Below are 57,671 nucleotides of genomic sequence, written 5' to 3'. Positions count from 1 at the left end.
GCAACTTTGATAGGTATGCTGAAGGCGACATCGACCTACAACCCTATTAATAATCCTGAACGTTCTTTAGAGCGCCGTAATACGGTACTGAGCCAGATGGAAAAATACAATTATTTGAGTAAGGCCGATTATGACAAATACAGTAAATTACCCATCGGTTTAAATTTGAGTTATGTAGAAGACGATTCGCATGGCGACTCCTACATCCGCGAAGCAGTTGAGCGTTGGCTAAAAAAATGGTGTAAGGACAATGATTATGATTTGTACGAAGATGGCTTGAAAATATATACCACTATCGACTCTCGTTTGCAGGAATATGCTGAAGAAGCGGTTGCCGAAAAGATGAAGATGTTGCAAAAACGTTTCAACAACATCTGGGGAAACAAAAACCCATGGAGAGACTCGAAAGGAAATGAGATCAAAGATTTTGTGTCGAAGAACGAGCAGAAATTACCCATTTATAAAATGCTTGTAGCCAAATATCACGGCGATACCACTCAGATAAATAGCTATTTTGAAAAGCCTAAACGCATGAAGGTTTTTACCTGGAAAGGCGAGCAGGATACTACATTCTCCAGCATTGACTCGATAAAATATTATGCGCGTATCCTGAATACCGGCATGATGACCATTGAGCCATCAACCGGGAAAATCAAAGTTTGGGTGGGCGGTATCAACCACAAATATTTCAATTACGACCACGTAAATCAAGCCAAACGTCAGGCTGGGTCTACCTTTAAGCCTTTTGCGTATTTAACTGCTTTGGATAACGGCTATACCCCTTGCGACAAGTTTACCGATCAGCCTGTTTCCATAAAATATACTGACGAAGGCAGAGAGCAGGTTTGGGAACCCAATAACGCTGATTTCCATTTCAGCTATCAGGAAATGTCATTGCGCTGGGCCATGGGTAAATCGGTTAACTCAATCACCGCGCAATTGACGGAGAAAGTTGGTTGGGATAAAATTGTTCAATACGCACATAGAGTTGGTATTGAAAGCCCGCTGAAGGCTGTGCCTTCGGTTTCGTTAGGATCAAATGATGTTTCGGTTTATGAAATGGTGCGCGCGTATAGCACCTTCCTGAATAAAGGTCAAAAGATCGATCCGTTGCTGGTTACTAAAATTACTGATCATGACGGTAATGTTATCCAGGAATTTACGGTCAAAATGGAGCAGGTGATCAGCGAAGAAGTTGCCTGGCTAATGCTTTATATGTTCCGCGGCGGTATGGAAGAACCTGGCGGTACGTCACAGGCCTTGTGGGAGTATAATGGACTCTGGAAAAAGAACAACCAGATTGGCGGTAAAACCGGTACCTCATCAGACTATGTCGATGGTTGGTATATGGGTATCACTAAAGACCTGGTTACGGGCGTTTGGGTTGGAGCAGATGATCGCAGTGTGCACTTTACTACTTCAGAGAGCGGTGAAGGCTCACATACTGCATTACCAATATTTGGCGCTTTTATGGAGAAGGTCTATGCCGATAAACAATCCGGCTATACTTATGGACCGTTTCCTAAACCGTGGGTTAAGATCACCAAAAGCTATGACTGTCCGTCGCCAAGAATATCAACAGATACTACCTCTACAGATAGTTTAGACATGCCTGTAGATACGCTGAACCCACCCGCCATAATTCCGGATGTCAATCCAACAGGTACGGGTACTAATCAGCAGTAAATATTAAAGTCTATTTATTAATTTAGCGGCGAGGTACAATACATGAATCAAAATTTATCCGCTTTAAATAAATCGATAAAATATTTATTGGTATTGCTGTGTTTTATTGGCTGCCTGCTTGTTAGCCCCGGGGTTGAGGCCCAATACTTTGGGCAAAATAAGGTACGTTATAAAAACTTAAAGTTTAAGGTTTATAAAACGCCGCACTTTGAGCTGTATTATTATCTGAAAAATGATAGTATGATAAGGCGGTTTGCACAGGAAAGCGAACTGTGGTATACCTTACATCAGCAGGTTTTCAGAGATACCTTTCGGAGAGCCAACCCTATCATCCTTTATGCTAACCACCCTGATTTCCAACAAACTACAGCCATTGATGGCGAGATAGATGTTGGCACAGGCGGTATTACCGAAGGTTTGAAAAATCGGGTAGTTATGCCGGTGATGGAGAACAACCAGATGACCCGCCATGTAATTGGCCACGAATTGGTGCATGCCTTTCAGTACCACATCCTGTTGGGGCATGAAGATAATAATTATGAAAACATAAATAACCTGCCATTGTGGATGATTGAGGGCATGGCCGAATACCTGTCACTGGGAAAAAAGGATTCATACACCGCCATGTGGATGCGTGATGCTTACCTTAACCATGACATCCCAACGGTTAAAGATTTGACCGAAAGCAACAAATATTTTCCATACCGTTATGGCGAGGCATTCTGGAGCTTCATTGGTTCAACCTATGGCGATACTATTATTACGCCTTTTTTTAAAAACACCGCTCGTTTTGGTTTAGCTTATGGCATAAGGCGCACATTTGGTTATGACGATAAAACCTTGTCCAAACTTTGGAAGAATTCCATTGAAGCCACCTATAAGCCTCTCCTGAAAGATACCATACAGAAACCTGTGGGACAATTAATAGTAAGCGATAAAAACGCAGGCAAGATGAACATCGCCCCGGCTATTAGTCCTGATGGCAAATATCTGGCCTTCCTGTCCGAGAAAAACCTGTTTACGATCGACCTTTTCCTGGCGGATGCAAAAACAGGGACGGTTATCAAGAAGTTAACCAGCAAGGTATCTAACACCCATATTGACGAATTTAACTTTATTGAGTCGGCCGGCACCTGGTCGCCAGACGGAAAGAAGTTCGCATTCAGCGTATTTGCTAAAGGCCGCAACCGCATGCTGGTAGTTGAAGTACCAAGCGGACGCATACTGGAAGATATTTCGATGGGCAAAGCCGGGCAGTTCAGCAACCTTTCATGGTCGCCGGATGGTAGCCAGATTGTATTTCAGGGATTAGCTGAAGGTCAGGGTGATTTATACCTGTATAACTTTAGTACAAAACAAATCAGGCAATTAACCAACGATAAGTATTCAGACTATCAGCCAAGCTTTTCAAGAGATGGCAAGAGGATTGTCTTTTCAAGCGACCGTGCCACTTATGATAAAACCACATCGCAGGATATTACATTTGATCTGGCCGAATATGATTTAGCTACTGGGAAGATCACTAACTTACCGGTATTTAATGGCGCTAACAATCTGAATGCACAATATTCTTCAGATGGGACGCAAATCTATTTCCTGTCAAACCGGGATGGGTTCCGCAACATGTACCGCTATACTATTGCGACTGGCAAAGTTGAGCAAATGACCGACCTGTTTACAGGTATTTGCGGTATCACTGAATTTTCGCCGGCATTAAGCATATCTGCTAATAATGATATTGTTTATTCTTACTACAGGGCGCAAAAGTATTCGTTGTATAATGCAAAGGCATCAGACTTTACACCTAAGCCCGTAGAAGCTGGATATGTCAACTTTGAAGCGGCTATGTTACCGCCGGCACGTGCAGTTGGTGTAGATCTGATCAACTCAAATCTTAATAATTACCTGGCGTATCCAAAAATACCCAGCGACTCAATCGCCTCAATACCTTATAAACCCAAGTTTAAGTTAGATTATCTGGCAAGTAGCGGTATTGGTGCTTCGGTGAGTTCGTACGGTACAGGTTTGGCAAGTGGCGTACAAGGTGTATTTAGCGATATTCTTGGCCGTAACCAAATCTACGCAGGTGTGGCTATCAATGGCGAGGTCTATGACTTTGGCGGGCAGGTAGTTTATATAAACCAGACCGGCCGTTGGAACTTTGGCGGCGGCATATCACATATCCCTTATCAGTTTGCTAATTATAATGTAGTTGCTACCACGCATAATTTTGGCGGTACCACCGTCCCGGTAACTGAGGAGCGTTACGATATCATTCGCATTTTTGAAGATCAGGCTTCGCTTTTCACCTCCTACCCGCTTTCAAAATCAACTCGCATTGAATTTGGCGGGGGCGCTTCGCAATACTACTACCGGGTTGACCGCTACAGTACTTTGTATGACACCTTAGGTAAGGTACTTGATTATTCAAAAAATCACATATCTAATTCAGATTATAACTCCGACCCGCTAAATGGCGGAACGCAGCTAAAACCTTTTACAGTTTTCCAGGCTAATACAGCCTTAGTAGGTGATAACTCTTTCTTCGGTGTTGCGTCACCGCTTAATGGCTATCGTTACCGCTTAGAGGCCGAATACGATTTTGGTACCTATCAATTTTTTGCGCCAACTATTGACATCCGCAAGTATATCAGGGTTCAACCAGTTACTTTTGCGGCACGCTTATACGGTTATGGAAGATTTGGCAATTCAAACGGTTTATATCCGCTTTATATTGGCTACCCGTTCCTGATCAGAGGTTATGAAGCGCAGACATTTTACAATGGAAACGGTAAGCCAAGTAATGGGTTTACTATTGATCAGTTGTCAGGAACCCGCACAGCTATTGCTAATTTTGAAGTTCGCTTGCCATTTACCGGTCCCGAAAAATTATCAGCCGTTAAATCTAAATTCTTTTTTTCAGAGCTTAACTTCTTTTTTGACGCAGGTTTAGCCTGGAGCTCAGGTAATCAGGTAAAATTCCAAATGGCACCAGACAGAGTTGGTACCGATGCAAACGGTAATGGTATTTATAATACCAATCAGCATGTACCGGCTTTAAGTACAGGTTTATCTTTGCGCGTAAACATCTTTGGTTACTTTGTGTTAGAGCCTTACCTGGCGATTCCGTTTAATCGTAATGATGTTAATAAGCCCGTATTTGGTTTAGGATTTACTCCGGGATGGTAATTTAAACATAACACGATCTTGACGGTTATATAATGTAATGAAGAAACTGGTTCTCTCTATAGGATTATTATTGGGCTCGTGGAGTTTATTTGCCCAGGCCAATGTTGTCGACTCATCTCAGCAAATAGCTAAAAACACGCAGTTGGCATTGAAAAATAACGAAGGCTCAAAAATGTTGCATACTGATGACGCCACGACAAACATCTACAATTCGCCTGAATTTTGGAGTTTTTATAGAGCTATAAAATTTGCTAATTTGAGTGAGACTATCCGCAGCCGGGGGCCGCTAACGGTATTTGCACCCGATAATGATGCATTTGCTAAGATGCCCCGGGGCAAAATGGATTCTCTTTTGAACACAAAACGGTTACCTGATTTAATTGCAATGGTTACCTATCATGTTATTCCGGGTATATTAAAAGCTAAGGATATCATACACGAAATAAATACACATAACGGTACAGCTACATTTACTACACTAACCGGCAATAAATTAAGGGCAAAGCTAGATGCTAACCGGAACATTGTATTGATTGATGAGAACGGCGGGCAAAGCGTCATAAGCAAATTTGATATCACACAAAATAACGGCGTACTTCATATAATAAATGCCGTGTTAATTCCTAAGTTTAAAGACATATAAAAGGGATACATTTATAAAACAATACTACAACCGCTGCCTCCCATTTGATGGTTAGTTCTGCACTTTAATTATAGCAGACCTTATTTTAAGCTATAACAGCATTACGACGATTATTAATAGCTGGGCGTAATTGTGTTTTATTACGCAAGCCGCTTTCATAATTTAAGCCGATGGTCAGATCAATCCAGTTAGGGTTTACCGGTCTGATCATTTTTTCTTTCTGCGGCCTGGTAAAAGTGCTTACCGTTTTAAAACGTTCCATCGCCAACTCTTCAGAATTTATCTCTTCAAAATAAACCAAACGGTTTAGTTGCTTGGCGCTGTCAAAAAATAAAGTGGGCATTTCTTCATAAAACTTCACAGTTTTTAATAAATCTGAGCAAAGGCCCACGTGTAAATTATTGCGGTTTCTGTCGGTGATGATATAAATAAAACGTTTCATTTGATAATAAATTTGCTGTTTAAAAAATAATTACTAATTTTATGAGCATAAAAATACTAACAATTTTAGTAAATGCAAATTTTATGACAAAAATTTCATCAAATATTAAATTCTTACGAAAAAACAAGGGTTTAACACAGCAACAGTTTGCTGATCAGGTAGGTATAAAAAGATCATTGGTGGGTGCATATGAGGAAGAACGAGCCGAACCTAAATACGATTTGCTAAAAACAATAGCAAACTTCTTTGAAATTACCGTTGATGATTTCATAAATGAGACGATTGACGAAAAATTTTTAGCAAAACCCAAAGCTAATGCCGGCGGCTTGCGCGTATTGAGTATATCTGTTGATAAGGAGGATAATGAAAATATTGAAATGGTGCCGCTAAAAGCCAGCGCTGGCTATATGAATGGTTATGCCGACCCTGAATATGTGGCGCAATTGCCTAAGCTTTATTTACCAATGTTTAAGCAAGGCACCTACCGTGGCTTTGAAATTAAAGGCGATTCGATGTTACCGCTTGTTTCGGGTACTACTATTATAGGTGAATATGTCGAGAATTGGGGCGATATTAAAGCCAATGAAACTTATGTCGTCATCTCAAAAAATGATGGCGTGGTTTATAAACGTATTGGAAATAAGTTTAAGGACAACAAAAAGCTGAAACTAGTGTCTGATAACCCTGCGTATGACCCCTACGAAATTAACGGCGAAGATGTTTTGGAGGTGTGGAAAGCTAAGGCATATATATCCACTCATCTGCCTCTTCCTACCCCTGAACCCACCATGGAAAGCCTGACTACAATGATGGCGCAGATGCAAAGATCAATAGCTAAGTTAGAAGGCAACAATTAAGTTACATACTATTGGTTAAACTTTATTCATTTATCTTTATCATAACACCAAAAATTAAATCTGAAGAAAAAATGAAAAAGTTATTATTAGTATGCGCTTTCGTCTTAGGACTTAGTGCAATTAGCTTCGCCCAGGATAACAATGGCGGCCAAAATGGTGGCAGACGTAGAGGTGGCAACCCTACACAAATGACCGCCAGACTTAAAGAACAGTTATCGCTCACTGACGATCAGGTTGCTAAAGTTACGGCAATATACACTGCTCAGGCTAAAGTGCAGGATAGTTTAAGAACTGCAAGCAATGGCGACAGACAAGCAATACGCCCCGCTATAACTGCATTAAGAAAATCAACCAATGATAAGATCACGGCTGTTTTAACTGCAGATCAGGCAGAAAAATTCAAAAAACAATTAGCCGACCAGGCAGCAAGACAAGCTGCCAGACAAAACGGTAACTAATTTTTATAACGTAAACAATAAGAGCGGCTTAGGGCCGCTCTTATTGTTTATAGCTACCTCTAAAACTTTATAGCAACATTTAAGTTACACAGTAAGATGTTCGATTAACCCTGCTATCTTTATATATCACCAAATCAAAACAAACCAAAAAACATGAAAAAAGTATTATTAGTATGCGCTTTCGTTCTAGGAATTAGCGCAGTTAGCTTTGCCCAGGGCGGTGGCCGTATGCGTATGACCCCTCAGGCTCAAACAGACACACTGAAAGCACACGTTAGCGGTGTTACAGCCGACCAAAGCACTAAACTACTGGCAGTTTACACTGCAGTGGCTAAATCTCGTGACAGCTTAAGACAAGCTGCCGGCGATGACAGACAAGCAATGATGGCTGGTTTTATGAAAATGCAAACCACAACCGACGCTAAAGTTAAAGCGGTTTTAACTGCTGATCAAGCTAAAGAATACCAAACGTGGGCCGACAAGCGTATGGCACAAATGAGAGCACGGATGAACGGTAACTAGTCAATATTAACCGACAAAATCAACAACCATGAAAAAATTAGTATTGGTATTTGCCTTTATCATAGGCGTAAGCGCAGTTAGCTTCGCACAAGGCGGCGGCAGAAGAACACCGAAAGAACAAACCGATCGTTTAAAAGAGCAAATTGCGGGTATCACCGACGATCAGGCCACTAAAATCACTACGGTATACACCGAAGCAGGAAAAAAACGTGACAGCCTAATGAAGGCATCAAACGGCGACAGACAAGCAATGATGGGCGCTTATATGAAAATGATGCCGGCAACTGACGCAAAGATTAAAGCAATCTTAACTGCTGATCAGGCTAAAGAATATCAAAAAATAGTTGACGCGCGCGCAGAGCGCATGAAGCAAATGCAAAACGGCAATTAATAAAAAACTCACATTTATAAAAGTAAAGCTCCGGTTAACCGGGGCTTTCTTTATTTTAGCTGAAATTTTCAGCAATTGAATCCGGCAGAAAAATATATTCAAGGCAGGCTTGATCAGCGCAAGCAAAATGGCGGGTATCGTACGTTGAAGCCTCAAAGCAACCTGACAGATTTTTGTTCGAACGACTATCTGGGTTTTGCCCGGTCGACCGTATTAAAAGCGGCTATTGATGCAGAGGTTGGCTGCCACCTTAGTTTAAATGGGGCTACCGGCTCGAGATTAATATCAGGCAACCTCATTTATACGGAAGACCTGGAACGTGAAATAGCGGCTTTATTTAGTGCCGAGGCTGGTTTACTGTTCAATTCGGGTTATGATGCTAACCTGGGACTACTCTCCTCCCTGCCGCAGCGTGGCGATACCATTATAGCAGATGAGCTGATCCATGCCTCGTTGATTGACGGAGCACGCCTGAGTCATGCTAACCGTTATAGTTTCAGGCACAACGATTTAGCCGCTCTAGAGGCCAAACTACAAAATGCCAAAGGTGTAATTTATGTGGTTACTGAAAGCATTTTTTCGATGGATGGTGATTCGCCGGAATTAGAGGCTATGGTTACTTTATGTGAACGATATCAGGCAAATTTAATAGTAGACGAAGCGCATGCTCTAGGTTTATACAAAAATGGAATTGTTTCTGCTTTAGGATTGCAAGACCGCATATTTGCCCGTATAGTGACATTTGGAAAAGGCCTGGGATGCCATGGAGCCATTGTGTTGGGTAGCAATTTACTGCGTCAATACCTGATTAATTATGCGCGTTCATTTATTTACACAACTGCAGCGCCATTTCATCAATTAGCTGCTGCCAGAGCGGCTTTTAAGTTATTACAAGTTTCAGATTTGCAAATAAATGAATTACATCATCGTATTAAATTATTTAAGAAAGCTGTTGCTTTAAATGAAAATACCGAATATTCTTTAATTAATAGTGATAGCGCTATACAATGTATCCGGCTTAAAAGCAATGACAAAGCAAAAGCGTCCGCAGCCCAATTGCAAAACCAGGGATTTGATGTGAGAGCAATTTTAAGTCCCACGGTGGCTCAGGGCAGCGAACGGATACGGATATGCCTCCACGCCTATAACACGCCCGACGAAGTGACATCGTTGGCTTATGAAATTAATAACCTACTCAATGAATAAACCATTATTTATAACAGGCATTGGTACCGGTATTGGCAAAACCATTGTCTCAGCAATTTTAGTTGAAAGCCTTAAAGCCGATTACTGGAAACCTATACAATCCGGCGATTTGGATAATAGCGATACTTTGAGTGTACAAAACCTGGTATCAAATACAAAATCGGTGTTTCATGCCGAAGCTTATCGATTAACGCAGCCCTTCTCCCCTCATAAATCGGCTGCCCTGGATGGTATCGAGATAGATCCGTCAACCATAAAAATCCCCAAAACTGATAACACCTTGATTATTGAGGGTGCCGGTGGATTGATGGTTCCATTAAACGATAGTTTTTTAATGATCGACCTGATTGGACAGTTAGCTGCAGAAGTCATCCTGGTGGTTAAACATTATTTAGGCAGTATTAATCATACATTATTGTCGTTAGAAGCATTGCACAGACGTAACATTCCGATAAAGGCACTTATTTTTAATGGTGAAGCCAACGAATCATCAGAAGAAGTGATTAAACGATTTGCCAATTGCCGCACTTTGTCAATTCCGGATATTCAATATATCACTAAAGAAAATATCGCCGGTATTAAAATAGAATTGTAATCCACATGAAGAAAATAGCGGTAATAGGTTCAGGAACCATGGGCAACGGCATAGCACATACACTGGCGCAATATGGTTTTGATGTATCATTAATTGACTTAGACAATGAGGCGTTACAGCGGGGTTTACAAACTATTAGCCTTAATCTGGATAAACAGATCAAAAAAGAAACGATTACTCAAACTCATAAAACAGCTACTTTAAGCCGCATATCCACCTATACTGATTTAAAAGCGGGTGTTACCGGCGCGACTTTGGTAATTGAAGCAGTAACCGAAAGCCGTGAGGTAAAGCTTAGGCTATTTCGACAGCTTAGCGATGTATGTGCTAACGATACTATTCTTGCAACTAATACATCGTCAATAGCTATCACACAAATTGCGTCGGTTACCAAATGGCCTGAAAATGTAATTGGCATGCATTTCATGAATCCTGTGCCATTGATGAAGCTGGTTGAGGTTATCAAAGGCGAGAAAACCTCAGTCAAGACAATCGAAACAATTATGCAGTTAGCGCGGCAGTTAGATAAAATCCCTGTTGAGGTAAATGATTCGCCGGGTTTTGTGGCTAATCGTATCCTGATGCCAATGATCAATGAAGCAATTTTTACTTTGTATGAAGGCGTGTCGGGCGTTGAAGAAATTGATACCGTCATGAAATTGGGCATGGCCCACCCTATGGGACCGTTACAGTTGGCTGATTTTATTGGATTAGATATTTGCCTGGCTATTATGCAAGTATTGCACGACGGGTTTAAAACTGATAAATACTTGCCTTGCCCTTTGTTAATAGAGATGGTAAACACCAACGAGCTCGGCGTAAAAACAGGCAGCGGTTTCTATAAATATCCCCCCGGCAGCAATGATTTGGTTATAGCCCGCCGGTTTGCCCGGTAACCCCATTAAACTTTTCAGATCAATATTTGTCAATAATTAAAAAAATTGACTGATGAAAACGATAGCAAAAGTTGGATTATTATTAACCTTAACCGCCAGCCTGTTAACATCCTGTGCCGGTGATTATTATGTTGCCAATCGCCCTGAAGCCCCTTATTATGTAAGACCTGCCTCGCCTTATGCCAGAGCTGTTTGGATAGACGGTGAATGGGTATGGAATGGCGGCCGTTATACTTATGTTGGCGGACATTGGGCCCGTCCACGTGCAGGACGTGTTTGGATACGAGGCACCTGGGTACATGGCCCAAGGGGCTATGCATGGCACAGAGGATACTGGAGATAACAAACCACTATTTTGAAAACATAAGCCGGTTGTAACTAATAATCGGCTTTTCTCGTATCATAGTGCATAAATAGACGCTTTGTTGATAAGTTTATTATTGTATAATTTCTGAAATTATCTTTAATTTTATCGGCAAGGCCAATATTTAACAAGGCATTCGTATTTGAGAAATTTCTATATTTTTTTAAACTATTTGCACACAAGTTTTCGTTACAGAAAATGGCAACTAGCTTGCTACCTTGTGTTACTTTTATTATCTCCCCAAATTATATGGGCCGAGGGCAGTAAAGAAATAAACTCTAACGGCGGTGGCCGCGCATTTTTATTTTCGAGCACTATACCAACATCATCGTTTCCCTTTCCTACGCTGGGAACTATGAAAGTCTATGTAAAAGCCGGCGAAACCTTGAATTTAGGTTCAAGTGCGCAGGGTGTTGGTTCAGGCACAATAAACTTAAGAGCGCCCGACGGTACAACCTACACCAGTGGCAGTTCAAAAACGGTTGGGGTAATCTCAAATGATGTTCAGGAATCAGCAGGTCCGTTACCGGCTACCAACGGATATACACCATATGTAGTTACTGCGACTGCTGCCCAGGAAGGTATATGGGAAGTTGACTTTATTGCTCCGGGTACTGATAACGGTACGGAATCAAACCCTGTAGTTGTACCGGCAGGTAGTAATTGGCAACAGCCTTTAGGGCCTTATGTAGCAGCATTTGACATTACTGTCGTAAACGCTGCCAATGCAGTTGTTAAAGGCAGAGTTTTCACTAATATCTTTTGCGGGGTAACAAGTTCATTCAGCATTGGCTTTAATGGCGTATTTCATATATTAACAAAAGATGGCTATCAATATACCTTAGACAACAACGGCCAGGCAGGCAATGGTTTTTCTTTCTTTGCTAATAACAAAGGATTTAAAACTGCCGGTGGGGCAGCAAGCTATCAAAGTATCAATAATACCGCAGCGCCTCTGGTTCAGAATCCAACCGCTCCTGATACTCAAAGTGATATAACCCATAAGATATTTTTCAATACACCTGCAGCAGATCTCCCACAATCTGCAAAAACGCCTGATGGAAGTACTACCTGGTTAATTAATCCTCCGTTTCAGCCTAAAATTGAGGGGGTAGCATTTGTTGGCGCCGAAGGTACCGATGGCAAAGCTGGTACGGCACCCTTAGGTGGCGCATTTACCTTTTATGTTACAGCCAACGGAAGTTATACTTTGACTATAGATGCCAATAATAACGGCTCTTATGCAGACGCGGTAGACCGCAAACTTAAAGGAACGGCAACCACTGGTTTCAACAGCGTTGCATGGGACGGCCTCGACGGTCTTGGAAATAAAATATCGGCGGGTCCGACAATTTATAATGCCGACCTGGCGATATCTTTATTTAATGCCGAGGTGCATTTTCCATTCTTTGATGTCGAAAGAAATATTAATGGAATAAAGCTAACCAGAACCACCGGTGCCGGGGCCCCGGATTATACCGTTTATTGGGATGATAGCCCAATAACATTGTCCGGGACACCTTCTTCGCCACTTACCAATCTAACCGGCATCAGCAGCCTGATAAATGGTCATAAATGGGGCTCGGCAACATTTACCAACTCTGAACTTGACTTTGGCAATAATAAAAGCATAGATACCTGGGCGTATGTTACCCAGCCAACAGTAGATTCTATAGTGACTTTCACCGTCAGCGAGGCTGATCTGGAAGTAGTGAGTCTTACATCAGACGTTATAACCGGTTGTGTTGGCCAGACAATAAACTATACCGCGGTAGTTAAAAACAATGGCCCCAATGATGTAACCGGTTCTACCTTTGCCATTAGCTTTCCTACTGAACTTACCGATGTTAAAGTTACAAGTACCGCAATTACAGGTACAACTGCAATAACAACAGATTCAACCGGCAAAACCAATTACATGGCCAAAATGGATATGGCTAATGCTTCTGTGAGGACTTTTAATATCACCGGTAAAGTATCAAAAGCACCGAGTGGAAAATTGGTTGTATCGGCAAGTATTCTGCGCCCTAAAGATATCACCGACCCTGACGCAACAAATCCTGATCCGGTGGCCCCACTAGATCCTGTAAGTGAATGTAATTCAAGTCCGTCAGGTATAGGTTGTAATAATATAAAAACAGACAGCGTAACTTTTGTGCCTTCGCCTGACGCAGGCCCAGACCAAACAGTGGAAAGGGATAAAGTTGCAACTGTAACCGCTAATCAAACCGGTACCTGGACGCAAATAGGCGTAACCCCTACAGTGGCTCATATTAGCTCTCCGTCAAGCGACAGAACTGAAATTACCAGCTTAGCTGCACTCGGGCCCTACAAATTTGTGTTTACTAACATAAATGGCTGTACAGATACCGTTACAGTTAATGTTACGTCATCAAAACTAGACGCGCCAAACGTGGTGACACCTAACGGTGACGGCAATAACGATCAATTGGTCATCCCTGATATAAATCTTTTTCCCGGAAGCAGGCTGGCTATTTATAACCGTTGGGGTAACGAAGTTTATCACTCTGATAATTACGCAAATGATTGGGCAGGGAAAGGATTAGCCGACGGCACTTACTATTATGTACTAAATCGTAAAGAAGCTAACGGCGGTATTAAAGTATTTAAAGGCTGGATATATTTAAAACATTGACGATGAAAGTGATGAAGAGACATATCCTGCTGCTTTTATTGTCGGCATTAAGTACAAATAACAGCTTTGCCCAGCAAACCATCCAACTTAGCCAATATTTATTTAACGGCTTAGCTGTTAATCCGGCATATGCCGGCTATAAGGATAATTGGACTATTAATGCAAGCAGCCGCCTGCAATGGGCCGGCGTAGATGGTGCGCCAATAACCAATACGCTATCAGTTGATGGTATTACTGATCCGGAGTATAAAAATGTAGCCTTAGGCTTGTTGATAACCAATGACCGATTAGGACCCGAGAATAACTCGGCAGTATACGCAAACTATTGCTACCGCATACGTTTAAATAATGAAGATTCGCAAAGACTTTGTTTTGGTGTTGGTATAGGTGCCATTGTATATAATATTGACGGTACTAAATTTAATACCGGTAATACAACAGATCCTGCCATATCATCAGCAATTCAAAACAAACTTGCGCCTGATTTCAGGGCTGGTGTTTACTATTATTCCCCGTCATTTTATGTCGGTGGATCGGTGTTAAACTTAATACCTAATGCTTACCCTGACCCTAACTCCATATTTATACATGAGGTTACAACTTATTACTTAACTGCCGGTGTCATGGTAAATGTTTCTCCGGTTATTGACTGGAAACCATCCTTTTTAATAAAAGAAGACTTTAAAGGGCCTACCAATGTAAGTGCAGCTACCAATTTTCTGTTCAGCAACTTAATATGGGCGGGCGCGTCATACAGTACAAGTGTTGAGTTATGGAAAAAACCTAACCTGCAGAGTGACTTGGTACGAATGGATGCCATTACCGGTATGGTTGGTATTAATATTACTCCGCTGTTTCGCTTCGGATATTCGTATGATTTTGGCTCAAGCAAGATCCCCGGATACCCCAGCGCCTCACATGAGATTTCGTTAACCTATAGTTTTGCCCGCGCAAAAGGCAGGATCTTAAGTCCGCGCTATTTTTAACCTTATTTTTATGAAAAAGATAGCAGCCTCACTCCTTTTAACAATAAGTTTAATAACCGGTATTAAAGCTCAGGAACAGCCCGACACCAGACAATTGGCTGATAACTTGTTTGAACGGTATGAGTATTTTAATGCTTTGAAAATATACCAGCGGTTAGCAGAGAAATCGAATGTCGACGGCCTGATTATTGAGCGTGTTGCCGACTGTTACCGCCTGATGGGCGATTATAATAAAGCCGAAGAATGGTATGCGAAAGCGATAACTTACGGGGAGGCTCAGCCGATTGATCATTTTTATTATGCAGAGATATTATTGCGTAATAAAAAATTTAAAGAGGCACGCGAGCAATATAAACAGTACTATCAGTTAGAGAATGCAGATCAGCTCCCATTTAAGTTAGCCAGCGTAGATTCTGCCGAAAAGTGGATCAAAAATCCATCGAATGCCTTTACCATTCATAATCAACAGAAATTAAACAGCAAATATTCTGACTGGGGACTGAACTTTTTTGGCAACGATGGCTTTGTATTTACCTCAGACCGGAAAGTAAGCAACAGCAAAAAAGACACTTATAATCGTAATGGTGACGGCTACTTCAATGTTTATGAGGCCGAAAATAATGTGGTTACACTGTTTAATTTGAAAACTAAAGACAACGCGTTATTTGATATTAAATATCACATTGGCCCGATGGTTTTTACCAACTCTGGCGATACCGCTTATGTTACCATAACTACCACTGTACCTCACAAACAATTGCCTACAGACCTTAAAACGCCGGACAATACACAGAAGTTATACACCCGCCGGCTGGAGTTACTGATAGCAACAAAAGTTAAGGGACAATGGTCTTCATTTAAAAGCTTTCCTTACAATAATCTTGTAGAGTATTCAGTCGGTAATGCTGCGTTGTCAAAAAATGGCAACATCATTTACTTTACCTCTGATATGCCGGGCGGCGAAGGTAAAACAGATATCTGGTACTGCGTAAAAAATAGTACAGGCGATTGGGATCAGCCTGTAAATTGCGGCAAAAATATCAATACCAAGGACGACGAATCGTTCCCGAGTATAAGTGATAATATTTTGTACTTTTCGTCAAATGGCCTACCCGGCATGGGTGGGCTGGACATATTCAGAGCTAAAGGCGAAAAAGCTACATGGAGTAAAGCGTATAACTTAAAATACCCGATCAATAGCACCAGCGACGATTTTTATTTCATAAGCAAAGACAAAACCGGCGGCTATTTCTCATCCAACCGCGAAGGCGGCCAGGGTAGCGATGACATTTACAGGTTTGACTATGATGGGCCGGCCGATAACACCTTAGGCTTTGATAACCCCGACTTGGCGAGTGGTACAAATGGAAGCGGCCGCGGTAAGAGCCCAAATGGCAGCAAGAATGCTAAAGTTCCGTCGCCCCAGCCGGTTACAGCTGTATTAACACTTCATAAAGATGAAAGTATCATACTAAATAATATTTACTATGATTTAGATAAATCCGATATTCGTCCGGATGCTGCTGCAGAACTGAGAAGGCTTGCCGCCGTTCTGAAACAACGACCTAACATTCGTCTTGAGCTTAGCTCGTTTACCGACTCGCGGGCTCCATCGTCTTATAATATGGCTTTATCGCAAAGGCGCGCACAGGCAGCCGTCGATTACCTGGTTAGGTTAGGCATTGATCGCAGACGGTTGGTTCCTAAAGGCTATGGCGATACACGTTTACTCAACAGCTGTACGAAAGGCGAATATTGCACCGAAGAACAGCATCAGATTAACAGACGCACTGAACTTAGGATTATAAGCGAATAATTTAACAAACCAAACCTAATTGGTATCAAGATTACTCCTAACCCATCTGCTACAGGTTTTGAGATGAAGTTACCTATGATGTCATAACATGTGTCAATACCTACTATATAAACATTTCCGTACCTAATTAAGATAGTCGTCCGGCTATTCAGTTAATTTTATTAACAGACTGTGCGTTTATTGAGCATTTATTTTATTTTAGGGCTTAATAACATACTTTTCAATGTCTGAGCATTTGAGATTAGGCTTACACGCTGGTTTGGTAGTGGACTCATCCCCTATCATTAGTCTTGGCGAATTACAAATTTTCAGACAAGTCGTTAAAAATCCGTCTTTATTTTTACTTATTTCAATGAGTGAATTGGTTATCACAAACGCGAGTTAATATAACGGGGAAATTATAATGAGTAAAATTTCGCTGCCCAGGTATGAAGAACTAAAAAAGCTACTGCTTATAAATGCTGGAATAGCTAACATTCTGCCATCGGAATGCCGGACATTGTCAGACAGAGTGTACAAAAAGAACGGTAATCGTATCAGCGAAACAACGTTTAAGCGTATATACGGATTTGCGTACAGCAAATATAGCCCGTCGCTGTTTACGCTGAACGTATTAGCCCGCTTTTGTAATTATAAGGGCTGGGAGGATTTCTGCGAAAAGCAAGATCAAAAGGCTATCGCAGTGCCAACCAAAGAACTAAACTGGCGGCTTATACAGCAAAGTGCCAATAAAATAACCGGATTTACCTTACAAGCTTTAAAAAACAAATCGGGTATCCCCTACAATCAAACTATTGACCGCGAGTTTATCGATTATCATTTCGACGAATTTATTGCTTCAGGTTGCACAGGAACCGTATTGGCGGCACCGGCAGGTTATGGTAAAACTATTGCACTTTGCCAATGGATAGAAAAGAAACAGGCAGTAGACGCACTTAATGATGTTAATGATACTATCCTGCTGTTTAGCAGTAATGCTATCATGAGCGTTTTGGTAAGCGGGCGCGATATCCATGATTGGATGTTAGCCTTGCTTGGTCATCATACCGATAATGATATCAATGTGTTACTGGATATCAAACAACGCAGAAACAATAAATTTTACCTGATTATCGATGGCTTTGACGAACACATGTTCAAAGGCGATCATTTTCGGATCATCCTTAACCAACTAGTCGATATTTTTTCTTTTTATCAAAACCACGATTGGTTTAAACTGGTGTTAACTACCCGGACGGCTACATGGATAAATAATCGACACGAATTTGAACTTGCTGAAAATAGTTGGTATACCGGTTTTAAAAAGAATGGCAATTGTATCAACGTGCCGTTATTCAGCTTGCAGGAAATCAAACTGTTGTGCCATCAGATAAAACCGGGAGTTGAAAACTTTATATCGCTTAATGTAGTTGAAAATTTCAATCATCCACTCTACTTTCAATTTTATTATCAGCAGCATAAAGACAACTTTTTACAACATGATATTGACCATTTGAGCTTTTATGAAACAATCTCTACCTTCATTTTAAAGAAAGTTTACCTTGGGCAATATTCGGCCGAAAAGATGTTACTGATCAAAGGTCTTGTTGAAGAACTTGGTATTGAAAACGATAATTATCAAATCAATACCGTTAAAGTAAGCAACCTGATAAAGAAGTACCCACATGCTTACCAGGAGTTATTGGCCGTAGGTTTTGTACGCGAGATTAATGAAAGCAGTGACTTTCAGCTCAATACTTATATTGTATTCGGTAATGATGAGTTTATGGAACACAGTATTGCCAAAACTTTGCTCTATGACAACGGCAACCTGCTTGACAACGATTTAATTAAAAACATCAATAAACTTTTAGTTGCCAGCCCGCGCAAGGTTAATGTGTTAAAGTGGTCTATTATTCATGGTATAAAAACCGGCCAGCTAAAGAATATAGAAAGCATCACCGGGGCGCATTTAAGCATGAATGAAAAGTCTGATATCATCACCTTCCTTGGCGAGGTTCTTGAAGGCGAGCATTCATCGGCCAACCAAAATGAAGCTCTAATTCAATATTTTAAGCATTCGTTTAGCGAGAAGTTATTTGATTATTTCTTCGGATTAGAGTTAATAAACTCTAACTACAAAAAATTCTTGCAGGTATTATTAAAATTTGAGCTGTCAAATAAGAAAAAAACACTTATTCATACAACGTTAGCTATTATAGCAACTATACAGCTTGATCTGAATGAGTTAGAGATAAGCCTTGAAAAACTTAAAGCTCTTCCTAAAGCAGAGTATGAAATATTTCCGGTAAACCCTCTGAATTGTCTCGACGCCATTTATTACCATCTAAAATATGGTATTATTAAAACCGAAGCCCTGACAGATCTTACCAGGTTATATTTTAATACTGGCGGAGGCCTGATCAATTTAAAGAAATCAGCCACTAATGATATGCTTTTCCTATTGGGGCTGCATACCTTGCTGTTGAGTAACAATCCACGCAAGCTTCTGCGGTTTATCAAGTTCCTTGACAGAAATTACCGTAATGAGCTATTGGATAATTACGCATCGCAATATGGTTTCTTTGTACAGACGATAGAGGCCAATGCTTATTTTGAGTTGGGTGAATTAGATAAAGTTTCAGAAATATATTACTCAATTTCTTCGGCCTTGAAGAAAAGCAATAATTTGCTTACGTCTTATATGAAAATTGTATTCCACAGCTTAAAAATTAAGATTATTATAAATACACCTAAACAAAATCAGGTTGCTGCGGAAATGAAACACATCAATAATATCGCTGCTGAATTTGGTTACAAATTTGACAAGCTGTATATAATTGCCATCCTGTTAAAAAGCCCTACGCTACAAAGTTCAATGCCAGAGCTTTTCAAACAAGCTAATAACGACTTTGATAAAATTACCAGAGAGAATGGCTTAAACTCAAAACTCTTTCTACAAACAATTACAATAAAAAAATAGCGGTTTATATTATCATTATACCGCCTGTAAAGCTACCTTATTAGATCAATTGGATGTTATCTTATATAAGCAAGCCCCTTCTTGTGTAAATGTTGTATTTGCGTTTTCAACAAGGCTAATGTCCCGCCCGCCTAAAACCTCGGTCAATTTATATTTCTTTCCGGCTCTTAATCCCAGGCGACTAACATTAATGACTACATTGGCAGGCTGCTTTTTATAATTGAATACCGCCAGATAGGTTCCGCCAGTGGCTTTACGAATAAACTGGGAGGCGGCACTACCATCTAAACCTGGTTCAACCGGCATAAAAGCTTTACCGCTTTTAATAAGTGCTTTCAATTCAGGCCGCTGCAACCATTCTTTAATCTGTGGCTGCCAATCGGCCGGTTTGCTATAATCATCACCTAAAACTACCGAGCCTGTAATCAGGGTCGAAATTAGCCTTGCCCGGTTAGCGCCGGTGTTTTCTTTTTCAAATACCGCATGGTCAGCATCCGTATAATCATATATATAGGTTTGCCACCAGCCGTAAGTAAGGCTATTCAATGTGTACTCAACGTCTTTGATTGAATGAAATGCATCACAGGCAATTCGTCGCATATGCACGTATCTGGCTGTGGCCAGCGATGGGGAAATGGCGGCGTAAATTAACATTGAATTATCTAAAATTTTATCAATAGTCTCCATCCCTACGCGGAAAGCCTGCATACCTGTAGTTATATTCGGATCATAGAAGCGGGTTGACTCTACGGCGCCGTGTCCCAGGAAATCTATTTTGATCATTTTGAAGCCACAGTCTTTTAATTTACCTAACACATAAGCTATGCGGGCTTGCGTACCTGGGTGCGTCGGGTCGAGCGCGCGGCCGCCGTCAAGGTCATGGTAACCTTTATCAGTCTTAGTCCACATTTCGGCAAATTTATAGTTACTGCCTTCAGCTGTGCGATTTCCATTCTTGCCCCAATCGGTAAAAGGCGCCCAGTAAACGCCGGGTTGCAAATTTCGTTCTTTGCAGTAGTTTACAAAATCTTTCAGTTTCGAAAAGTCGCCGCTAAAACCACCGCGTACCATATTGTCCCAAAACGAATCTAAATCAATATAAGCAGTGCCATCTTCATTACGGAAGCTTGGTATTTGCTTATCAAAAAAATCAACAACACCGGTAGCATTATTATAGTTTAGTTTGGTACCTATAACACCCCAACTGTTCCAACCCACCGGTGTAGCTTTGTGCCAAGACTTGCAAAACCGGCCATCTACCGCGCTATTAGTGCGGGCAAATGTTTCGAGGCCTTTGCGCCAGTCGGCAAAGTAGCCAATAAACATTTTTGGCGACCTGATTTGATCTCCTTTCAATGATCCATGCGCCATCGAATCACGGGTTATGGCAACTTCATTCAATCCGCCAAAAACCTCCAACCGATTGATTACTCCATTAGATCCGGCGCTTTTTACCCCACTTTTCCAACTATCATGTTGTAACGACCCGACAACTAATCCCTTCCTTAAGACTCCATTATAGATAACACCAACTTCTGAACTGGTATTGACTTCGTTGCTTAACGCTGTTGACTGATATCTGATAAAGGTATCATTGTCAAAAGGCACAAATAAGGTTTGCAAATTCCTACCGGCGTACAAATTAGCATGATTAGTGATAATCGGGGCCATGTAATTTGAACTCAGACTATGTCCGTCAATTTCAAGTTCAGTCACTATAAAATCTTTATTTGTGTAGCAGTAAAATAATTGCTTCATTACCGGCACACCGGGTCTTGATGATGTAACGGTTAGTAATTTGCCGCTGCCTAATTTGTCATTTATAGGTTGTATGCTTACCGTGCGTTTAATATAGTCGCCGGTTTGATATTTATCGTTGCCATTGGTATAGGCCGCGGTTGCATTAACCAAAATAAGCTTGCCATTATATTTAATACTGAAAGTACCTGTATGGCTATTAATAATTAATTGGTTGTTTTTTCCGAAAGGGACGATTTGTTGATTACTGGCCCACACACAAAATACGGTAGCCAACATACAAGCAGCAAAGAATTTTATTCGCAACATGGTTGATAGTTTGGACAAAGGTATAACAACCGGGATGCGAAACGAAATGCAACTGATTAGGCTAAGGTTACCTGGTTGTAAGTGTTAGTTTCCTCACAGAGAAACTGTCGTTGCCAGAGAATAAATAATAAAGCGTTTTGCCATTTTTGCTTATCCAATTAGTTGGCAAACTGCCTGATTCGCCAGGCCCCATATCCCAATCCCGAGTATAGTAAACGGTTTTCCAGGGGCCCCATGGATTTGGTGCTTCAAATATGCCCAGTCCGCCTTTAAAGCGCGGCCCCTGCTCGTCTTTATCTCCAGACAGCGGAATAGCCTGGCACCACAGATATCGTTTCAGCGGCGCATCATAAGTCATTCCGGAACGATAAGTTTTGCCAGGATTTTTATAGATGGCTTTACGTCTGCGAATATCGTCAGACCATATAGATTTGCCACCTGTATCATATCCGGCAAAAAACTGATAACTGCGCCAATCTAAAATATGGTTTTTGGCTACCCGCATCATAACCATCTGGTCCCCATATCTGTAAGCACTGGCATCGTCTATAGAATAGGTATAAACATAATTATCTTTTGCACCCGCATTGTTCTGACCATAATTAACAAAATTAGGGCAGCCAAAGCTTACGTCCAGTTTCCAATCAGCCCAAGACCATGTTTTCCCGTGATCTGCCGAGACGGCCAATTGGGCGTTGTTGAGGTTACGTACCCACATGTATAATTTCCCTTTAACCATAATCATCCCGCTGGCTTTTGGGCCTGCAAAGCCTTGCCCCACCCTTTCTCCCGATGATGTGCGGATATTTACGCCTGATAGATCGGGCGGTGTACCTGACACTACCGCCAAACCATTGCTTAATTTAATATCGGTATAGGGCTTAAAACCATTACCATCACCATAAGCAGTATACATCAAGCCATCATCTCCCCATGTTGACGGCCAACAGTCGCCACCCTCGGCCATGCGGATAACCTCATTTGCGGGAGCAAATTTAGCCGAAGTAATTAAATTACTTTTAGGATATGGTGCTTCTTCAACGGCATCCATCACCGGGTTAAACAGCTCGTTCTCGACAAACTTCCAATAGCTTTTGCCACTAAAATTAGGATTTAACGGTGTCCCCATACGAACAATAATCAGCTTCAGACTTGGAATGACAACCAACAATTGTTCACCGGCTCCCGCTCCAAAAAAGGCATCCCTGGGCATTGATTTAAAGGAGCCGTCATAATTGGTGAACCAACCCAGCGCTGCTACTGGTTCAATATCATCTGCAGACTTTGAAAGGGTTGATGTGTTCGTCAATACTGAGCGGTCGGTAACACCATCGGTACTCAATGCGCGTTTAATTACTCCTGAATCAATAATCTGCTCATCTTGCCAGCTCCCTTTGCGCATAATCAATCTACCTATGCGGGCAACCGCGTCGGCGGTAAATGTTGCACCTCCCCAGCCCGCCACCAGGTTCATATGATCAACTTTATAAACAGCGTTGTAGCCTAATGAATAAGTGCCCTTTTTAATGCCGATGCGACTAAATACCCGTTTATCCAGATAAGTGGCGATATCTTTATCAGGTGACTGCTGCAGACTTTTGGTCACTGCATAATTCAGCATTGCAATACCCGGATTGCTATATTGTGAGCCCGTGCCCGGCTTAAACAAAACCTTGGCGCTGTCGCGCGACAAGGTGAAAGGGTCCGGCTTTTTGCGCCAAAACATTCCCTTCCAGCCCGGCAGGTCCATATGGCGGTCTTTATGTTGTTTGATGAGTTGCGCTTCTTCTTCATCCGTACCCTCAGAATCATCCAATCCCGAAGTATGCGTATCTAATTGCCGTATCGTAATTTTTGATTTAACATCAGACTTTAGCCATTCAGGGATATACAGGCAAGCCGGGGCGTCGGCATTAATATAACCATCAGCTATGGCTGCGTTTAAAGACATTCCGCTTACCAGAGCTTTAGCTAATGACGCTGTACCACTGGTAATTTCTGTATCGCTCCAACCTTTGGCAAAAGCTTCGCAAACGATCTTATCGTTTTTAATGATGAGCAACTTGTGAGTGCCCTTTGACATCATGCTGTTTTTATAAGCTTCCAGTTTAGCGCTTGACATTCCCACACTTTCAGGTGTAGCATGCCCCCATGCAAATTCTTTTTTAACCTGAGCTTTTAAGACGAAAGGCAGGCAAGTGAGTACGAGGTATAACTTAACAGATTGCATGGTTTGGCTAAATGGGTCGTTCTAAGTTAATCAAATTATCTGCCCTAAAACAAAAATGGTGATAACGACCGGAGTCATTATCACCATTTTTACATTATTAGTTAAGTTATTCTTATTCTACGGTAAGCGTACCTTGCATCACGTAATAGTGACCGGGCACGGTACAAACATAAGTGTACTTACCTGCTTTGGGTGCAACAAAATAAATGGTCTGTGATGAACCTGGACCAACCAAAGTAGCATTAAACAAAATTTTAGGTGTATTAGCAATGTAGCTTAGTTTAACTGCTTGTAAACCCAATTTAGTGCCCATATCGCCTACGGCAATAGCCTGACCTTGCGGAACCACTACAAAGTTGTGCGGCATATCATCATTATTGGTAAAAGTCAATTTTACTCTGCTTCCCGCTTTAAGCGTAAGCTCAGCTTTGTCAAACTTTAAACCAGGCTTGGTACCAATACTTATTGTTTGGTCGATAGTTGTCCATGACGCTGGTTTGCTGGTTTGGTTCTTTTTTAGTGCGACGCCTTTTACCGGGGCAGCTTTAGCGTTTAATGCTTTAACTTTACCCATTTCCATGTTCATACCGGCCATATCATGATTCATTTTTGGATGTCTTTTAGGGACATTCAATTTAGCGCCATCAGGTATGTTATTTAAAGTATAATAGGCAACCGGGTGTAATAAACTATAGCTGCTGTCTGCTGAAGTTACCGCTTTGTCAACCTTAATTTCATGGATGTATTTTTGACGAAGACTATCAGCTACCAATCTAACTTTCAGTCCATCTTCAGAAACTATAGCTGCGTTTACGATATGTACCTTTTCGCGGATAGTCGCACTACCATAAACCGGGTGATATTTATAGGTAAAGCCGGTAATAGTATAATTATCCGGATCGGCAGCCGCTTTTTTGTTAACCGGCTCAGTAAATTCTATCTCAAAACCATCAGGCATCGCTCTTACAGCCTTCATTTCGAATGGAGTTTTCTTCGCCCAAACCAAACGCTCTAAACCAAATATTTTCTGGCCTGTTGATCCCCAGCCACGGCTGGTTTGGCCAACAAACAGTGAGTTGTCGGCACCCCAGGCTAATCTTAACACACCTGACTCAAAACCTTCACGGAAGGCAAATGCAGCACCTTGATACTGACCTTTAACCTGCTCCAGGAAGATACGGTTAATACGACTTTGTGCCTGATCACCTACCAGTACCTGGCCTGCAAACGGACCGAACTTGTCGTCCTTAGGAATTTGAATCATTGATGAAGTGGAGTTACCCATTGTACCATGTGGTAACCAAACCGCAGGTGTTTTAAATCCTTTTTTAACATCGTCAGCAACTTCGGCTAAAGTTTTATATGGACGATTTGGATCACGATCCTCGATCTTACCTTCAGGGTCGTTAAAACGGGGATTAACACGCGAGTAGATATCTTCGGTACGGACTTTTACCGGCGATGAAGGATCAGCAGCCCAGCGTAAACCTGCAGGGTGCATAGCAAAATCGCCGCGATCTAACTGCATAATATAACCTGACCCTACCCAATCGCCCTGGTTTTCAGCATAGAAATATTTACCGTCTATTAAACCCTGACCGCAAGGTGACCTGAAACCAGTGGCATAGGGATGCATTTCGCCATTTGGCGTAATTTCTAAGCACCAGGCTCTCCACGGCACTAAGCTTTTACCTCTCCACCATTCGGCATCAAAACCTACGTTAAGATTAACCATCATATTGCCATTAGGCATAACTACCGGACCGTATGAGTACTCGTGATAGTTACCTGACACCGGCCATGAGTACACCGTTTCATAAACATCGGCTTTACCATCACCATTTTTGTCGATCAGATGGGTTAACTCACCACGTTGCACGCAGTAAAAATCGCCATTAACATACGCCAGACCTAAAACCTCATGCATGCCGCTGGCAAATTTTTTATAATAAGGCAGGCTGCCATTCAGCTGATATGGATTTTGAACAATGTAAACATCGCCACGACGGGTTGATACACCAAGGTCGCCATTTGGCAATACTGCCATACCGCCAACTTCCAGTTCTACACCTTCCGGTGTCGGCACGTTGACAATTCGGTAATAATCTTTTTCTGCAGGGGCTGCCTTCTCCGCTTTGTTTTGAGCAAAAGAGGCGGTACAGCTTAAACCTGCTATGATTGTAAGTGATATATTTTTAAAAATAGCTTTCATTTTGAATGAGTTTTTGAGATTACCAGATCAATGAATATTGAACAGAGGTTCCTTTATCTGTATTTTTTATAGGCAATAACATTTCTTTACCTTTTGCAGAATTGCGGATAACCGGTTTCACACCTTTATCCAGTTGCACGTAGTAAGTAAAGTTATTAACAGCATATAAACCATTATCTAAATCGACAATATCACTGGCGTCGGCCACACGGGCAAATAAGTCTTTGGGCGCAGGGCCATCAACACTGATCTTACGGGTTAACCCTTTACCATCCTCGCTGGTTGTTTTATCATTAATGTTAATCCCATCAAAATTGTATTTAAATGTAGGTATGCCAGTTTCGTCCAACTCGTAACCTTTTTGGCGGAAGATGCCTTTCTCTAAAGTATCCGGCCATGCCTGATTGTCCTCATGTATCAATGCCAAAGCTGGTTTATCATCTAAACTGATAACGCTGCCTATAGCACGGGCATTACCGTCGCCACGCGATAACCACATTGGCGATGCGTCTAAAAATCCGCCTTTCCAGATCTGGTATATGGTACCACGCTCCAAATCAAAACCGTAGCTGATATTATTTAATAAACCAACGCTTGCAGAGTGTGTTACCCTTTTACCCGGAATGTCTACAAAGCTGCGAAATACCACCGGCTCGCCTTTAACATCGACAGAAACCGGTTTGTCATTACTATCCCAAACCTGACGGGTGCCATCAACGGTCATGGTACCAACCCGGGTGCTGTAACGGAAGTTTCTGAAAGCCACCGCGCCGTGGTCGCCTTGTAAACGTAGCGGGCCTGTAGCAGCCTCGTTAGCAAATGCTGAACCGCGCGTTGGCGCCTGTAACTCGGCATTTTCAATGATGGTCATACCGTTTAGGATAATCCGCACTATACGGGCATTAGCAATCTTTTTGCCTGACGCATCAAATTTAGGTGCCTGGAATTGTATACGGATATTTTGCCAAAGGCCGGGTGCGCGGCTCACGTTGATACGCGGCGCAACGCCGTCAAAGCCAAATTGACCCGCGGGGCGGCTTTCATCCCAACGCTCATAGATAGCGCCAAGGTCTCCGCTGGTCAAGGCTTGTTTGCCCCAGCTATCCAATAATTGTATTTCATAACGACCTTGCAGGTAGATACCCGAATTTGACCCTTTTGGCATCATTACATCAACGCTCAGGTCAATGTCACCGTGCTCCATGTTGGTAAAGATATCTTCGTTCTTGTCTTTGCCCGGGATACTTACCAAAATACCGGTTCCTTCTTTTTTGGTAATGGTATTTGGTTTGTTAAAATCGGCTATAACCGAGCCGGCTACAGACCAGTTAGGACTAGGACTTTTAAATGCTGAAAGGTCATTCAGCGGGATTTGTTGCTGCAGCATTCTGTTTTGTGCAGAAGCAAAAAACGGAACGCAGATTGCCAGTAAAAACGCTTTTAATGGCTTGCGTTTAAGCAGGTAATTGTTTTGCATAATATTAATTTTAGTGAGCAATTTATAAGTGGTTAGTAATTGGCCTAACTACAAAGATGTGATTTATAAAGCTAAATATCTTAATTTTTACTTGTATAGTCAACTTTAATTTGTAATAATATGATCGGCTGCTGTAAACATATTGCGTACTGCCCCATTTTGTGCTAATTTGCAACCACCAAATTAAACATAATGAAGAAGAACTTTATAATAACCATTATCCTGAGTTTATTGATCAGTGCGTCTTTCGCTCAGTCGGCGGCGCCAAATCCGAAACCTGCATTTTGGGATGATGTACAGACCATTAAGAAATATGACGGCATGTTTGCACCACCTAAAAACCCGGTGTTATTTACCGGCAGTTCGTCTATTCGTAAATGGGATAACGCGCAGTGGACCTTTGCCGAATATAATGCGCTGAACCGCGGCATCGGCGGTGCGGTTACCGGCGATATCATCCGTTACCTAAACGATATAGTATTCAAATATCAGCCTAAACAAATTGTGATCTATGTGGGCGAGAACGATCTGGTTGACGCCAAGGTACCGGCCAACGCAGATTCAGTATATAACCGTACTTTGAAACTATATGGTCTCATCCGGGCCAAAATGCCGGCGGTGCCGATTATCTATATCGGTATGAAACCAAGCCCTTCGCGCGAGAAGATCATGCCGGAAGAGGTTGCGTTTAACCAAAAGATCAAAGACTTTTTTGCTAGTGAGAAGAATGTAGTGTTTGTGGACATTTACCCACTGATGCTGGATAACGGCAAACTAAGACCAGAGCTATATGTAGGCGATAAACTGCACATGACCAAACTGGGTTATGATATCTGGGAAAAAGCCATCAGGCCTTACCTGGTTAAATAACAGGTTTTTAATGGCTCAATATTGTATGGGTGTTTCATTTAAAAGTGAAACACTTTGAAACAGTTGAAACACTTTCTTACTTTAATAGCCTGTAAATAAGTTGATTATAAAAAACGAGTGAAACACTTTGAAACAGTAGTAATACTTTAGGTAAAATACCTTAAATAATTAAAAACCAATTATTTAAGGTATTTTTTATGCCTTTTGGGAAAATGAAGTGAAACACCTTGGTTGAAACACCTCAAACAAAATTTTTATCTGACCCAATTTAGGGCAGAAACAAAAAAGGGGCATGCTGAGGCTATCCAGCATAAGCGCAAAGACCGGTAAACGCGTGTAGGCCAATGCTCACCTTCGAGAGCCTGAGGGTGACACCCCATTCTATTTTTTAATGGTCCTGCTGAACTTGTCAGGACTGAAAGCTTTAGAAAAGTTGTTATATCGCCTTAACATCAGCTGTTTTAATCCAGCCTTCGTTGCCGTTGGCCAGTTTAATTTTTAACCAGCCGCCCCCGTTGCTGCCCAGTACGTTTACCTTAGTACCCTCATGTAAAACAAAGGCGGTCGAGACCGCATCGGCAGGGCTTGTTTTTACGTTTACCGATGGTGTAAAAACAATAGCCTGCTTGTTGCTGTCAAAATAACTTAGCTGACTGGCGGCAATAGTGACGGTGCATATTGCCAAAAAAAAGAAAAATATGGCGCTAAAGAAGGAAAACTTTTTCAATCCGCTGGCTATAGCAAAGAAATACCAGATCAGCAAAGCAGAACCCACCAGCATCAGTATAATAGCAGTAGTAGCCAGCTTATCGGCAGAAAAACTAAGGATAAACCCTTTCCACCATCTGCTTAAAAAGAATTCGGGTACTTCGTCGATCTTATCAACCGTCTTGGAGTTGGCAAGGCGAATGTTGAAGTTAATATCATCGTCGCCCGGTGCCAGGCGGCGCGCTTTTTCATAATACAATAAGGCGTCAGGTAATTCGCCCTGTTTATAATGCGCATTACCCAGATTAAAATATACGCCGGCCGATTGATAACCGGCGTCTAAAATCTGCTGATAAGCATCGGCAGCTTGTTTGTATTGACTTTTGGCGTATAACGCATTAGCTTTTTTAAAAAGTTGCTGCTGATTATCTGCACCAAAAGACAACGCCGGCGAAAATATCATCGCCAAAAAGCATGCTATAAGCTTAATTTGGTTAAATTTCATCTTCAATGGCATTTATTGCTCCTTTTGCTTTTTCAAAAACTTGTTTAGCCGAAATATGTGTTACCGGGGCGTAACGCGCCATTTCGCATAGATCGAGCGTATCCAGCAATTCTCCTATAGTTTCTTCTTTAGCCAACTTAGCCCGCAATGTACCGGCTATATTTTCGCGATCCAGATCGGCATAAGCTATATTTAGTTTATTGCTTAAATAACCGTAAAGCCCCTTAAACACTGCCTCATAAAATGCCTGTGTATTGTTTGCCTGCAGTTCTTTATTGGCATTAGTCAGGTGCCGGGCAGCTATTTTACCTGCACGACGGCTTTTAACCCGTACTACATCAGCATTATTTCTGCGGATCTGGTTGCGCACTAAAAATGCAGCCACACATACAATTGGCCCCAATAACAACAACAAATAAAAACCCGCCGACCCAAAGAACCTATCGCCCTCTGCGCGCAAATCAGAATCGCCGGTTTTAATGTAGCGGATATCTTTATTTAAAAGCTTAACGTCCTCCTGATCGCCTGATAACGCGGTTACATTATTTTCGTTAATGCCCTTTTCAACTTTGATCTTGAACGATCCGGTGCTGAGCGTTACATATTTACCTGTAGCCGGATTGAAATAGGAGAACGAAACCGGATCAATCGTATAATCGCCTTTATGCCTCGGGATAACCAGGTAATTGTAAATCCTGCTGCCCGAAACACCATTGGCCGTCTCGGTTACTGTATCAGTGATCTTGGGATCATATTTCTCAAAGTCAGTCGGAAAGTTAGGATTCAGATCTTTTAACAATTTGATATTGCCCGAACCACTGATCTTGATCTTATAATTTAAAGCCTCATTAGCTTTCAGGTGATCTTTATCTACAGTCGCTTCGATATTGAACTTACCAACCGCACCGCTAAAACCGGCAGGCTTACCCGCCTGTGGCAACGGTTTTACATGTATTACTACCGGTAAGCTTTTAGCCGGATAATTTACCTCCTGCACATTACCGCCAAAAAACTGATCCATAAAATCGCGCGGTGTTGTTTGCACCCGCGCAATAAAGGTCATCTCGAACGGGTCGATCGTTATATTACCGGCATGTTCAGGAAATAAAATAGTTTGTTTAATATCGGCTACATTATAGCGCTGGCCTTTGTATGTTTCGACACGAAACTGCGCAGGTTGCGTCATTTTCACATCCTCGTTCCAAAAGCCGGTCAAATCAGGCAGTTTATTTATCTGGCTTTGCAGAATATCTACGCGGGTATATATGCGATAAGTAACCGTAACAGGCTGCCCCTGGTAAACATTATTTTTGTCAATCTCGGCTCTTAAAAACAATAACTTAGATAGGTCTGTGCTGCCTGTATTTGCTTGTGTGCCTGCGCCACCGCCGCCCGTGTTGTTATTTGGTTGACCTGTGCGACGCTTTAGCACGGTCATTTTTATAGAATTGGAGCTTATTTTCTTGCCGTTAACTACAACGGTAGCAGGTCCAATAATGAAAGTGCCCACGCGTGTGGGAGCCAATATATAACTCACCGACGAACTGGCGGTGGCTTTACCATTAATAAACTCCATACTGTTGGACACATTCGGGCCGCCCAACAGCTGGAAATCGCTAAGATCGGGCGGATTAAAATTGCTGCCGTCTGCGTTTATACTAAACGTAAGCTGGAACTGTTCGCCGGTACTAACCGTGGTCTGGCTGGCAGATGCAACAAACCGGGCATCCTGCGCAAATACACGCCCCGTTATAAATAGTATTAAGGTTAATATGCAATACTTTATCTTCATTTATATTAAGCCGTTAACGGCTCCGTAAATTTACCAGTCTTTTGCCGGGCGACCAGTTGTGCCTCGGGCTTTTTTATTTTTCAGCTTTTCCTGCGTTTGTTTTTCGTCATTATTCAACGCATCCAGCATGCGCTGCGCATCGTCTTTTGAGATGTTGTTGGGCTGCGGCTGTTGCTGCTGTTTTTGCTGATCCTGCTTATTCTGATCTTTATTTTGATTATTTTTTTTATCCTGATCTTTTTTATCCTGGTTTTGCTTTTGCTGATCTTTGTTATCCTTATTCTTACTCTTGTTTTGCTGTTGCTGTTGTTTCAGCTTTTCCTGCGCATAAACCAGGTTGTAACGGGTTTCATCGTCCTTCGGATTGTTCAATAAAGCTTTTTTATAAGCATCTACACTTTCCTGATACTTCTGGCTTTGCAGCATGGAATTACCCAGATTGTGATAAGCGTGTGCCAGGACAACCTTGTTATTGTTGTTTGATTCGGCTATCTTCTGGAATTGCTCTCCTGCTTTATCATATTGCTTTTGCTTATAAAGTGCATCGCCTAAGTTAAAGTTACCCGGCACGTTCTGCTCCTTCTTAACTACCGACTGCCGATAAGCGGCTTCAGCTTCTTTGTATCGTTTTTGCTGATAAAGCTCATTACCTTTTTTCACATAGCTTTTTTCCTGCTGCGCAAATACAGCTAAGCCCGAAAATAAAAATATCAGAATTATTGCTAACTGCCTCATGGATTCTTCACCTCAAATAATTTCACCTTACTTAATCTCAAACTTTTGCGATTAGTAATAAAAAACTCAATTACCAGGCATAATAATGCCGCAGCTAAAAAGAACTGAAACCGGTCTTCAAAGTCTTTAAATGATTTGGCGTCATAGGTTTTGCGCTGTATCTTCTCAATTTGCGACATTACTATGTTTAACCCGCTGTTAGCGTTTGTTGCCCTTACATAGGTACCATTACCTGCAGCGGCAATCTCTTTACCCATATTCTCGTCCAGTTTACTGATTACTGTTTGTCCGGCGCTGTCTACATGAAAACCAACTTGTTTATTTCCCTGATATATCGGAATAGCCGCCCCCTCTGGCGACCCCATGCCGATAACGTTAATGGTAACGTCTCTATCCAAAGCGTTTTTAGCCGCTGCAACGGCATCATCCTCATGGTTCTCGCCATCGGTAATAATGATCATCGATTTACCGGTACCGTCATTAAAATCGAAAGATTTTATACCCAGATCAATAGCAGCACCGATAGCCGTACCCTGCGTAGGCACCATACTGGGGTTAATGCTGTTCAGGAACAGTTTAGCGGCCGAGTAATCGGTAGTCATCGGTAGCTGAACATAAGCCTCGCCGGCGAAAATGATGATACCAATGCGGTCGCTATGCAGGTTATCAATTAACTGTGCGATGGCCTGTTTGGCGTTCTCTAAACGGTTTGGCATCATATCCTGCGACAGCATACTGTTTGATACATCGAGCAAGATCATCAGGTCGGCACCCTTGCGCTTCTCCTCTACTATTTTTGAACCAATTTGCGGGTCGGCAATACCAATTACCAACAAGGCATAAGCTATCGTAAACAGGATAAACTTTAATCGCGGAGCTGAGAATGAAACATCTGCGACGATGTTATTGACGACGTTTCTGTCGCCAAGCGATTGCAGCGCCTTGCTCTTCCACCGGCTTACCCAAATAAATAACAGGATAAACACCGGGATAACGGCCAGCGCCCATAAATATTCTATATGTGCAAAACGTAACATTAGGTGAGTGCTCCTTTCAGTAACGTATTCTTAAAAATAAACTCAAGTGTCAGGAACAACAAGGCCAGGATAGCAAACGGTAAAAACATTTCTGTCTTTTTATGATACTCGGTCACGTCGATCTTGGCTTTTTCCAGTTTGTCTATCTGCTCGTAAATGCTTTTCAGCTTCTCGTTGTCGGTAGCGCGGAAATATTTACCACCGGTGATACCGGCGATCTTTTGCAAAGTTGGCTCGTCAATATCAACCAGCGCTTTTTGATACTGGATACCCATTGGTGTTTGTACCGGGAATGGCGCGTAACCATGTGTACCCACCCCTATCGTATATACACGTACATTGAACTGCTTAGCAATTTCAGCAGCGGTTATCGGCGCAATTGAACCCATGTTGTTTGACCCGTCTGTTAGTAAGATGACCACCTTACTTTTAGTTTGACTGTCTTTTAAGCGATTAACAGCGGTAGCCAAACCCATACCAATGGCGGTACCATCATTGATCATGCCGTACTTGATATCGTTAAACAGGTTAACCAATACCGAGTGGTCTATTGTTAACGGACATTGCGTAAAGCTCTCGCCGCTAAATACCACTAAGCCTATACGATCATTCGGGCGGTTCTTTATAAAATCAATGGCGATATTTTTGCCGGCTTCTAAGCGGTTGGGCTGAAAATCGGCGGCCAGCATACTGCCCGAAATATCGAAAGCAATAACAATATCTATTCCTTCTGTAGTAGAATTTTGCCAGCTCAATGAGCTCTGCGGGCGGGCAAGGGCCACAATAAGCGCTATTAATGTAAGCGATCTTAATACAATATCGATATGCCTTAATTTAGGCACGACACTTTTAACCGGTGCCGAAAATCCTTTGGCAGTAGATACGTTTAAATAGCCATACAGCTGTTTTTGGCGCCAGATATACCAGGCTACCATAACCGGTATCAACAACAAAAACCAAAAAAAGAACGGGTGCGCAAACTCTATGCTTTTAAACAGTGCCATGTGCACCTCCTTCAAATTCTTTTGGCTGGTTGGTTTGCTGTGTTTTTTGAACAAACTGCAATGCCTTCTCTATACACTCTTCGTTTTCGGCAGGGACAGGTTTTTCTTTGGCAAACTTTACCAGATCGGCCATTCCCAGAATGCGTTGCAGGTTAGTACGATTATCGCCTGCTATTTCGCGCGACCTTAACGACTCGATAATTTCGTCAGTTGTTTTCTCGTAGGTTTTAATATCGTAGCGTTTCTCCAGGTATTCGCGTAAAATGTCTGTCAGCTCAATATAGTATAGTTTAACCTGATCTTGCTGCCATAGTTTCTTAGCCTGTAAAGCTCTCAATTTTTCGATAGCGACAGTATGCGGCGGAATCAGCGGTTTCGAAATCCTAACAACCGGCTCTGTTTTGGGCTTGTGGCGCAGGTAATAGATCAATCCGATAATTAAACCAATCAATATCAACCCGCCAACAATCCAAACCCAATGATCGCGCAGCCAATTAAAAAAAGTATAAGTAACAATCAGAGGTTTCTTAATGTCATAGATTGATTTGGTAGTATCAATTTTTACCGTTTGCACCTGTATGGTCAACTCGCCGGTTTTAAGGGTATTGCCACCTGCAATGAAGGTAAATGCAGGCATAGTATGCACACCGGCATCAAAACTTGTAATTACATAGCTTTGAGTAACGGTAATAAGGTCTTTATTTTTCTGATCGACAACAGTATCTCGTTTGTTGCTGCTCACCACCTGTACCGTTTTGGTTATGGTGTCACCAAGCTTCGGAAAATCAACATGCGCTTTAGCCGGCTGTACCGATACCAGGAACAGTTTGGTTTGGTCGCCTATTTTAATGGTGTAGTCTTGCAGACGTGCATCCACCTGTATGTTTTGGGCCGATGCACTTTTTAATCCGCAGATTAAAACCACCACCAGCAGCGTATAGTTAAAAAACAGTCTCTTTATTTTACTCACCTTTTCTTCTCCCGTTTTCTGAATAATGTCATTAAAGGTTTTACATAGGTTTCATGAGTACCGATGGCAGCCACATCAACACCCGAGCGGCTGAAGGTGTCTCTCAGATAAGCTTCGCGTTTGTTAGCTTCGGTTTTAAAGGCGGCACGCACATCCTTATCGCTGGTGTTAACCCACATTACATTGCCCGATTCTTCATCCCGGATAGGTATTAAACCCAGATCGGGGAACTCTTCCTCGTGTTTATCGTACAGCCTTAACGCAATCACGTCATGTTTTTTATTGGCGATCTTAAGCTCGGCTTCAAAAGACGGGCTGATGAAATCCGAAATAATGAAAGCGGTACATTTTTTCTTAATGGCCGATGTAAAATATTTCAGCGCAACCCCCACATCCGTGCCTTTGTTTTCGGGCTTAAAGTCGATCAGTTCACGAATGATCATCAGGATATGACTGCGGCCTTTTTTAGGCGGGATAAACTTCTCTATCTTATCGCTAAAGAAGATCACGCCAACTTTATCGTTATTCTGTATGGCCGAAAAAGCCAGTACCGCACAAAGTTCGGTAGCCAGGTCCTGCTTCTGCTGGCTGATGGTACCAAAATTTTCAGAAGCACTTACGTCCATAAGCAGCATTACGGTAAGTTCGCGCTCCTCGTCAAAAACCTTAACATAAGGGTGATTAAAACGCGCGGTAACGTTCCAGTCTATAGTTCGGATCTCGTCGCCTAACTGGTATTCCCTAACCTCGCTGAAAGCCATACCACGGCCCTTGAAAGCAGAGTGATACTCGCCCGAAAATAAGTGATTACTTAGTCCGCGGGTTTTGATCTCTATCTTCCGTACCTTTTTTAATAATTCCTGCGTGTCTTTTGCCATAGTGTTAGAATCAAGAATCGAGAATCAAGCGTCAAGACAGACAGAGCTTTGAATTATCAATCTCTTTATTCCGTGACGCTTAACTCTTGACTCTATTTATTAAGGTACTTCTACTGCGTTTAAAATCCCGGTGATGATATCTTCGGTAGCCATGTTCTCGGCTTCGGCTTCGTAGGTTAAACCTATACGATGCCTTAACACATCATGACATATTGCACGCACATCTTCTGGTATCACATAACCACGTCGTTTAATAAATGCATAAGCCTTTGCAGCCAGGGCCAGGTTAATGCTGGCACGCGGCGATGCGCCATAACTTATCAGGCTCTTATAATTAGCCAGCTTATATTGTTCAGGATAACGGGTCGCAAAAACTATGTCGATGATGTATTGCTCAATTTTCTCGTCCATGTATACCTCGCGCACTACTTTGCGGGCGCGTACAATATCGTCAGGCTTAATGATAGCATTTGGCTTTAACAACCCTTGCGGAGCGATGTTAGCACGCACGATTTGCTTCTCGTCCTCTTTATTTGGATAGCCGATAACCACTTTGAGCATAAAACGGTCAACCTGCGCCTCTGGCAGCGGATAGGTTCCCTCCTGCTCAATGGGGTTTTGTGTGGCCAGTACCAGGAAGGGATTAGGCAACGGAAAAGTGTTGTCGCCTATGGTTACCTGTCTTTCCTGCATAGCCTCAAGCAAAGCACTCTGTACTTTTGCCGGTGCACGGTTAATCTCATCGGCTAAAATAAAGTTTGAGAAGATTGGGCCTTGACGTACTATAAACTCTTCCTTTTTCTGATTATAGATCATGGTACCGATCAAATCGGCGGGAAGCAAATCGGGCGTAAATTGTATACGGCTAAAATCGGCCTGAATGGCTTTTGCAAGGGTATTAATAGCCAGTGTTTTTGCCAACCCGGGGACACCTTCCAGTAAAATATGGCCATCGGCCAATAAACCTATCAGCAAACGGTCGACCATATATTTCTGTCCCACGATAACTTTGTCCATCTCCATCTTCAGCAGATCGACAAAAGCGCTTTCGCGCTGTATCATCTCGTTGATGGCCCTGATGTCTGTCGAGTATGATGATGGTTGCGATGTAGTGTTAATTGATTCTTCCATTAATTAGCTTTTATTTGAGGTAGGCAAACTTAAAAAGCAATTCAATTTTTTGCCAACTAAAAACCGGCCTTAATTGTTAAAATATGTTAAATTTTGTTTAAGGTAGCAATGTATGGCCACTAATCGACTATGATTTAGTCGATTCAGCCCTCTGTCTAGCCAAGTATTGGGAGATATATAATGAAAGCGGCCCGCTGCATAAACTAATGCTGCGGGCCGCTTTATTATAGAAAATCGAAGAGAATTATTTTGATGTAAACACCTTTACATAGCTAACATATAGGGTACCTACCTGGATATTTGCAGGTACAAAATTATCATAAAAAAGGCCGCCTATAGGTAAGCTTAAACCAAGAGCTTGCTGTTTGTTAAAAAGTTTAGAAACGTCGCCGGTTTTTGTTTCAACCAATTTACCATCTACATAATATTTAAGCGAAGTTTGGCTCCATTCGGTCATAAAAACATGATAACAGCTTGCGAGGTCTGAGCTAACCGGATTGTATTGCATACCGCCGGTTACTGTATTTTGTGACGATTGTGTGCCATAAAAATAATTAGTAGAATATTCTCTTGTATCATTTCCGCCCACCTGGAAAAAGTTAATTTGTCCATTTGTAGGCCAGTTTTCGCCAAAACTATTAAACACAGAGGTGAGACCATAACCAGAAGCCACTTTAGCTCTGGCAACTATCATCACTTTTGGCGTAGCAGTACTGGCAGAAAATGTCTGATTACTTGTTATTGAAGCCGATGTATAATTAAAAGCTTTCTGTGCTGTACTACCTACGGTTACCGGGCCGGTTACATCTTGTTTTAGTGCTGATATTTGCAGTTCTCCGTTTACAGTTTTTGCATTTGCCGGCTCGTTACACATTACTTCGTTTGTAACACCACCTGTAAAGGCGACCCAGTTAGATAAATCTCCGTTAAACTCATCGTTGAATGCTATAGTCCAGCCGTGGTTGGTAAGCGTTGTGTCGCTAAAATCGTAATCGCAGATAGTTGTGGTAGTTACGGGGTTGGTGGGTGTAGACGATGTACCGCCGGACTGGGAACCTCCTGTAGTCGTTTTAGGTGGCGGCGCAACCTTATTTTTTTGGCAACTACTGAATGATACCAGTAAGCACCCCGAAATTAAGATAGTAAACATAGATGTTTTCATAATAGTTAGATTAAATATTAATTAAAAATACATTAAACAACAACACCGGAGTTAAACACGGTCATCAACCACCCTAATATTGGAAACATTTTTAACCAGAATTTTTATTCCATGCTGTCTAAGATCATTTTGTTATCAAATCACGAGCCACAGATGGTTCTGTTTGAAATAATTTAAATAGAAGTTTATTTAAGCGGGTATTAAAAAACATTAAAGGTAAATTTTATTACCTTTTAAGAACTTTCTGTATACTTTACTGGTCATTCATATCACAACATGATACATTGTGCAGAAATATAAATTTATACGAAAACTTTTTTCAATTTCACGCTGTTTCTATACATTATCTATCAGCAGATTATGGAAATTTTTAACGCAAAATCTATTTTAAGGGAAAAACGATGGGTTTGGATTGACAGCGATAAGGGGATTAGCATTATACTTGTTGGCTTTGGGCACTGCCTCGCCATTTTACAAAACCACGGATTAGCGTTAAACTCATATCCCGCTATCACCTACCTCAGTGTTTTTTTATATGGTTTTAGGATGCCCTTGTTCTTCATCGTATCGGGCATATTTATTTCTGGCGGCTTAAAAAAGAAAGGTATTAAAGGTTATTCTGTTTATAGGGCTAATACCATACTATATCCTTTACTTGTTTGGGGCTTTATTCAAATTACTTTTTCGTTAATTACGTCCCGGCTCACGCATAACGGCACTACCCCCATGAGCTACATCAATCTGCTCATAAATGCCCGTGAAACAGGTCATTTTTGGTATCTGAATGCGTTGTTTGCTATTAGTGTGTTATATGCCATAACCCGGGCCTGGCTTAAGATAAATCCTGTTAAGCAATTCATTTTAGGCTTAGTACTTTACGCAATTTCGGCTTATATCCATATTAATGATTTAAATGCCGGCTCATTAACAGATATTTTTGAATACTACTTATTTTTCTCCATAGGCGATCTGATCTCCAACACTGTACTAAACCAGGCAAATGTAGAGCGCTTTTCATCATTTAAAATATTCGTTCCGCTATTGGTACTATTTTTAATATTGCAATACCGGTTTGCATCATATAACATGCATGGCGGCGCCGATGGAATAAATTATGTAGAACATAAAATGCCGCTGTTTTTTTTACTTGAGGCTTTAGTTGGCTGTACTATTTCAGTTAATTTCTCCTTTCTGCTGCAGAAGTATAACGCACTTAGGTTTTTACGGGTGATAGGCTTTCATTCGCTCTATATTTATTGCATGCAGATCATCATAATGACCATGGCCCGGGTTATCCTGGTAAACATTTTAAAGATAAGCCATGTGCCATTTTTAGTAGCAGTAATATGGACGAGCGGCATAGCTATCCCAATTCTTATTTATAATTTTTGCATGCAATTTAAGATGTGGTGGCTATTCACATTCAAACGTCCTAAAAATAAAGTGGTAGTTGAAACAAACAGCCTTACCCCGGAACCCGCAACACTGTTAAGTACAGGTGCAGTTAATTAAGGTTGAAGGAAGTATCAGAATCGGATATTTACCGTGTACTTTCCGCCTTCGCTTTTATTAACACACGAGGTAAGATAGAAAAATCAATTCTTGAGTTCCATTCATTATCGTCCCAACCTGCTACTGTACCGCAATTGCCGCTATTCCACGCAGGGTTTAAAATACCCTTTGCATTGGTCCAGTTAACCTCGTTACCACGAACCTCAATTATAGCGCATGAGCTTATATTGGTATATTGGTTCCATACAGATATCCCTACGTTTGTAAACGTGTTCCTTTTTGCGTATATCTTATTATTTAAAATTCGCATATCGGTGCCCCCGGCCACGCCGATACCGTATTGCCCGGGATTAACCAGCAAATTGTTTTCGACTAGTTGATGGCTGCCTCCTGCGTCCCCCAATGCAATGCCTCCGCCTGTTCTGCTTGGGCCACCACCACGTATCCGGTTATTTTTAACTGTAATCGGACTTGCAGCCGTACCATTGCTACTATATAAGCTTATCGCATCTTCGGCATAACTTTGCCCAATTATATTTTCGCATGTATTATTAGCTATTAAACACCGTGGGCCATTTACATTATTAAACTGAACAAATTGCCCCCGTGGCAACGGCCCTCTCATATTTAAAAATTGATTGTCGGTTACAACTATACCGCCCCCATTAGTTTGTTGCACATATACCCCTGTGCTTACATTGCTGATGTAGTTATGATCAATAGTCACGTTTTTACACCGATAAAGGTAAATTCCAACGGCTGTCGAGTTAAAAAGCCTGTTACCGGTGATGCGGATATTGCTGCAGTTTTTTAAAGTTATAGGCGGAACGTCATCTCCGGTTATCACCAGTCCGCTGATAGTTTTATTATGCATATCAGACAACGAGATTGTTCTTGAAACACGATGCTTTGTTGCTGTTTCTTTGTGATAAGGCGTCGACAATACTCCGGCCGCACGCTCAGCGATATTAATACCCCTGTCATCGATAAATGATGTTAACACGGCTACAATTATGAGAGTGAATAATAAAATTACTGACCGGTTAATCCCGTTGTTTTTTATTTTAATATGATCGGGTTTCCGCCGTGGACGGCAACTTTTGTCGTGCAGCATGATAGATTTTACAATTAACAAGGTGTTTATATGTTGTCCGTGAAGTGTTTTTCAACAGATGTTTAGCTTTAATAAAAAATGAATTACGGTATTGTTTCACCAGACATCATCTTTAAATAACCACAGGTTAATTATTCACCAAACAGAGGCTTAACTGTTTGAAAAAACGCTTACACACTCGTTGCGATTAAAAAGTATGATTGTTTTGTAATGTATTCTTATTTTATTAACCATTGTTTTAAAAAAAATAAGAAAAATTTTAAAACAATTACTTAAATATTAAATTATTGTATAGTAAAATACGAGAATCTATTTATTTATTAACTATAGAAATATTTACTATCAATACACTACGCCTATGAAAAAAGTTGCCTTAATTACGGGTATAACCGGCCAGGACGGATCATATTTAGCCGAGTTTTTATTAAACAAAGGATATATCGTTCATGGTGTTAAAAGAAGAAGTTCTTTGTTTAACACAGACCGTATAGACCACTTATATCAGGACCCGCACGAAGCTGACCGTAATTTTGTATTACATTTTGGAGATCTATCCGATTCAACTAACCTGATCAGGATCATCCAGCAAACACAGCCTGACGAGATTTATAACCTGGGCGCCATGTCGCACGTAAAGGTGAGTTTCGATACGCCGGAGTATACCGCAAATGTGGATGGTATAGGAACACTAAGAATATTGGAGGCTGTAAGGATTTTAAACCTGGGTAAAAAAACTAAAATTTACCAGGCGTCTACATCCGAATTGTACGGCATGGTACAAGCTGTTCCACAATGTGAAACAACGCCTTTTTATCCGCGCTCGCCTTATGCAGTAGCTAAAATGTACGCTTATTGGATTACTGTAAATTACAGAGAATCATACGATTTATTTGCATGCAATGGCATCTTGTTTAATCATGAAAGTCCGCTGCGTGGCGAAACATTTGTTACCCGAAAAATTACCCGCGGCGCTGCAAAAATTGCTATGGGGTTACAGAGCAGGCTTTACCTGGGGAATTTGGATGCACAACGCGATTGGGGGCATGCTAAGGATTATGTAGAAGCAATGTGGCTAATATTACAACAGGAAAAACCCGAAGACTTTGTTATAGCTACCGGCGTCACTACCACAGTGCGTGAGTTTATCAGGCTTGCGTTTGCGGTTTTGGGTATTACAGTTGAATTTAAAGGTACCGGTGTAGATGAGGTTGGTTATGTAAGTAGTTGCACCAATCCTGACTATATACTGGAAACAGGTCAGGTGGTTGTATCTGTTGATGCTAAATATTTCAGGCCTACTGAAGTTGATCTTTTAATTGGCGACCCTACGAAATGCCAGCAGAAGTTGAACTGGAGCCCTAAATACGATCTAAAAGGCTTGGTTGAGGAAATGGTAAATGCAGATGTGGAGTTATTTATGAAAGAGAAAATACTTAAAGATTCTGGTTATGCAATCAAAAATCAATACGAGTAAACTAAACGTTTTTTTTATAAACAAATCGACGGTAAAATCTCCCGCCACGACTATTGCTAAAATAAAATACCCAGCCGATCTATTATGTTATTAATTAAACTATGAATGATTTTAATAATACCATCGTTCCGTATCCTAAAGAAAAAACAATTTTTGGACTTTTTGAAGAACAGGTAGCAAAAAACCCATCAGCTATTGCTATAGAAAAAGGCCCTGATAAAATAACGTATAACGATTTAAACAAACTGGCCAACCGTTTAGCCAATTTGCTGGTAGCCAAAGGCGTGTTGCCAGAAGATAATGTCGGATTGCTGGTTACCCGCGATTTTGACATGATAATTGGGATGCTGGCTATTATGAAAGCCGGCGGCGCCTATGTACCTATTGACCCGGAGTACCCGGTAGACAGGCAGCTTTACATTTTTAATCAATCAAAGTTAAAACTGGTCATCTCCAATAACGACAACCAACTGAAAGCCAGTATAGGTAATGAGCAGTTCCTTAAAATCAATTTCTCAAACCCTGTTGAGTTAAACGACAGTAACCCTTTATTAAATATTTCATCAACTCAATTAGCTTATACAATTTATACCTCAGGGTCGACCGGTAAACCTAAAGGAGTAATGATTGAACATCATAGTGTGGTGAATTTGATACTATGGGTTAATAACAAGTTTAACGTAGGGCCTGCAGACCGGTTATTGTTTGTCACCTCTATGTGTTTTGACCTATCGGTTTACGATATTTTTGGCATGCTGGCTGCGGGTGGTACTATCATCATTGCCGAGAATAAACAGATAAGGGATGTGCGGTTATTGCAAAACATGTTGCTTGATCACCAGGTTACCTTCTGGGATTCTGTACCCACTACCTTAGACTATCTTGTGCTGAATTTAGAGCAAGAACGCCCGGAGTATAAGTATGACGGGTTAAAAACAATTTTTTTGAGCGGAGACTGGATACCGGTTGACTTGCAGGCCCGTACTAAAAAATTTTTTCCTCAAGCGCAGTTTGTTAGCCTGGGCGGCGCCACCGAAGGCACCGTTTGGTCAAACTATTATATAGTTGACCATGTGAAACCGGAGTGGCGAAGTATCCCCTATGGGAGGCCCATTTATAACAACTTTTTTTACATTTTGGACGAGCAACTGCAACCCGTACCGGTAGGCGAAGCAGGAGATTTGTATATAGGCGGTGTAGGTGTAGCGCGCGGTTATGCTAATGATGCCGAAAAAACTAATGCCGCCTTTATGCCCGATCCGTTTAATACCGAGTTAGGCGGAATGATGTACCGCACCGGCGATACGGGCAGGATGATGCCCGATTTTAACATGGAGTTTTTGGGCCGAAAGGATAGTCAGGTAAAAATTAATGGTTTTAGAGTTGAACTGGGAGAAATTGAAAGCGTTTTAAATAAAAGCGAATTAGTTAGAAGCTGCGTGGTTTTGGCAAAAAAAGGGCCTGATGGCAATAAAAGGCTGATTGGGTATGTGGTGCCAAAAGCAACACTTGAAAAAGAAGCCATGATGGCTTACCTGAAAACCAAACTGCCTGACTATATGGTTCCGGCTACCTGGATTGAACTGGATAAAATGCCGCTTAATTCAAACGGTAAAATAGACAGAAATGCTTTGCCCGATTTTTCAGATGCCTTGTTGCAAAAAAAGCAGCATTTACAGCCCAATACTGCTACCGAAAAGATAGTGGCAAGCGTATGGCAGGAATGCATGGGTTTAACTGATATAAGTATTGATGACAATTTTTTTGCCCTTGGCGGACATTCGCTTATGGCAGTTCAAATTTTATCAAAACTGGAGAAAAAGCTTGGCAAGAGTTTTCAGCTGGCGATTCTTTTTAAGTACCCAAATATTCAGTCGCTGGCCAACTTTATTGACAATGATAAAAAAGAAACGACCTATACATGCCTGGTGCCCATTAAACCCACCGGTAATAAAGCACCATTATATATTATTCATGGCGAAGGGCTGAATGTGCTGAATTTTAGTAGCCTGGCGGCGGCAATGGATAAAGACCGACCAATATACGGGCTACAGGCAGTGGGGTTAAATGGGGTTGATGAACCCTTAGATAGTTTGCCCGAGATTGCAAAATTTTATCTCAGCGAAATAATACGGCACAATCCTACCGGCCCTTATCTTTTAGCAGGCTATTCATTTGGAGGCTATGTAGCATTAGAGATCCGGAAGCAAATGGCCGCTATGGGCAAAGAGGTAGAAAAACTGATTATGTTTGATACTGACGCCGAAAAATCGGAATACAAAGACTGGTATTATATTTTGCCAAAAAAGGTTAAAAGAAATGTGCCCATCCTATTATCGTTTTTAAAATCATCTATACTTCATCCAATCGCCAATTTCAGAAATCAGGACAAAAATCCGTTGCCGGCGTTTTTATCCAAGTATTTCTTAAAAAGGGAAACAAAGAATTTCTATCAGCTTATTAAAAAGATAAAAGACAAGCATTTATATGCTTTTAGAAATTACAAAATGGAACCTTTTAACGGTAAGGTTTATTTGTTTAAAGCAAACATATGTGTTCATTATGTTTATGATACTGAATTTTTAGGATGGAAGAAATATGCTCTTGGCGGTGTGGAATTGTATGATGTGCCCGGCGATCATTTAACAATGATCAGGCCGCCACATGTAGAGGTGTTTGCATCTATATTGAGTGCCAGTTTGGATAAAGAGGAGAAAAATCCGGAAGCTAAAGAAATATTGCATACCATTTCTGCTAATGCCGATGCTATGGAACAGATCAAGGTTTCTCTTTAAAGATACTGGTTTAAAATATTAAAATAATGATACTAACTATTACAACAGAAAATCTGGAAGATTGCGTGTATGCTTTTTTAAAAGCCTATAATGGCCCGCCCTGGAACTATAATTGGACCTATGAGAAAGCAAAAAAATATCTTTCTGAATATGTTGAAAGCGGGCGATTTGTTGGTTTTGTTTTATATGACGAGGACAAAATTGTAGGCGCCACTTTTGGGCATATTAAAACATGGTGGACCAGCGAACAATTGATGATTGACGAGTTTTTTATCTCGGGCGAAAAGCAGGGCATGGGTTATGGTAAAAAACTCCTCTCCTATTGCGATCAGTACGCATCAGAAAATAACATAGGTTCTATCGTGTTAATGACAAACCGTTATATGCCTGCATACGGCTTTTATAACAAAATTGGTTATACCACCACAGAACAATATGTCTTTATGTTTAAGCAAATAATATGAAATACTTTATAAAATTATATAGCGCATCGTTGTAAACTATTCGTTGTTAAACTGGTTATCCTTACCATATAATTACACTATCACCATGAAAAACATTACTCAAATTACACTTTTTGCACTCTCTTTAATTCTATCTTCCTGCGGTGTGTTTAAAGATAGCGAATACAAGAATGTATCATACTTTCAAAACATTGATCATTCCGGCTTTCACGAAGAAAAAATTGATAATTATACTCCGTTTAAAATACAGCCCGGCGATATTTTAGGCATAAACGTAAATAGCATTAATCAAGAGGCTGCCTCAGTATTTAACACCAGTACTAACCGTATTAACGGGTCAAGCCCGGATGCTATTAATCCCGTTTATGGTTTTAAGGTAGACGCTAATGGGAATGTGCAATTGCCGCTGGTGGGTGAAATGAAAGTAACCGGAATGACCACCGATGAGGTGGCAAAGCAATTAACCGGCAACCTGGTGCCTTATCTTAAAAGCCCGATAGTTAATATCCGTGTCTTAAACTTCAAAGTATCGGTTTTTGGCGATGTATTGAGGCCCAATGTATATCATATTCAAAACGAGCGCGTAAATATTAACGAAGCAATAAGTCTGGCTGGAGATTTAAATATTACCGCTAACAGGAAAAATATTTTGCTGGTGCGCGAAGAAGATGGCAAGCGCATGTATTATAATATCGATTTAACTAAAAAAGACCTGTTTTATTCGCCTTATTATTATTTACACAATAACGATGTAATATATGTAGACCCGGATAAAACTAAATACGATACTGTTAGCCGTAGCTATAAACACACTACAATAACGCTCTCTGCACTTTCAATTGCTGCGGTTGTCCTTTCAGCCTTGTTTGTATATTATCGTTAACGTTTAACTTATAGTGTAATAATATCATGATTAATCAATCAACTGTTTATAACAAGCCGTATCAAAATACCAGCAACGAGGAGGCTATTAATTTAAGGATGTTGCTGATGAAATATGCCGACTATTGGCAACTATTCCTTATCTCGTTTCTGATTGCCTTAATAGGCGTATTTATTTATAAAAAATATGTGCTGCCGACATATGATATAGTGGCTACACTCGAAATCCAGGACATCAGCGATAAACCTCAGGCTGAAAAAACCTCTTTGGTGGATTTTCAGCAATTAGACCAGGTGAACGCTCCTCGCGTAGTAGAAAACGAAATGGAGATATTAAAATCCAACCAGCTTATTAAGCAGGTAGTTGATAATTTCCAGTTGTGGGCCAATTATAAATTAAAGGGCGGTACCGTCAAAAACTCGGACCTGTATGGTGAGAGCCCAATTAAAATAAATCTGCTAAATCATACCAAGCCTATTACGCCTCAAAAACTGCAGTTTCAGCTTATTGATGAAAACACCTACATGCTTACGGGTGATGATAGCAATTCCGGCAAACATCGTTTTGGCGAAACTATAACCGATGAAATAGGTTCATGGACAATTACAGCAAACGATAATTTAAAGAACTACATTGGCAGTGTTGTCGAAATTAAGGTAAATGATCCGGAACTTACGGTTTTAAACTATCAAAATTCATTAAAAGTAGAAGCCGAACAAAAGCCTGCCAGCGTAATTAATGTTTCTATTGCTGATAAAAATATTAAAAGAGGCCAGGACTTTATCAACTACCTTATCTATTTTTATAAGCAGAATGAAGTTGCTGAAAAAAACAGGATTGCGAAAAGCACACTTCAATTCATTGATGACAGGCTTGATTCTCTTTCGGGTCAATTAAACCATGCGGAGAATAGAATTGAGGGTTACCGTAGCCAAAACGCGTTGACCGATGTTAACGCGCAATCCCAGATGTATTTACAGCAGATACAAACTAATGGCGAAAAACTGAATGATATCAATATCCAGTTAAACATCATCAGTAAACTGGATGATTATTTAAGCCAACTGTCAAATGGTAATGCCACTGTCCCTTCTACCTTAGGCATTACAGATCAACATCTGGTTGAGCTGGTGCAAAAACTATCAGATGTACAGCTGGAAAAAAATCGGCTACTTGCTACCCTGCCTGAAAAAAACCCGGCGTTCGATCCGTTGAACAGTCAAATTGCAGCACTTAAAACCGCTATTAAAGACAATATAAAAAGCATCAAATCATCTTTGCTTACTACCCAGCATTCTTTACAGGGCTTTAAATCAAATGTTCAGTCATCAATAAAAAATGTACCTGTGCAGGAGCATCAATTAGCTGGCTTGGGGCGCCAGCAATCAAATAAAGAAACTTTATATACCTACCTGTTACAACAGCGCGAACAAATAGCTTTAACTTATGCTTCATCATCAGCAAATGTCCGTTTAGTAGATGCAGCACATATACTTCCGTTAAAAACTTCAAAAAAATACATACCGTTTGGTGCTGCCTTTCTGTTTGCCTTAATTTTTCCTGCAGCTTGTATTTATGGAAAAGATGTGGTGAAGAACGCAGTTACCAGTCGTAAAGAAATTGAGCGCCAAACCGGTGTGCCTGTGCTATCAGAATTTAGCTATATAAGCTTAAATTCTCCAACTGCTTTTAACGATAAAAACAATAAAGACGGTTTTATATTGATAGAACAATTCAGGCACCTGCGCTCGCGGCTTACCTTACTTAATTCTGAGAATGTAAAGGGCGCAGCAACCTTAATAACTTCAAGTGTAGCAAACGAAGGAAAAAGCTTTATTAGCAGTAACCTTGCTATCTTTTTGGCCAATGCTTCTAAAAAAACCATTTTACTGGAAATGGATATTTATAAACCAAATATTAGTAAAACATTTGGTTTAAATGCAGCGCCAGGTTTAACCAATTACCTAAAAGGGAAAACCACTATACAAAATATCATACGAAAAAACGAGCAATATCCTAACCTTTCTATCATTTCAAGCGGAGAATTTATTGATGATTTTTCTGAGCTACTGGATCAGGAACCATTTCAAATTCTGGTAGAAAAGCTAAAAACAGAATATGACTATGTATTGTTTGATACTCCGCCGGTACATGCCATAAGCGATGCGCTGTCGCTTGCCAGGTATTGCGATAATACCCTGTACGTAGTGCGTTATGATGAAACATCCAGAACCTTATTGCCATTTATTCAGAAACTGAACGCAGAGGGGTTACTTCCGGGCATGAACATCATATTTAACGGCTTGACAGGCAGACGGGATAGCGAGGGGTCACGATATGAAAATTACTATAAAAAATAACTCAAGTTTATTGGTTTAATGACGATTCTCCTGGACAAACAGGGGCAGCAAACGTTTGTACCAAGGCATAGCGATACTAAAATTACACACGGTGATAAAATTGTTAAAAGGATATATTAATTCGTTATCTGAGGGAAATAAAGAAAGAACGACAAAAGTAAATTTCAATATTGCTGTTTCTTTTATTTTAAGGGCGGTAAGTATTGTTGTTTCGTTCCTTACAATTTCGTTTTCGCTTAAATTGCTTGATACCAACAAGTATGGTGTTTGGCTGGCAATTTCTTCAACTGTAAGCTGGATCAGTATACTGGATATTGGTTTGGCTAACGGGCTGCGAAATAAAATAGCTGAATATTTGGCTGTAAAAAATTACGAGGAAGCAAAAATTGCGGTATCATCTACTTATGCAATTTTATTTATCATCGTAGTTCCAATTTTGCTGCTATTTGCTGTTTTTTTAAAATTTGCAAATTGGAATTCCATATTCAATACCAAGCTTAACGAAAGGGAACTGTTACTTACTGTAGCCACGGTTTTTATCGGGCTGCTAATGCAGTTCTTTCTGAAACCAATTTCTTCTATTCTGCAGGGCGATCAAAAGATCTATAAAGCCAACCTTATTCAGTTGCTTTGCAATTTTATTCCCCTCATCCCTATTATATGCTTTAGTAAATATGTAAGAGGTTCCATGTTCGCATTGGCTATAGCGCAAACTATATTACCGGTATTTGTACTTATAGTTTATACCCTTGTATTATTTCAAACCCAATATTCCAGGATCAAACCATCATTAAAACAGGTAAATCTTGCCAAAAGCAAATCATTATTTGGCTTAAGCTTCGCATTTTTTATTGTACAGATAGCCGGTGTATTCTTATACTCAACAACAGAGCTGATCATAACACGTGAGTTTGGAGGGTCTGATGTTACCTTATTCAACCTGTTATTTAAATATTTTTCAACTACAGGCCTTATCCTTAGCATTATCCTGGCCACCTACTGGAGTGCGTTTACCAATGCTTTCGCTTTAAATGATTTTACCTGGATAAGAGCCAGTATCAGGAAATTAGTTAAGATTGCCTGCCTGCTTTTGGCAGTTACTTTGGTGCAGCTTTTATTGGTAGTACCTGTGTTTAAATTATGGGTTGGCGACAAAATACACGTGCCGTTTACATTAAGTGTAATACTGGTTATCTATTTCAGCATCACCTTGTTTACCTCGGTATTTTCAATGGTATTAAATGGCATGGGGAAAGTAAAAGTACAGGCTATTGTTTCGCTAATTACGGCAATTTTACACATACCTGTGGTATTGTTCTTTATCCGGCATTTCCATTGGGGGCTAAACTCATTGGTATATGCCAGCGCGTTATGGGCACTTATACAAGTTTTTGTGTGGCGAAAAGAAATAAATTCTGTTTTGAAACTTGAGGAAAAAGCGCCGGAGGAAGAATTAGTTAATTCTGAATTAGTTTTTAATACAAAATAAGCATATGTATTATTTCGTCACTTTGCTTTTTGTAATTCTATCTGCCAAGGCATCGTTTATTGACCTTACCAATATATGCTGGGTTGCAATTGATATTATCTTTCTATGGGTAGGCTTCGAAAAAGCAAGGCTTACTAAAAGTGATTTTACGTTGTTTGGAAAGTTCTCATTAATATATATTGCTTTTTGCACTTTCCGGTCAATTTTCCTTGTTCACCTGCCATTCAGTTTTTATGTTAATGACATCATATTCCTTTTTAAATACATATTCACAAGTTTCCTTTTTTGCGCAATTTTAAAGGATAAGGCTATTCCCTACTTAATTAAAGTGATCTTTCAGCTTGCAATTCTTTCTTTGCCGCTATACTGCTTACAACTGATAGCCGGCGACCAATTGTACGCCTTTGGAAAATTTTTAAACTTACCTCATGCACATTTTAACGGATATGTTAACTTTTTAGTTTTCACCTATATAAAGCAACATCATATCCGCAATGCAGGTTTCTCATGGGAGCCGGGCGCTTTTGGTTTCTTTCTGAATTTAGGTTTGCTGTTACACCTGGTAACCAACAATTTCAATTTTGATAAACGCGCAAAATGGATAATGCTTGCAATAGTTACCACGCTATCTACAACCACTTACGTCGCGTTTGCCTTTATTATATTGCTATACTTTAGAGGAAGAGGTGCAAAACTTATGACCGTGTTGCTTTTTGTTGCGCCAATACTTTGCGTTCTGGCCGCAACAGTACCTTTTATGTTGGATAAGATTGTTGTGATTTATAACAAGGATATGGATGACATGAAAAACATCCAAACGCTTAGCGACTGGTATGTTCAACATGACGAAACCATGCCTTTAAATAGGTTTGCAAGCGGTTTATATCTTATCCGTTTGTTTGGTTATAACCTTATTTGGGGCGTTTCTAATATCTATAATCGCGTTCTTCCTATTCTTAAAAGCTTAAACCTTTCTAACGGCATATTTGTGGTAATGGCACAGTTTGGCGCAGTAGGGTTAACTTTTTTATTGCACAAATGTTATGTGTTTTTCAAACAGCATACGCGCAGTATCGAGCTTAGCATTTATGGGCTACTGGTAATACTTATTTGCGGTTTTGGTGAGTGCATTTTTGTAACCTCCATTATTCTTTGTTTTTTGTTTTTTTATCATTATACCATACCAAATATTACAGAGGAAGATAGCTTGTTTGACGAAAACAGATTAACAAACAACCGTTTGGCTTTAGTTGATTAGTTGGATATATATAATGCGGACAGTAATTACCCCTTAACTTAAGATTTAAATTATTATGAAAGTATTGTGGTTTTCTTTATCTCCCGGCTTAAGCGATGCTTATTTAAATAATAATTACGAAGGCATCGGCTGGATCAAATCGCTGGAAAAAAATATTCAGGATAAGATAGACCTTTCTATTGCCTTTTACCATGATAAAGATATAGCGCCGTTTAAATTAGGGGCTACAACTTATTATCCTATTAAACGGTATAAAAATGGTAAACTAACCAAGATAAAAAGGCGTCTGCTAAATACGATTGAAAGCCCGCGTGACATACAATTGTTTTTGCAGGTGGTCAAAGAGGCTAAACCCGACCTTATCCATATCCACGGGACGGAAAGCCCTTTTGGCCTGATACAAAAGTATACTGACATCCCCACGGTAGTTTCCATACAGGGGACTATAACGGTTTACCGGTATAAATTTTTTTCAAAAATATCCTGGTTTGATGTGCTAAAGCACTCAGATTTAAAAAGTTTACTTTTCGCCAGGACGTTTATACATGTTTACAAGCAATTTGCAAAGATTGCTTCAAGGGAACAAGATATCTATAAACATTCTAAGCATTTTATTGGCCGTACTGCCTGGGACAGAAGGGTGACGAAGATTTTAGCTCCTGATGCCGGGTATTATCACAACGATGAAATTTTACGAAGTGGCTTTTATACCAATAAATGGTCTTTTAAACCTGCCGGCAAACTTCAATTATTTACCACTATTTGGGGGAATATATATAAGGGGCTTGAAACATTGATAGATTGTGCACGCTTACTTGATAATATCAATATTGAATATGATTGGCACTTAGCTGGCATTGGGCGAAATGATGAAGTTGTTAGTATAGCTTCAAAAGGCAATAAGCACCAGATATCGCCTAATATCAAGTTTTTAGGGATGATTAATGAAACAGCGTTAATTGAGGGCCTGTTGCAATCACATATTTACATAGCAACTTCACATATTGAAAACAGCCCTAACAGCCTGTGCGAAGCGTTGATTTTAGGCGTACCCTGTATCGCTACCAATGCTGGCGGCACAAGCAGCTTGATGGAGGACAATAAAGAAGGCATTTTAATACAAGACGGCGATCCGTATGCTATGGCCGGAGCTATTATGGAGTTAAAGGATAATTACAAAAAGGCAATTGAATATGGTGCAAAAGCACGTGAGCGTGCCCTGTTAAGGCACGACCAGCTTAAGATAACTAATGATCTGCTGTCTATTTATGAAGCAATTTTACAAACCAAACATGAGCCGTCGCCACTGGTAGCAGTAAATGCTAACATGCCGGAAACGAACGAACTCTTAACTGCGAATTAGCAGTTAAGTGAAATTTTATAAATCACAAACTTTTATCACTAATTGGTGTACTGAAAATATAAGATACAAAACCTATGAAAATCGCCGCGTTAAGCTGCTCATATAACAGAATAAAAACAACGAGCAGGTTTTTAAAAAGTATTGTTAACCAAGATATGCCCGATGGTTATACAATGGATATATACCTGCTGGATGATAATTCACCTGATGGCACTGCCGCTTATGTTCAGTCCCATTTCCCGACTGTTAAGGTGGAAAATGGGTCAGGATCCTTGTTTTGGGCCGGCGGGATGCGTACCTTATGGAAAAGGGTGATGGAAAAAGACGAGTACGATTTTTACCTATTACTTAATGACGATGTTGTATTAAAAGAAGGTGCCATTAAAAACCTGGTATCGGCACATGCTCTATCAAATCACGACGGGAATATAATAATGGGGACTGTTTTAGATAGTTCTGCGCAATACATAACCTACGGAGGCTGGAAATTAACCAATAAAATAACCGGAAACGCTGTTTTTTTAAGACCAGATAACGAAAAATTATTAGCATGTGAAATTGGCAACGCCAATATTATGCTGGTTGATAAAGCCACGGTAAAAAAAATCGGTATTTTGTCTGAACATTACACCCATGGTATAGCTGACTATGACTATACCTTAACCGGTGTAAAAAATGGGGTTAAAGCATGGGTGGCACCAGGATATTATGGTAATTGCGACAATGACCATATGATGACCTGGTTGCCTCACGGGACGCCTTTAAAAAAACGAGTGGAATACTTGTATAGCCCAAAAGGTTTAGGATATAAACAGTTTTTACGATATACATGGAAACATTTCCCTTTATCGCTGCCAGTGATATTTGTTAAACTTTGGGTAAAAACTTTATTCCCGGTTTTGTACGATAAATACAAAAAGGATAAACTTTACACCGAGAAACAAATGCTTAATATAAAAGGTACTTAAGTAATTTGCTTATCCTTCAATATGTTTAAGTATCGGCTACGCCGGATAACTTTACGCTGGTTTTCCATAGCATAGTTTTTATTGCGCTCCATATTATAACGCCTCAACCCGACAATTAAATACTAAGTGAATATTCTTTTCCAAAAAATGTATACCACTATCAACTAAATGAAAATTGTAATTATTCATAATGATCTGCGTGTGTATTGGAAGCGAAGGCTGATCTATTTAAGAAATTTTTTAAACACTAAAGGTATCGATCTTTATGCCATTGAACTTTTTGGTAAAGGGTCTCCTTATGATTTTGACCTGTACAGTAAAAGCGAAACCTGGTGGGATTGCCTTTTCCCGGATAAAAGCAATGAGCAGCTCACCAAATACCAAATCAAGGACCGGATATTTTCTAAATTGGATGAACTGGATCCGGATGTTGTAATTGCCGGGTCGATTGTTTTTTATGCTGGAGCATTGTCATTGCGATGGGCGAAAAACAATAAAAAAAAATTCATAATGTTTGATGATGCAAAGGCTTCGAATGTGAAGCGGAATATCTTAGTACAAACAATTAAGAATTTGATAATTAGGCAGATTGATGCTTTGTGGCTACCGTCAACTGACTATGAAGAAGGTTATGCGTCGCTATTAAATAACAATAAGATTCATTTTTTTTATGGATACGATTGTATTGACAATGATCATTTTAAATTTAAAGGCGAAAGGAAATTTGATAAACAAACTATTATTTGTGTAGCCCGGCTGGTTCCGGTAAAAAACATTGAAAATTTAATAAAAGCCTGGCGCGCTATAGAAGAATACAACAACAACTATAAGTTAATTATAATTGGTGACGGCCCGTTGGTTAATGAATTAAAAGAACTTAAGAAGTCGCTTCAAATTAACAGAGCTTACTTTTTGGGCGCGATGGAGAATGAAAAAGTGCTTGAGCACTTGCATGAGGCGGATGCGCTCGTTTTACCGAGCTTTGCTGAAAGCTGGGGTTTGGTGGTAAACGAAGCTATGGCCGCGGGTCTGCCCTTACTGTTAAGCCATAAAGTTAATGCCGCTAATACCTTATTAAAAGAAGGGGTTAACGGATTTAGCTTCGATCCGTCGAATATTATAGAAATGCAACAAAAGCTCCTCAGTTTTATCGAATTGCCGGAGCCTGCCAAAAAAGAAATGTCCGACAACTCTTTTAAAATAATAAGTAGGATGGATTTTAAAAATATGGGGCAGGAACTGGAAGGTGCGTTAAATTGGCTTGCGCAACGGCCGAACAACAGGCCCGGTGTACTTGCCAGGTTAATGATTCATTTATGGTATGGCAGATATAACACTGCAGGTTGGGATACAAAAGAAGACTGGAACGATAAACGGTTGTTTAGGTAATGAGTAAACCGCGTACAAACAAAACAGCCGCTAAATTAGCGGCTGTTTTTGTTTTAAATATTAGGATCAGGAAACCTGATTATTTCATAGTTATTATAGTTGCGGGTAGTATCGCAGGCGTTATATTGTTAGACGCCCAGATGTTACTTTTCCAACCGTTAATGGTACCACAGTTCCCCCCGTCCCAGTTAGAGTTTTGATACCCTCCTGCTGCAGTAAAATTCACTTCATTACCACTGATGCTTACTATTGAACATCCGCTGGTTGAAGCATATTGGTTCCAGGCAAACGTACCCACATTTGTGTAAGAAGCCTGGGCTGCGTATATCTTATTGTTTAAAATAGACATTACATTACCTGCCGCAATAGCAATTCCATACTGGCCCGGATTAACTAAAATGTTATCAGATGCAACCTGGTAGCTACCGCCGCCATCGCCTAATGCTATGCCGCCACCGCTTTTGCTTGGGCCGCCTCCGCGTATCCAGTTATTAGAAACAGTTATAGGGCTTTCGGCTACGCCATTGCTTTCAAAAATATTGATAGCGTCCTCCGGGTTACTTGATCCCATTATATTTTCGAACTTGTTACCCATAATTTTATTCCCTGCACCGTAGCAAGCATTAAGCTGAACAAACTGTCCGCGAGGCATAGGGCCCATCATGTTTAACATTTGGTTGCCGGTTACATATATCCCTGTACTTGTCGATGCGTAGACACCGCTGGCTACCTTATTGAAATAACAATAATCTATAGTTACGTTAGTACATTTATACAAGTATATGCCAACCGCATTTACATTGGTGCCGTTAACAAAACGCGACAGTGTAATATGAACATTTATACAGTTGTTTAAAGTAATAGCTGGTACTGAACCTGCAGTAATTGAAACGCCGCTGATAGTTATATTATTCACCCCGGTATAACTAATAGGAGCAGACTCTTTATAGGTTAACCCTGTAGTAGCGACAGCTGAAGTTGCAGGTGTACTAGTAGCGGCAGCTGATGGTGCAGGTGTAGTAACAGTAGCTGGTGCTGTAGTTTGCGATAACTCGTCGGGAGAACTCTTTTCTACAGTGGCCGGTTGGGTACTGGTAGGTACAGGTGCAGCTGAGTCTTTCTTGCATGATGAGATTAACGATGCAAAAGTAATAATGAAAAACAGAGAGCATACCATGCCTATTTTTTCTACCGAGAGAAACTTTTTTAACTTCATTTTAACAGTTTTAATTTAATAGTTTAATTATTGTACTCTAATTAGGAGCGTTTGTATGGTTTTAAATACGATTAAAAAACTTTTTTATTGTACCGTTAAATAAATTTTCTAAAAAAATATTTTTTCTGATGAAAATTTCTCTCGGGTTATTTTAGTTATTTAAAGGTTTTTATACTTATACGGTAAAGAAAATAGAAAAGTTTTCTAAATTTTAATTAAAATATAAAAAAAATCATGACGATAATTATTGAATGGGTTCGATACGCTAAAAGTTTGGCACGATTTTTTTTTAAGGATGCGCCTTGTTTACCTAACTATGCCAAACTTTTTTAATATTTCATTCAGGTAAAAACTACATTTCAGCTGTCAGAAAAAGGCATAAAGGGCGAGTACTGCGTACGTTATTGGCGCATGAAGTGGGATATTGCTGAATCTAGCCGGCAAAGTAAACTCTTCTGGTTCTGTAAATTTATTTACAATACAACGTTTATAGGAACCTGAAACGCTATGCGGCATGTTATGTATGCCATCGCAAGTTGGGGTAATGTATTAGGTATTCGTAAGCATCAGTATTCGGGAAGATGAGTCATTAGGATAATCAGCTAGTGCAAAATCAAATAGAGCATGCCCGAAAAATGTTCCTAACCAAACCAATACTGTGCTTCATCCCTGGACAGGGTGCTTTGAGCTTTTTTGCTATACTACTTGCAACTTAAAGGCAAGACCGTAATCGCGCTGACTGCGCCTGATAACTTGTTTTAAGTGTTTCTTCATAATAAGTCAACTTGGATGTTAACCTATTTCAGGACGGGACAATCATATCCATCGGTCATTGACGGCGTGATGTGATGTTTGGCCAACAACTGCTGATATTGTGCTGAGCAGTATTGCAATCCTCTGTCCGAGTGATGTATCAATGGCGCAGCGATTTGTTCTTGT

43 protein-coding genes and 1 pseudogene (1 of these 44 running past the window's edge) are annotated in these 57,671 nt (G+C 40.6%); 27 read left to right on the top strand and 17 right to left on the bottom strand.

Going from position 1 to position 57,671, the window contains the following annotated elements; all coding sequences use genetic code 11:
• The 3 genes in view from ABD772_RS04460 to ABD772_RS04450 are tightly spaced (at most 42 nt apart) and all read left to right on the top strand, a layout consistent with a single transcriptional unit that may run on beyond the window.
• A protein-coding gene (locus ABD772_RS04460; protein ID WP_345101241.1) for a penicillin-binding protein 1A crosses the window boundary here: on the top strand, positions 1-1,686 show its 3' portion. 636 nt of this gene lie to the left of the window's left edge; the window shows 1,686 of its 2,322 coding nt (coding positions 637-2,322); its start codon lies off the left edge, out of view; it ends in the stop codon at positions 1,684-1,686.
• A 42-nt stretch (positions 1,687-1,728) separates the two neighbouring features.
• Entirely contained in the window at positions 1,729-4,875 is a 3,147-nt protein-coding gene (locus ABD772_RS04455; protein ID WP_345101240.1) for a tolB protein precursor, read from the top strand.
• Between the two features lie 37 nt (positions 4,876-4,912).
• A complete protein-coding gene (locus ABD772_RS04450; RefSeq protein ID WP_345101239.1) occupies positions 4,913-5,518 on the top strand; it encodes a fasciclin domain-containing protein in 606 nt (201 codons plus the stop codon).
• An 85-nt stretch (positions 5,519-5,603) separates the two neighbouring features.
• Here ABD772_RS04450 and ABD772_RS04445 read toward each other — a convergent pair whose 3' ends face one another.
• Complete coding sequence (locus tag ABD772_RS04445) at positions 5,604-5,960, bottom strand: GIY-YIG nuclease family protein (protein ID WP_345101238.1); 357 nt, start codon at positions 5,958-5,960, stop codon at positions 5,604-5,606.
• A gap of 83 nt (positions 5,961-6,043) precedes the next feature.
• Between ABD772_RS04445 and ABD772_RS04440 the strand changes: the two genes are divergently transcribed.
• From ABD772_RS04440 to ABD772_RS04385, 12 genes are all read left to right on the top strand, one after another.
• Positions 6,044-6,817 carry an XRE family transcriptional regulator gene (locus ABD772_RS04440; RefSeq protein WP_345101237.1) on the top strand — a complete coding sequence of 258 codons (774 nt, stop codon included), beginning with the start codon at positions 6,044-6,046 and terminating at the stop codon, positions 6,815-6,817.
• 71 nt (positions 6,818-6,888) lie between these two features.
• Positions 6,889-7,275 carry a hypothetical protein gene (locus tag ABD772_RS04435; RefSeq protein WP_345101236.1) on the top strand — a complete coding sequence of 129 codons (387 nt, stop codon included), beginning with the start codon at positions 6,889-6,891 and terminating at the stop codon, positions 7,273-7,275.
• A gap of 153 nt (positions 7,276-7,428) precedes the next feature.
• Complete coding sequence (locus ABD772_RS04430; RefSeq protein WP_345101235.1) at positions 7,429-7,797, top strand: hypothetical protein; 369 nt, start codon at positions 7,429-7,431, stop codon at positions 7,795-7,797.
• Positions 7,798-7,825: 28 nt separating this feature from the next.
• Entirely contained in the window at positions 7,826-8,188 is a 363-nt protein-coding gene (locus ABD772_RS04425) for a hypothetical protein (RefSeq protein WP_345101234.1), read from the top strand.
• Positions 8,189-8,263: 75 nt separating this feature from the next.
• A complete protein-coding gene (locus ABD772_RS04420; RefSeq protein WP_345101233.1) occupies positions 8,264-9,394 on the top strand; it encodes an aminotransferase class I/II-fold pyridoxal phosphate-dependent enzyme in 1,131 nt (376 codons plus the stop codon).
• On the top strand, positions 9,387-9,989 hold the full coding sequence (gene bioD / locus ABD772_RS04415; protein ID WP_345101232.1) for a dethiobiotin synthase: 603 nt from the start codon (positions 9,387-9,389) through the stop codon (positions 9,987-9,989). Before ABD772_RS04420 ends, bioD begins: the two co-directional genes overlap by 8 nt.
• Positions 9,990-9,994: 5 nt before the next feature.
• A complete protein-coding gene (locus ABD772_RS04410; RefSeq protein WP_345101231.1) occupies positions 9,995-10,885 on the top strand; it encodes a 3-hydroxybutyryl-CoA dehydrogenase in 891 nt (296 codons plus the stop codon).
• 52 nt (positions 10,886-10,937) lie between these two features.
• Complete coding sequence (locus ABD772_RS04405; RefSeq protein ID WP_345101230.1) at positions 10,938-11,228, top strand: hypothetical protein; 291 nt, start codon at positions 10,938-10,940, stop codon at positions 11,226-11,228.
• 241 nt (positions 11,229-11,469) lie between these two features.
• Positions 11,470-13,905 (top strand): T9SS type B sorting domain-containing protein, encoded by a 2,436-nt coding sequence (locus ABD772_RS04400; protein WP_345101229.1) that lies wholly within the window; start codon positions 11,470-11,472, stop codon positions 13,903-13,905.
• 11 nt (positions 13,906-13,916) lie between these two features.
• Positions 13,917-14,891, top strand: a complete 975-nt coding sequence (locus ABD772_RS04395) for a PorP/SprF family type IX secretion system membrane protein (protein WP_345101228.1) — start codon at positions 13,917-13,919, stop codon at positions 14,889-14,891.
• Positions 14,892-14,901: 10 nt separating this feature from the next.
• Positions 14,902-16,707 carry an OmpA family protein gene (locus ABD772_RS04390; protein WP_345101227.1) on the top strand — a complete coding sequence of 602 codons (1,806 nt, stop codon included), beginning with the start codon at positions 14,902-14,904 and terminating at the stop codon, positions 16,705-16,707.
• Positions 16,708-17,110: 403 nt separating this feature from the next.
• Positions 17,111-19,669: a hypothetical protein gene (locus ABD772_RS04385; protein ID WP_345101226.1), complete on the top strand. Its 2,559-nt coding sequence runs from the start codon at positions 17,111-17,113 to the stop codon at positions 19,667-19,669.
• Between the two features lie 45 nt (positions 19,670-19,714).
• Here the strand turns inward: ABD772_RS04385 and ABD772_RS04380 are convergent, their stop codons facing one another.
• From ABD772_RS04380 to ABD772_RS04365, 4 genes are all read right to left on the bottom strand, one after another.
• Entirely contained in the window at positions 19,715-21,736 is a 2,022-nt protein-coding gene (locus ABD772_RS04380) for an alpha-galactosidase (RefSeq protein ID WP_345101225.1), read from the bottom strand.
• Between the two features lie 67 nt (positions 21,737-21,803).
• Entirely contained in the window at positions 21,804-23,966 is a 2,163-nt protein-coding gene (locus ABD772_RS04375) for a serine hydrolase (RefSeq protein WP_345101224.1), read from the bottom strand.
• A 112-nt stretch (positions 23,967-24,078) separates the two neighbouring features.
• The gene (locus ABD772_RS04370) at positions 24,079-26,178 is read right to left on the bottom strand and encodes a plastocyanin/azurin family copper-binding protein (protein WP_345101223.1); all 2,100 of its coding nucleotides are present in this window, start codon (positions 26,176-26,178) and stop codon (positions 24,079-24,081) included.
• Between the two features lie 19 nt (positions 26,179-26,197).
• Complete coding sequence (locus ABD772_RS04365; protein WP_345101221.1) at positions 26,198-27,655, bottom strand: 3-keto-disaccharide hydrolase; 1,458 nt, start codon at positions 27,653-27,655, stop codon at positions 26,198-26,200.
• Between the two features lie 192 nt (positions 27,656-27,847).
• Between ABD772_RS04365 and ABD772_RS04360 the strand changes: the two genes are divergently transcribed.
• Positions 27,848-28,525 carry a GDSL-type esterase/lipase family protein gene (locus ABD772_RS04360; RefSeq protein WP_345101220.1) on the top strand — a complete coding sequence of 226 codons (678 nt, stop codon included), beginning with the start codon at positions 27,848-27,850 and terminating at the stop codon, positions 28,523-28,525.
• 436 nt (positions 28,526-28,961) lie between these two features.
• On the opposite strand, the gene ABD772_RS04355 is transcribed toward ABD772_RS04360, so the two are convergent.
• The 9 genes from ABD772_RS04355 to ABD772_RS04315 form a co-directional block, all read right to left on the bottom strand.
• Positions 28,962-29,738 (bottom strand): tetratricopeptide repeat protein, encoded by a 777-nt coding sequence (locus tag ABD772_RS04355; protein ID WP_345101219.1) that lies wholly within the window; start codon positions 29,736-29,738, stop codon positions 28,962-28,964.
• Positions 29,728-31,530 (bottom strand): BatD family protein, encoded by a 1,803-nt coding sequence (locus tag ABD772_RS04350; RefSeq protein ID WP_345101218.1) that lies wholly within the window; start codon positions 31,528-31,530, stop codon positions 29,728-29,730. Before ABD772_RS04350 ends, ABD772_RS04355 begins: the two co-directional genes overlap by 11 nt.
• A gap of 30 nt (positions 31,531-31,560) precedes the next feature.
• On the bottom strand, positions 31,561-32,265 hold the full coding sequence (locus tag ABD772_RS04345) for a tetratricopeptide repeat protein (RefSeq protein ID WP_345101217.1): 705 nt from the start codon (positions 32,263-32,265) through the stop codon (positions 31,561-31,563).
• Positions 32,262-33,302 carry a VWA domain-containing protein gene (locus ABD772_RS04340; protein WP_345101216.1) on the bottom strand — a complete coding sequence of 347 codons (1,041 nt, stop codon included), beginning with the start codon at positions 33,300-33,302 and terminating at the stop codon, positions 32,262-32,264. Before ABD772_RS04340 ends, ABD772_RS04345 begins: the two co-directional genes overlap by 4 nt.
• Positions 33,302-34,306 (bottom strand): vWA domain-containing protein, encoded by a 1,005-nt coding sequence (locus ABD772_RS04335; RefSeq protein ID WP_345101215.1) that lies wholly within the window; start codon positions 34,304-34,306, stop codon positions 33,302-33,304. The genes ABD772_RS04340 and ABD772_RS04335 overlap by 1 nt, the downstream gene beginning before the upstream one ends.
• The gene (locus tag ABD772_RS04330; RefSeq protein WP_345101214.1) at positions 34,293-35,276 is read right to left on the bottom strand and encodes a hypothetical protein; all 984 of its coding nucleotides are present in this window, start codon (positions 35,274-35,276) and stop codon (positions 34,293-34,295) included. The genes ABD772_RS04335 and ABD772_RS04330 overlap by 14 nt, the downstream gene beginning before the upstream one ends.
• A complete protein-coding gene (locus ABD772_RS04325; protein ID WP_345101213.1) occupies positions 35,273-36,154 on the bottom strand; it encodes a DUF58 domain-containing protein in 882 nt (293 codons plus the stop codon). Before ABD772_RS04325 ends, ABD772_RS04330 begins: the two co-directional genes overlap by 4 nt.
• 99 nt (positions 36,155-36,253) lie before the next feature.
• Positions 36,254-37,285, bottom strand: coding sequence for an AAA family ATPase (locus ABD772_RS04320; RefSeq protein ID WP_425562815.1), 1,032 nt, complete (start codon positions 37,283-37,285; stop codon positions 36,254-36,256).
• Between the two features lie 244 nt (positions 37,286-37,529).
• On the bottom strand, positions 37,530-38,447 hold the full coding sequence (locus ABD772_RS04315) for a glycoside hydrolase family 16 protein (RefSeq protein WP_345101212.1): 918 nt from the start codon (positions 38,445-38,447) through the stop codon (positions 37,530-37,532).
• Positions 38,448-38,807: 360 nt separating this feature from the next.
• Between ABD772_RS04315 and ABD772_RS04310 the strand changes: the two genes are divergently transcribed.
• A complete protein-coding gene (locus tag ABD772_RS04310) occupies positions 38,808-39,959 on the top strand; it encodes an acyltransferase family protein (RefSeq protein WP_345101211.1) in 1,152 nt (383 codons plus the stop codon).
• A gap of 28 nt (positions 39,960-39,987) precedes the next feature.
• Here ABD772_RS04310 and ABD772_RS04305 read toward each other — a convergent pair whose 3' ends face one another.
• Positions 39,988-40,962, bottom strand: coding sequence for a right-handed parallel beta-helix repeat-containing protein (locus ABD772_RS04305; protein WP_345101210.1), 975 nt, complete (start codon positions 40,960-40,962; stop codon positions 39,988-39,990).
• Positions 40,963-41,431: 469 nt separating this feature from the next.
• On the opposite strand from ABD772_RS04305, the gene gmd reads away from it, so the two are divergent.
• The 10 genes from gmd (at position 41,432) to ABD772_RS04255 (ending at position 55,516) form a co-directional block, all read left to right on the top strand.
• Complete coding sequence (gmd, locus tag ABD772_RS04300) at positions 41,432-42,547, top strand: GDP-mannose 4,6-dehydratase (protein ID WP_345101209.1); 1,116 nt, start codon at positions 41,432-41,434, stop codon at positions 42,545-42,547.
• Positions 42,548-42,648: 101 nt separating this feature from the next.
• Positions 42,649-45,342 carry a non-ribosomal peptide synthetase gene (locus tag ABD772_RS04295; RefSeq protein WP_345101208.1) on the top strand — a complete coding sequence of 898 codons (2,694 nt, stop codon included), beginning with the start codon at positions 42,649-42,651 and terminating at the stop codon, positions 45,340-45,342.
• Between the two features lie 26 nt (positions 45,343-45,368).
• Positions 45,369-45,806 carry a GNAT family N-acetyltransferase gene (locus tag ABD772_RS04290; protein ID WP_345101207.1) on the top strand — a complete coding sequence of 146 codons (438 nt, stop codon included), beginning with the start codon at positions 45,369-45,371 and terminating at the stop codon, positions 45,804-45,806.
• 85 nt (positions 45,807-45,891) lie between these two features.
• The gene (locus ABD772_RS04285; protein ID WP_345101206.1) at positions 45,892-46,689 is read left to right on the top strand and encodes a polysaccharide biosynthesis/export family protein; all 798 of its coding nucleotides are present in this window, start codon (positions 45,892-45,894) and stop codon (positions 46,687-46,689) included.
• Between the two features lie 26 nt (positions 46,690-46,715).
• Entirely contained in the window at positions 46,716-49,049 is a 2,334-nt protein-coding gene (locus tag ABD772_RS04280; RefSeq protein ID WP_345101205.1) for a GumC family protein, read from the top strand.
• A gap of 91 nt (positions 49,050-49,140) precedes the next feature.
• A complete protein-coding gene (locus ABD772_RS04275; protein WP_345101204.1) occupies positions 49,141-50,538 on the top strand; it encodes a lipopolysaccharide biosynthesis protein in 1,398 nt (465 codons plus the stop codon).
• A gap of 328 nt (positions 50,539-50,866) precedes the next feature.
• Positions 50,867-51,796, top strand: coding sequence for a hypothetical protein (locus ABD772_RS04270; RefSeq protein WP_345101203.1), 930 nt, complete (start codon positions 50,867-50,869; stop codon positions 51,794-51,796).
• Positions 51,797-51,851: 55 nt separating this feature from the next.
• The gene (locus ABD772_RS04265) at positions 51,852-53,159 is read left to right on the top strand and encodes a glycosyltransferase family 4 protein (protein ID WP_345101202.1); all 1,308 of its coding nucleotides are present in this window, start codon (positions 51,852-51,854) and stop codon (positions 53,157-53,159) included.
• A 74-nt stretch (positions 53,160-53,233) separates the two neighbouring features.
• Entirely contained in the window at positions 53,234-54,127 is an 894-nt protein-coding gene (locus ABD772_RS04260) for a glycosyltransferase family 2 protein (protein ID WP_345101201.1), read from the top strand.
• Between the two features lie 168 nt (positions 54,128-54,295).
• The gene (locus ABD772_RS04255) at positions 54,296-55,516 is read left to right on the top strand and encodes a glycosyltransferase family 4 protein (RefSeq protein WP_345101200.1); all 1,221 of its coding nucleotides are present in this window, start codon (positions 54,296-54,298) and stop codon (positions 55,514-55,516) included.
• Between the two features lie 79 nt (positions 55,517-55,595).
• On the opposite strand, the gene ABD772_RS04250 is transcribed toward ABD772_RS04255, so the two are convergent.
• Positions 55,596-56,732 carry a NosD domain-containing protein gene (locus ABD772_RS04250; RefSeq protein WP_345101199.1) on the bottom strand — a complete coding sequence of 379 codons (1,137 nt, stop codon included), beginning with the start codon at positions 56,730-56,732 and terminating at the stop codon, positions 55,596-55,598.
• Positions 56,733-57,544: 812 nt separating this feature from the next.
• Positions 57,545-57,671, bottom strand: a pseudogene (locus ABD772_RS04245) (DDE-type integrase/transposase/recombinase); the annotation flags it as partial.

This window comes from Mucilaginibacter panaciglaebae (genome assembly GCF_039539265.1).
Taxonomy (GTDB): domain Bacteria; phylum Bacteroidota; class Bacteroidia; order Sphingobacteriales; family Sphingobacteriaceae; genus Mucilaginibacter; species Mucilaginibacter panaciglaebae.
The sequence above is the reverse complement of the archived record's forward strand: the minus strand, read 5'-3'. Positions and strand labels throughout refer to the sequence as shown.

Excerpts from the sequence above, each read along its gene's own strand:
- ABD772_RS04455 (WP_345101240.1), top strand. The coding sequence starts at position 1,729 with ATGAATCAAAATTTATCCGCTTTAAATAAATCGATAAAATATTTATTG.
- ABD772_RS04450 (WP_345101239.1), top strand. The coding sequence starts at position 4,913 with ATGAAGAAACTGGTTCTCTCTATAGGATTATTATTGGGCTCGTGGAGT.
- ABD772_RS04445 (WP_345101238.1), bottom strand. The coding sequence starts at position 5,960 with ATGAAACGTTTTATTTATATCATCACCGACAGAAACCGCAATAATTTA.
- ABD772_RS04440 (WP_345101237.1), top strand. The coding sequence starts at position 6,044 with ATGACAAAAATTTCATCAAATATTAAATTCTTACGAAAAAACAAGGGT.
- ABD772_RS04435 (WP_345101236.1), top strand. The coding sequence starts at position 6,889 with ATGAAAAAGTTATTATTAGTATGCGCTTTCGTCTTAGGACTTAGTGCA.
- ABD772_RS04430 (WP_345101235.1), top strand. The coding sequence starts at position 7,429 with ATGAAAAAAGTATTATTAGTATGCGCTTTCGTTCTAGGAATTAGCGCA.
- ABD772_RS04425 (WP_345101234.1), top strand. The coding sequence starts at position 7,826 with ATGAAAAAATTAGTATTGGTATTTGCCTTTATCATAGGCGTAAGCGCA.
- bioD (WP_345101232.1), top strand. The coding sequence starts at position 9,387 with ATGAATAAACCATTATTTATAACAGGCATTGGTACCGGTATTGGCAAA.
- ABD772_RS04410 (WP_345101231.1), top strand. The coding sequence starts at position 9,995 with ATGAAGAAAATAGCGGTAATAGGTTCAGGAACCATGGGCAACGGCATA.
- ABD772_RS04405 (WP_345101230.1), top strand. The coding sequence starts at position 10,938 with ATGAAAACGATAGCAAAAGTTGGATTATTATTAACCTTAACCGCCAGC.
- ABD772_RS04395 (WP_345101228.1), top strand. The coding sequence starts at position 13,917 with ATGAAGAGACATATCCTGCTGCTTTTATTGTCGGCATTAAGTACAAAT.
- ABD772_RS04390 (WP_345101227.1), top strand. The coding sequence starts at position 14,902 with ATGAAAAAGATAGCAGCCTCACTCCTTTTAACAATAAGTTTAATAACC.
- ABD772_RS04385 (WP_345101226.1), top strand. The coding sequence starts at position 17,111 with ATGAGTAAAATTTCGCTGCCCAGGTATGAAGAACTAAAAAAGCTACTG.
- ABD772_RS04380 (WP_345101225.1), bottom strand. The coding sequence starts at position 21,736 with ATGTTGCGAATAAAATTCTTTGCTGCTTGTATGTTGGCTACCGTATTT.
- ABD772_RS04375 (WP_345101224.1), bottom strand. The coding sequence starts at position 23,966 with ATGCAATCTGTTAAGTTATACCTCGTACTCACTTGCCTGCCTTTCGTC.
- ABD772_RS04370 (WP_345101223.1), bottom strand. The coding sequence starts at position 26,178 with ATGAAAGCTATTTTTAAAAATATATCACTTACAATCATAGCAGGTTTA.
- ABD772_RS04365 (WP_345101221.1), bottom strand. The coding sequence starts at position 27,655 with ATGCAAAACAATTACCTGCTTAAACGCAAGCCATTAAAAGCGTTTTTA.
- ABD772_RS04360 (WP_345101220.1), top strand. The coding sequence starts at position 27,848 with ATGAAGAAGAACTTTATAATAACCATTATCCTGAGTTTATTGATCAGT.
- ABD772_RS04355 (WP_345101219.1), bottom strand. The coding sequence starts at position 29,738 with ATGAAATTTAACCAAATTAAGCTTATAGCATGCTTTTTGGCGATGATA.
- ABD772_RS04350 (WP_345101218.1), bottom strand. The coding sequence starts at position 31,530 with ATGAAGATAAAGTATTGCATATTAACCTTAATACTATTTATAACGGGG.
- ABD772_RS04345 (WP_345101217.1), bottom strand. The coding sequence starts at position 32,265 with ATGAGGCAGTTAGCAATAATTCTGATATTTTTATTTTCGGGCTTAGCT.
- ABD772_RS04340 (WP_345101216.1), bottom strand. The coding sequence starts at position 33,302 with ATGTTACGTTTTGCACATATAGAATATTTATGGGCGCTGGCCGTTATC.
- ABD772_RS04335 (WP_345101215.1), bottom strand. The coding sequence starts at position 34,306 with ATGGCACTGTTTAAAAGCATAGAGTTTGCGCACCCGTTCTTTTTTTGG.
- ABD772_RS04325 (WP_345101213.1), bottom strand. The coding sequence starts at position 36,154 with ATGGCAAAAGACACGCAGGAATTATTAAAAAAGGTACGGAAGATAGAG.
- ABD772_RS04320 (WP_425562815.1), bottom strand. The coding sequence starts at position 37,285 with ATGGAAGAATCAATTAACACTACATCGCAACCATCATCATACTCGACA.
- ABD772_RS04315 (WP_345101212.1), bottom strand. The coding sequence starts at position 38,447 with ATGAAAACATCTATGTTTACTATCTTAATTTCGGGGTGCTTACTGGTA.
- ABD772_RS04310 (WP_345101211.1), top strand. The coding sequence starts at position 38,808 with ATGGAAATTTTTAACGCAAAATCTATTTTAAGGGAAAAACGATGGGTT.
- gmd (WP_345101209.1), top strand. The coding sequence starts at position 41,432 with ATGAAAAAAGTTGCCTTAATTACGGGTATAACCGGCCAGGACGGATCA.
- ABD772_RS04295 (WP_345101208.1), top strand. The coding sequence starts at position 42,649 with ATGAATGATTTTAATAATACCATCGTTCCGTATCCTAAAGAAAAAACA.
- ABD772_RS04290 (WP_345101207.1), top strand. The coding sequence starts at position 45,369 with ATGATACTAACTATTACAACAGAAAATCTGGAAGATTGCGTGTATGCT.
- ABD772_RS04285 (WP_345101206.1), top strand. The coding sequence starts at position 45,892 with ATGAAAAACATTACTCAAATTACACTTTTTGCACTCTCTTTAATTCTA.
- ABD772_RS04280 (WP_345101205.1), top strand. The coding sequence starts at position 46,716 with ATGATTAATCAATCAACTGTTTATAACAAGCCGTATCAAAATACCAGC.
- ABD772_RS04265 (WP_345101202.1), top strand. The coding sequence starts at position 51,852 with ATGAAAGTATTGTGGTTTTCTTTATCTCCCGGCTTAAGCGATGCTTAT.
- ABD772_RS04260 (WP_345101201.1), top strand. The coding sequence starts at position 53,234 with ATGAAAATCGCCGCGTTAAGCTGCTCATATAACAGAATAAAAACAACG.
- ABD772_RS04255 (WP_345101200.1), top strand. The coding sequence starts at position 54,296 with ATGAAAATTGTAATTATTCATAATGATCTGCGTGTGTATTGGAAGCGA.
- ABD772_RS04250 (WP_345101199.1), bottom strand. The coding sequence starts at position 56,732 with ATGAAGTTAAAAAAGTTTCTCTCGGTAGAAAAAATAGGCATGGTATGC.